Here is a 51,031-nt window from a genome sequence, read left to right as displayed (position 1 = left end):
TGTCGGTTGATGGTGGTGAGTCCTCGGATGCGGATGGTTCTGTTGTTGGGTACGCGTGGGATTTCGGTGATGGTGGGTCGGGGTCGGGTGTGACGTCGTCGTGGACGTATGCCGAGGCGGGGACGTATTCGGTGACGTTGACTGTCACTGATGATGATGGGGCGACGCACAGCACGAGTACTGATGTGACTGTGGTGGCTCCGCCGGTGGATCCTGAGGATCCTGAGGAGCCGCCGGTCAATGGGGTGGTGGCGAGGGACGCGTTTGGTCGTTCGCTGGCCACCGGTTTGGGTGCTGCTGATGTCGGTGGCGCGTGGAGCCTCAATGGTGCGGCGTCGTACTTCTCGGTCGCTGATGGGGTGGGTGTGATGAATCTGAGCCGGGCTGGCCTGGGTCCGAGCGCTTATCTCGGGGAGGTTTCTTCTGACGAGGTTGATGCGTCGGTGGAGATTTCCCTGGACAAGGTGGCCAACGGTGGCGGTGTGTTTGCTTCGTTGCAGGGCCGGGTGGTTCCGGGTGCCGGAGATTATCGGGCGAAGGTGAAGGTTGCCGGTAATGGTGCGTTGACGTTGTATATCAGTCGGCTTGCCAACGGTTCGGAAGTGACGCTGGCGTCGCAGGTGTTGACGGGTGTCTCTTATGCGCTCGGGGATTCTGTGGTGGTCCGGATGGAAGCTACCGGTACGTCGCCGACGGTGTTGAATGCGAAGGCGTGGAAGGCTGGCAGTGCTGAGCCGGCTGCGTGGCAGCTCAGTGAGGAGGACTCGACCGCGTCGTTGCAGGTTGCCGGTGGGGTGGGGATCCAGTCGTATCTGACGGGGTCTGCTACCAACGCTCCGGTGCGGGTCCAGTTCGATGAGTTGAACGTGACCAGCCAGGGCCAGCCGCCGGTCGATCCTGAGGATCCGGAGGATCCGCCGGTGGCTAATGGTGCTCCGGTGGCGGCGTTTACGTCGTCGGTGGAGGGGTTGGTGGTGTCGGTTGATGGTGGTGAGTCCTCGGATGCGGATGGTTCTGTTGTTGGGTACGCCTGGAATTTCGGGGACGACATCACCGCAACGACGCCAACGGCCAGCCACACCTACGCGGCGGCCGGCACCTATTCGGTGACGTTGACTGTCACTGACAATGATGGGGCGACCCACAGCACCACCGAAAGCGTTACCGTCGCCGCTCCGCCGGTGGATCCTGAGGATCCTGAGGATCCGCCGGTGGTAAACGTGGCACCGGTGGCGGCCTTCACTTCGTCGACCGATGGGCTGGCGCTCACCGTGGACGGAACCGGGTCCACCGATTCCGACGGCACGGTGGCCAGCTACCTCTGGAATTTCGGGGACGACATCACCGCAACGACGCCAACGGCCAGCCACACCTACGCGGCGGCCGGCACCTATCCGGTGACTCTGACGGTGACCGACGACGACGGCGCGACCCACAGCACCACCGACGAGGTTGTGGTGGAGGCGCCACCGGTTGATCCGGAGGAACCGCCCGCAGCCGAGCCCCTCGCGCAGGATAGCTTCGCACGCACTGTCGCCAACGGGCTGGGCGCCGCTGACGTCGGAGGAAACTGGACCCTGAACGGAGCGCCGTCGTACTTCTCGGTCGCAGACGGAACAGCAAGTATCAGAATGATCCGGGCGGGTGCGGGTCCCTTCGCCTACCTGAATGAAGTGTCCTCCTCCACTGCTGAAACCCGGGTGAACGTGAGCCTGGACAAGGTAGCCAATGGGGGTGGCACCTTCATCATGGTCACAGGACGGCGGGTGGGCGTCGAAGGCGAATACCGGACCAAGGTCAAAGTGGCAGCTACTGGGGCTGTGGCCATTGACCTGACCCGGGTGGTCGGCTCCACCGTCACCACCCTCCAGAGCAGGACGATCAACGGTCTCTCGTACGCGGTGGGTGATGAACTGACCATCAAGTTCTCTGTGTCAGGGACCTCGCCCACTACTCTCGGTGCAAAAGTGTGGAAGGCGGGAGAAACCGAACCGGAGGCCTGGCAGGTCACCGCAAGCGACTCCACTGCCGAACTGCAGGTCCCCGGAGGCGTGGGACTGATGACGTACGTGTCAGGTTCATCCACCAACGCTCCGATCACAGGACGGTTTACCAACCTCCTCGTCCGCGATACCAGCGCAGAGTAGCGCTGGAATGATGAATCGAAGTAGCCATGAAAAATGACAGAGGACTATCCGCCACTGACCGGCCACTGAGTGCAACACGACGGCGGCGCCGGGCCTTGACCCGGAAAGTTGCCGCGGTGCTCACGGCTCTGGGGATGACCATCTCACTGATGGTGTTCGTCGCGCCCGGGGCGCAAAGCGATACCGCACCGGTGAACCCCGGCAACCCGAGGACACCGGTCACAGTGTCCTCGGACCCGTTGCCGACGGCCCAAATCAACGGTGTCGCCTGGCAACAGGTCGTCGTGGGGAACACCGTCTACGTGGCGGGGAACTTCTCGACGGCCCGGCCGTCGGGGGCGGCACCGAATACCCAGACCGTGACACGGCGCAACATCCTGGCCTACAACCTCACCACCGGCGCATTGCTCACCGGATTCGCTCCAACCCTCAACGGGCAGGCGCTGACCATTACTGCGCCACCTGATGGCTCACGCATTTACGTCGGTGGGGACTTCACCTCGGTCAGCGGAGTGAACCGGTCACGGATCGTCGCGCTGGACCCGTCGACCGGCGCGGTGATCAGCAGTTTCGATCCACGGATCGGTGGGTCGGTCCGGGCGCTGGCGGCAACCAACAGCACCGTGTACGTCGGGGGCACCTTCGGCTCCGTTGGCACCGCGTCCCGCAGCCGCCTGGCTGCGGTCCAGGCCTCCAACGGTGCCCTGCTGCCCTGGAATCCCAACGCCAACAACCGGGTCAATGCCCTGGTAATTTCACCCGACCAGAGCAGCGTGGTGATCGGCGGAGCCTTCACCACGCTCAATGGTTCGAACCGCCCCGGCTACGGACTGGGGCGGGTCAACGCCACCACCGGTGCCTCCCAATCGCTGGGAGTCAACGATGTCATCCGGAACGGAGGAAATGACTCAGCCATCCTGTCGCTGTCCTCCGACGGCACATCCTTCTACGGCACCGGATACATTTTCGGGACGGGCGGCAATCTTGAGGGAGCCTTCGCCGGAAACTGGTCCAATCACAGCCTGAAATGGGTGGAGGACTGCCATGGAGACACCTACGGCATCTGGGCCTCCTCGACCGCCGTCTACACTGCCGGTCACGCCCACTACTGTGGGAACATCGGCGGATTCCCGCAAACCGAACCCCGCACCTGGTGGCGTGCCCTCGCCTTTTCGAAGGCAGTTACTGGAACGGCCACCCGGGACATCTACGGCTACCCCAGTTTTACTGGACAACCGACACCCAACATCCTGAGCTGGTTCCCCCAACTGGATACCGGCACAGCTTCGGGGCAGAGCCAAGGGCCGTGGGCAGTGGCTGGCAACGAACAGTACGTGGTGATGGCGGGGGAATTCCGCAACGTCAACAACCGGCCGCAACAGGGTCTGGTGAGATTCGCCGTTAGCAGCATTGCGCCCAACGACGACGGACCGCGGGTGAGCGGCGCCAACATGAACCCATCACTCGCCTATCTGTCAGCTGGCACGGTGCGGGTTCGCTGGACAGCGAACTGGGACCGTGACAACGAGAACCTCACCTATCGGGTTATCCGCGACCGCAATGCCGCGTCCCCGGTGCACGTGGTCGACCGGGGCTCAACCTTCTGGCAGCGGCCCCAGCTGGAGTTCACCGATACGGGCCTCTCCGCGGGGCAACACGACTACCGTATCGAAGCCTATGACCCGTTTGGGAACGTCGCCCGATCGGATTATGTGACGGTGAACGTGCCGGTGGGATCGTCGCCGGCAGCAAACCAGAGCCCCTCGGCGTCGTTCACGCAGACCGTGAACGGGCTGTCCGTCGGGGTCAATGGAACCGGCTCCGCTGATCCGGATGGGACGATCGCGTCGTATGCGTGGAACTTCGGCGATGGAACCACCGCCAGCGGACCAACCGCAAGCCGCACTTACGACGCGGCGGGCACTTACACGATCAGGCTGACGGTGACTGACGACGACGGCGCGACCGGCACCACCACGCGGAGCATCACCGTGGCCGGTGATGATGATCCGCCGCCACCCCCTCCACCGGGCGCCGCGGCTGCCGATGCGTTTGAACGCTCGGTGAGTTCCGGGTGGGGAACCGCCGACGCGGGCGGAGCCTGGACCACCAACAGCAACTCGTTCTTCTCAGTGAACCAGGGCAGTGGCGCAATGAACGTCCATCGGGCGGGTGCAGGTCCCTGGGCCCGACTAACGTCGGTAGCCACCACAACGGCTGATGCCCGCGTGAATTTTTCCCTGGACAAGGTGGCGAACAGCGGCGGAACCTTTGTAACCCTCGTGGGACGTCAGGTCGGGACCAGCGAGTACAGGTCAAAGGTGAAGGTCGCCGCCAACGGGTCGGTGGCAGTGGACATCACCCGGGCGATCGGATCGACTGTCACCACCCTGATATCCCGCCAGGTCAGTGGCCTGACCTACCAGGCAGGAGACGACGTCGCGATTCGCTTCGAGGCAACCGGTACATCACCGACTACGCTCAGGACCAAGGTGTGGCGGGTGGGGCAGCCGGAGCCATCGGCCTGGCTGGCGTCGGTGACCGATTCGGCGTCGCAACTGCAGTCAGCTGGTGGGGTAGGACTTACCACCTACATTTCCAGCGGTTCAACCAACGCACCGGTGGTGGCACGGTTTGACGATCTCACAGTGGCAAGCGCGGAAGGGCCTTAATGATCGGATTGAAGAAGCGAGCACGGGCTTCAGCCCGGTGGCTTCGCAAAAGAGGGAAACGACTGTGGGCTGGTTGCTCGGTGGTGCTGCTGTCGGTACGCAATCGGTACAGCAGGGCGTCGGTCCTCGGATCGGCGCCGGTGGTCGTGTCATTGACTAGTTATGGACAGCGGGTTTCCAGGGTGCACCTGGCAATCGAATCGGTGGGGAGGGGCACGCTGAAGCCGAGTCGGCTGATCCTCTGGCTTGACGATCCAGAAGCTTTCAGAGCCCTGCCGCGTGAACTGGTCCGGTTGCAGGCCAGGGGGTTGGAGGTCCGGCTCACTGAGAACCTTGGCCCCCACACGAAGTACTACCCCTATGTGGCCTCGCTGCAGGCGCACCACCTGCCCCTGGTAACTGCCGACGACGACATTGTGTACCCGCGCCGCTGGCTCCACGCCCTCTACGCCTCCTACCTCGCCCATCCGCTCGACATCAGTTGCCACTGGGCCAACCGGGTCAAGACGGGGGATAACACCATTGCCGACTATGCGCAGTGGCTACCGTGCCGGAGCACCGAACCGCGCAGCGACCATTTCGCACTGGGAGTGTCGGGGGTGATCTACCCGCCGATGATGCTCGACGCGTTGGCGCGGTTGGGCACACGATTCACCGTTGTCAGTCCCACCGCTGACGACATCTGGCTCCACTGGGCTGCGCTGCAAACCGGGCTGCACATTCGGCAGGTGTCCAAAACGCCCCGACACTTTCCGCTGATACCCGGAACCCAGCAGGTCACACTCCGAGCTGGAAATGTCGAACAGAACGGGAATGACCGCTGGATCAGTGGACTGTACACAGCTGAAGACCTTCAGCTCCTGACCGCTGTCCCCACCCGGGGATGAATACCCGCAGGCTGGGTGGGGTGGCCTGCACACGAAGTTGCCCGCCAGAGGAATCCTCTGGCGGGCAACGTCCACGGTCTCAGCTAGTTGCCGATCGGGCTGGATTAACCGTTGAAGCGGATACCGAGATCTGCACCCTCACGGAGGAGCTCGCCGGTGTCAGCCCAGCGGTTGGTGGACAGGCCGTGAACGGTGCTTGCGGACCGCTGGATGATACGGATCGGGTACTTGCTTCCGTTGCCGTAGTCCAACTGGTTTCGTCCGAGATGGTTTTCCCTCACTGTCACAGTGATGTTCGGGTACTTGCCGTTCGCGATGTTGATGCTGGTCTGGCCGTTGTCGACCCAGTTGTGTTCGACCACAACATTGGCCAGCTTCGCCACGTTCTGCTGGAGCATGATGGCGATCCCTGCGTGGGGGACGCGGGGTCCATTGGAGCTGCCAGCGCCCGCCACTGAGGATGCATCAATATTGTTGCCGACAATCCTGATGTTCTCCCCGCCCTGAACCTGGATGCCGTCGTTATGGGTTCCATCCGAGTGGGACGGCGACCAGTCGAAGTAGGTCAGGGTGTGGATGTAGTTTCCCTCGGCGAGGACATTGGCGGCAGTCGAGCCGCCTGGCCGATTGAAGATGCCGAGGCCGTCGTTGGTGTGGGAGATGTGGTTCCGCTTGGCTGTGTAATCGTGGCCAACAATGCCATCCCGGAAGTGGTGCGGGCGATCCGGTTTGATGGTGCTGTCCTCAATCACGAGGTTGGAGACCGCAGCGGAGGTCGCGTCGACAATTCCTGTCGCATTTCCCGGGGCGTGGCTTCCGCCCCGCAGGAGGCTGTTCCGGATGACCACATTCTTGGCGCGGATCTTGATGTCGCCGAAGATCTCGAGGTTTTCGAGTACGGTGCCGTCCTGGGTGATTACCAGGTCGGCGCCGCTGGTGTTGTAGGGCGTGAGGGTGGTTCCGGCGACGGTTCCCGTGGTGGATTGGGTGGGCTGGTAGGTGCCCGTGACCAGTGCAGCACGATCACTCGGTGGCTCCGTTGCAGGGGGTTCGACCGGGTCGACCGGCTCCGCTGGGGGATCCACTGGTTCTTGGGGTGGGTCGACCGGTTTGACCGGCTCTGCTGGGGGGTCGACGGGTTCTTGGGGTGGGTCGACCGGTTTGACCGGCTCGACGGGAGTCACAACTGGTGGTGTCGGTTTCGGGCGCCGGTCAATGGGTGCACGCCATCCCCAGCCCCGCGGTTCAGCATCGGATGAGGCTGCGACGGCGGGCAGGACAGGTGTTTCGCTGTCCGCGGGGGCGGTTGCGAGGCTCTGATCTTTCGAAGCCGCCTCGTCGGCGGCGTCAGCAGGCTGCGCCTTGTCAACGTCGGCTTCAGGACCGGGTTCAACCGCAGCTTCGCTGGCCAGCGGTTGCTTGTCCGGGCGTACCTCATCAGCTAGTGCCGAATCGGAAGAGCGGGCGGTCTCAGTCGGTTTCGGAGACCTGAGCTCCCCACCTTTATCAGCGGTAGGCGCTGGGATGTCGAGTCGCACGGGACTCTTAATGGTCGCCTTCGAAGGGGTGGACAGTTGTTCAGGGGTGGACAGCTGAGTACTGCTGTCGCTGAAGTTCTTTGGCGCTTGGGCTACAGCCTCCGGTGCGGCGGCCTCTGGAGCGACCACAGCGGAATCGAATACACTGCCGGTTGTTGCACCCGGATAGGTGCAGCCGGTGAGAGCAAGTGTCGACACCAGGACGATTCCGGCTGTTCGGGCAGCGATGGAACCGCGGGTGGCGGGGGACTTGGAGTGGGATCGTGAATGTCGCACTGGTACCTGTATCTGTCGATTGATCCGGGCACGGAGAATCACAGCCATAGTGACGTGTGAAAATGCAGTGGCAGTCCCATGCCAACCGCGACCGTGTGATGCGGCGCCCAAAAAATTCGACAGACCAAGCGCCTACATACTCCCTCGGGGAGTAGGCCTAAAGAGGTCTCCGACCCCGGCTTGTGGATTTAGCGTAATCGAACCGTGATCTGAATTCCAAACCGGTGGAATCATTTTTCCGAAACTGGTGTCACATAAAAAGACGGCTGCCGGCCGGACGCGGGGTCCGGCGGGCAGCCGTCTTAGGGGAGGGGAATCCCTCGAAATCACTTGCTAGCCGTTGTAGCGGATCCCCAGGTCCCTGCCCTCACGAAGCAGTACATTGTTGTCTGCCCAGCGGTTGGTGGAGAGACCGTGAACGGTGCTCGCACTCCTTTTGATGATCCGGATCGGGTACTTGCTGCCGTTGCCGTAGTCCATCTGGTTGCGCCCCAGGCGGTTCTCCCTGACCGTGACTGTGATGTTCGAGTACTTGCCGTTGGCAATGTTGATGCTGGTCTGGCCGTTGTCGACCCAGTTCTTCTCGACCACAACATTGGCAAGCTTCGCCACATTCTGCTGGAGCATGATGGCAATACCGGCGTGCGGAACCCGGGGGCCGTTTGAGCTGCCGGCTCCTGCCACTGAGGAGGCATCGATGTTGTTGCCAATGATGTGGATGTTCTCCCCGCCCTGTACCTGGATGCCGTCGTTGTGGGTTCCATCAGAGTGGAAAGGGGACCAGTCCCAGTAGGTCAGCGAGGAAATGCGGTTTCCCGATGCCAGGACGTTCGCCTTGACCGAACCGCCAGGTCGGTTGAAGATACCGAGGCCGTCGTTGGTCAAGGAAATATTATTCCGCTTGGCCGAGTAGTCGTGCCCGACGATTCCGTCGCGGTTGTGGTGGGGGCGTATGGGCCTGATCGTGCTGTCCTCCACGATCAGATTCACCACGGCGGCCGAGGTGGAGTCGACGATTCCTGTCGCATTGGCCGGGGCATGTGTTCCACCGCGAAGGATGCTGTTGCGGATCACTACGTTCTTGGCGCGTACCTTGATGTCGCCGTAGATGTCCAAGTTCTGCAATACCGTGCCGTCCTTGGTGATCACCAGGTCTGCGCCACCGGTGTTGTACTTGGTGAGCGAGGTCCCTGCGATGGCACCGGCTGTGGTCGTGCTTGGCTTGTAGTTGCCGGGGATAAGAGCGCTCCGGGTGGTCGCTGCGAGCGTTGCATTAGGTGTCGTCTGGGTTGAGAGATTCACTGCAGCGACCGCGTTGACCGACTGTGCGACCACTGAATCCACGCCGTTGTGCACCGCTGCCGCCGGCGTCTCAGGGGTTGCTGCAGGCAGGAGTAGCTCGTTGGCGGAGGAATAGGGGTCGGTGCCACCGGAGCTGGCGGACGTTCCGGGATGTTGACTGCAGCCCGCCAGGGCGAGGGTCGAGGCGAGGAGGAAACCGGCTGTCCGAATGGCCATTTTGCGCGGTTTTACTGACGAATTCTGAGCTGTTGAATTTTGCATTCTAAACCTGTATCTCTATGGCTTTTCGGGCATGAAGGATCGCCTGAAGAACCGGGGATTTGCGAGAGAAAACTGGCAGTCCCGATGCCAGCTGTGACCGTGAATACGCCGCCCGTAGATCCAAGACCGAGCGGTGTACGTACCCTCTTCAGGGTCAGTCCGGGAGGCTTTCACCTCCGCTTGTGAAATTAGCCTAAACGATTAACGACCGTTATGCCCAGCCATAAAGTGCCTTTGGCGATGAATTGTTTACGCAGGAATTGCGCTATCCCGCAGGAATTACCCTATTGGCGCAAGAACGGCACTATTGGCGCAAGAAATACGCTATCGACGCAGGAACTACGCTACTTTGGCGAATGTCTCTTGTACTCGCTGTACACATAGCCGAAGGCACCGGACGCCATGCCGGCTCCACGGGCTGCGGTCCGCAGTCCTTTCGCCTGGTGGCGCTGGGATCGGGTGGCCAGGCCAAGTACGAAGCGGCCAAGTCCCCCAAGTAGCCGAATCCCGCCCGCGCATAGGAGCTTTGTCTGATTGAGGATCCGGCGTGGGGGAGAGTCGCTGAGTTCGAGAGTGACCCGGCTCCAACCGTTACCACTGCGAAAGGCGCGCCTCATTACCCAGTCCCGGGTGAGTCGACTCTCTGGAACGCGGTCCACCACGACCGCCTCGTCGCACCACACCATCTTTGCGCCGCTCATGACGATGTGGCGTGTGAAGAGGGTGTCAGAGCCACCGCTGAGCCCGAATCGATCGTCGAATGTCATGCCGAGGTCACGAATCTGGTGCAGGTCAAGGAGTAGGTTGTTGGTTGCGGCAACGCTCAGCGCTGTCCCGGTGGGCAGCCGACGCCGGTTGAAGAATTCGCCCGCGACAATCCACGGATCGGGGGTTCGCGAGTATTCGGAAATTACCGGACCCACCACCGCAGCCGCCTGAGTTGACTGGTAGGTCTGCAGCAGGGCGTTCAGCCAGCGCTCCGACGGAACCTCATCGTCGTCGATGAAGACCAGAAGGGAATCACCTGTTGACTCTTTCAGGGCGCGGTTGCGGGCCGCAGCGATACCGGGCGCCGGCTCATGCACGTAGTGCAGCCTATTATCAGTGAACTCCTTCACTGTGGGGGCAGCATCGCCCGCTGGATCATTGTCGACGACAAGAATTCGCGTCGGCAGCGGTGAAGTGTCGGCCTGCTGAAGAAGCGGCGGAACTGCCGACCGGAGGTCCTCCGGGCGCCGGTAAGTCAACACGGCTATTACCAGTGAACCTGCGGTTAAGGTCATTTATTGTTTCTCCGGTATTTCTTTGATTAGTTATCCAGTGGGGTGATTTATTATTGTTTGGGGACGTTCAGGAATCAGCCTTTTGATGCTGGCTATGTATCATTCATGTTTTTGGCCGTAGCTGGATGAATGACCGCGCCTGGCGAATAAACAGCCGAAGATTTTTTCGATGAAAAATGACCATGATGAGGAGCGCTGACAGGAGGAAGGCCAGGAGGCCGAGCAGGAGCTGGGCAAGAGGGTCCAGGGATAGGCGTGTCAGTAGTAGGTAGGCAGCGCTGGCCCACAGGCTGGCGTGGATCGGCGGCCACAGGATGCCCAGTTGCTGTGGGACGGTCGCGCCACATAACCGGGACTGAATCGTCATCAGCACCGGGACAAGGAGGAATCCGGCAGCAGTGTAGCCGGCTGCCACCCAAAACAGTCCGAACTGGAGGCCGACCACGATCCCCGCAACCTGCAACGCAGTTGCAAGGATTTCGTAGCGCAGGTTTAGTCCGGAGCGTCCCATTCCTTTCATGAGCGATGGGGTGATGTAGAAAATGGTTTCCCGGGCGCCACCAATGGCCAACACACTGATGAGTGCCGCCGCGCCTGACCATTCGCTGCCCAGGACCAGGAAAACCAGTGGAGTCGACGAGCACGCGACGAAAGCCATCGCTGGAATGACCACCATCGACAGGATCTGCATTGATTTCTTGAGGTTTTCGGCCACCAACTCGCGATTGCCGGCAATCCTGGAGAACGCGGGGAACATGACCCGGTTGACTGTCTGCCCGATAAGTTGGACGGGGACCACCAGGATCCGGTAGGCCATGCTGTAGAGGGATAGCGAGGTGACGCCGAGAACCCGCCCCACCAGAATGTTGTCCACGTTGCGGGAGAAGTAGGCAAGGCAGTTGGTCGCAAATACGCCGAGGCTGAAGGCAAGGAGGGGGCGGACCTCGCCGAGGCGGAAATTGGGCGCCGGACCCCGGGAGCAGATCAGGAGAATAATCCCGACGACCAGGTCTGTGGCGACGACCTGATAGATGACCGAGAAATAGCTGGCCCCGAGGACTGCGGCGCCAATGCCGAGTGCGGCACCGGCTGCTGCGCCGGTCACATCCGAAATGGCGATACCGCGGAACTGAAGGGTCCGGGACAGCATGGCGCGGGGGGTGATGCCCAGGGCCTTGATGGGGACCGCGAGCGCCAGAATCTGCAGAACAAGTGTCAGCTCCTCGACCCGGAAAAAGTCGGCGAGGGCAGGAGCTGTCGCCCAGGTGAGGCCACCGATGGCGAAGGCCATCACCAGGTTCAGGGTGAAGACAGCCCCCGGCGCCCGGGCACTCAGCACTGGCCGCTGCACCAGGGCTGCTGACAAGCCCTGATCCAGCAGGAGGGTAACGAACACGATGTAGATGCTGGCGACACTGACGATGCCGTAGCTCTCCGGTCCCAGGATCCTGGCAATGATGATCGCGCACAGGATCTGAAACCCCTGCCTGGCGAGGACGGCCAGCAGACTCCAGCGCACGCCGTTAACAGCGCGGCTGCCAGCAAACCCAACAGGTGAGTCGTCCGGCGGAGGGTTTGGTCCGCCGGGGTGGGGTGTTCCGGCCGGAATTTCGTCGTCAGGCTCGGGTTCCGGTTCGCGTCCAGGCTTCACCGGGGTGCGCCCGCCGCCTCTTGGACCTCCTGTGCCACGGCGCGCTGGTACGCATCAATGCTGTGTTTGGCGGCAGCGACCCCGGCGTCTTCAAGAGCCCAGTCCCGGTAATCACGCCACGCAGCATCGACTACCTCTACGGCGTCCGCCAACTGGCTGACGTTGTCCGGAGCAACAAAAAGGGAGGAACGGTAGCCTTCGGCCGCCTCCCGCAGTCCTGAGGTATCGCTCACGATAAGCGGGCGTGCCGCCAGCAACGATTCGACTGCGGTATTGCCGAAGGGTTCGTCAAAGCGTGAAGTGACCACACAGATGTCTGCCTGCTCCAGGAAGGGCCAGATACTGGATTGGTAGCCGTGAAACCGGATGTCGCCTGCGAGCCCCTGCTGCTCGACCATTGCATGAAGCCCGTCAAGGAAGGCTTCGTTCCCCGGAAACACCGCCCCGACAATGTCCAGCGACACTTCCAGTCCACGGCGCCGAAGCTCGGCCAGCGCACCCACCGCCACATCGACGCCCTTGCGGTGGGACAGCCGCCCGACGTACAGCAGCTTCAATCCTCCAGTGAGAGCCTCCCGGGGAGGCACTATTTCGGGTGGCCCCGCCACTCCGTTATAGACGACTTTCAATCTGCCCTGAAGTGGCCGAAAGGCTTGCTCCTGGACCGTGGCACTAAACCTGCTGTTGACCAGGATCGATCCGGCAAGTGCCAGTGGTGCCGCCAGCGCCGTTCGCAGGAATTTCGAGGCGCTGCCTTCCGCCTCATGCACGTGTGCAACGATCGGCCTGCGGGAAATCTTTGCAAGCAGGAACCAGAGGGGAAGCGTGATGGTGCTGACGTAGACAACGTCAGGCCGGTGTTGTCTTATCAGTCTCAGGCCCCCCACCAATCCGGCGACAGATTCCCTCAGGAGGACCAGCGCCCCCCGGGGGGATAGCAGGCTCTTGCGGAGCACGGGGGTCGGGCAAAGGACCACAGGGATCCCGTGCACGGCCAACTCCTCGACGAGTGGTCCCGTGGTCGGGACGGTGACGATCACCGAACATCCCTCGCGACTCATACCGACTGCACTTTCAAGCACCATCTTGTCGCTGCCGTATAACTCGGCACTGGGGTGTGCCACGAGCACCGTCACGGCGCCATTGTTCGCGTGCATAGATCCCCCAGCCCTTTCCATCGCTGCGTCCCCGGCAACCCGGATCACCACCCGCCCGCGTCTACTTCATCTGGACCATCAGCGGGGGTGGGTGACGTCGGTTACAGACTATGCGGTGCACCGGTGAATGCCTAGGATGTTTTTTCGCCGTCGCGTTCCCTGAGTTGCGCGGTGTGTAAGAATAATCACATCGGCAGCAGGGGGCGTCAGATGATCCGCGGCATCCCCACGAGAGCTGCAGGTGATTTGAGGTCTCTCACGGGGGCACGTCCGGTCCCCGTGAACTCCCTGAGGAAATGAGTTTCGCGATGAAACTGGTTGAGTATGTCACAGCTGCTATTCATGGCTGGTGGATCATCCTGCTTGGACTCCTGCTCGGAGTTGCAGCGGCCTTCCTCGTCACCTCCCAGATGGCTCCGGTCCACCAAAGCATGGTCAAGTTCTACGTCGTCGCGCCAGTGGCCGAGAATCTCAGCCCGCTCCAGGCCGATGAGCTGGTCCGGGGGAGGATCATCGCGTACCCCAGCCTCCTGACGAGCGACCAGTTCGTTGAACGGATCACCAGCTCCAGCCGGCTTGATCTGTCGGAGGACCAGGTGGCCGACAGCATCACCGCATTCGGCGACCCGGAAACCCTGACACTGACGGTCAACGTCAACGATGTGGACGCAGATCGTTCACTCGACATCGCCACCGAGATCGCCAACAACTTCGGTGTCATGGTCAACGACGTCGAACGGGTTTCGGGAAACGCCACCGAAGGGACAGTCCTCTCCGTGATCTCGGGACCCTCCTTGGCTCCCGCTCCCGTCTCGCCGCGACCCAATCTCAACCTTGCGGTTGGCGCGCTCCTTGGATTGGGGATCGGCGCGCTGATTGTCATCGCCAGGGTCCGCTCGGACAAGTCGGTGCGCTCAATTGACCAGCTGGACTTCGAACCGTCGGCCAGGGCCCTCGCCACCATCCCCGACGACCATGCGGTGAGCAAGCTGTCCCCGGCCTCAGCGCCCTACCTGAACACCCGGCTGGCTGAGGCAGTGAGGGGGTTGCGCACCACCATCCAGTTCCACCCCCACACCGGGCCCCTCCAACTCATCGCGGTGACATCCGCGACCGCGGCGGAAGGACGCACCACCGTCGCCCTCAACCTTGCCCTGGTCATGGCCGAGGCGAAGAACCGGGTACTTCTCGTCGAAGCTGACTTGCGCCGCCCCAGCCTGGCAACCGTGCTTGAACTGCCCGACCGGCCCGGGCTGGTCGATATCCTGCAGGGAGAGGCAGACGTGGACGTCACCATCCAGCGCGTCGGAGCACTCGACGTCCTGGTGGCTGGCAGCTCGTCCAGCCAGCCATCCGAGCTGCTGGCGAGCACAACCCTGACCGACACCTTGTCCGAACTCCGCACCCGCTATGACCTGATTGTCCTCGACACCTCAGCGCTGCATCCGTTCACCGACGCGGCTCTGGTCTGCGCCGCCTCGGACGCGTCAGTCGTGGTCGTCGGCCATGGCATGACAACCCGCGACGAGCTGTCGGCTGCGCTGCAGTCCCTCGGTGCGGTGCGCAGCGACGTCCTGGGTACGGTGTTGAATCTGGTTCCTGGCGCCAGCTCGCCCTCGCTGCCGCCGTCGTCGGGCCACGTGAGCGGCCGGCGGAGCAGCCGCGGGAAGCACCCGGGGGCACACGCGTCAGATCCCACGGACACGCCGATGCCGACCGCCGAGGGCGCCGACCTTCCGCAGCGGAACTGACACGGTAGGCAGGCCAGGGGAAGGAAGTATCGATGCAGCTGGCAGCGTGGGTGATCCTGTGCGGCGGGTTCGCGCTCAGCTTCAGAAGCCGGCCCGCCGTGAGCCTGGTCGCCATCCTCACCCTGTGGTTCCTTGTGCCCACCGTGGGCAGTCCGTTGATCACGGGCCAGCCCACCGGCCCGCTCTCCATGCACGCGGCCACCTGGCTCATCGTGGCCACCTTCGTCGTACAGCTGGAGCGTGACCCCGCGGCGCTCTTCGATACTGTGGCGCGGCACATCTATGCGTTTCTGGCCCTTGGGGTAGTCATTGCTGCAGCAGTACTCACCACCCTCACCCGGATTGGGGGCGGCGGAACTGTCCTCCTGGTGGACCAGATCATCGCGCCGGTCATGTTTTTCCTCCTGGTGCTTGCAACAGCTCACCGGACCCCGGCACTCGTCAGCTGGCTCCGGATCGCGCTGCTGAGCCTCGCAGCGATCGTCAGCGCTGTCGCAGTGGCGCAATGGTTCAGCGAGAGCGTGCTGTTCTACGAGGACGGTTTCCTCACCCAGTACTGGTTCAACCCCGACAACCGTCGCTGGATGGGTGTGCTGGATCAGCCGCTGACGCTGTCGATGGCGATGTGTGTACTCGCGCCCCTTGTCGCGGGTGCCCGCGCCGTGATCCAGGTGCCTCTTCTGGCCCTAATGAGCACCGCCGTCATGGTCAGTCAATCCCGGGTGGGGCTCGTGATCTTCATCCTGGTGCTGGCCTATCTGGTGCTTTTTTCGAGGACTGGACCATTCGCGAAAGTGGGAATGGTGCTGGCGTTGTCAGCCGCCGGAGCTGCATTGCTGGCGACCCCAGTTGCTGAGGGACTTCTCGGCCGGATCGAGGACGACACCGGGTCGTTCGCTGCGCGGAGCGAGGCGACGGCGTCGTTCTTCGCCAGCTGGACGGATTACCTGATGGTCGGCAGCGGTATCGGCTCGAGTTATGGGGTTGCCGAGGAGTCTGGCTTGTCCACCAGCCTTGAAAGCTCCATCCTGATGTACTCGGTGGATCTGGGAATAGTGTTCGCCGTCCTGTACTTCGGCGTGCTGTTGGCCTTCGTTCTGAAGTACGCCAACCGAACAGGTGTGCGCGGGCTCGGCCTGGCTGCCCTGTTGGCTGTCCTGATCCCACAGACATTCAGCGCGCTGGGCACCCGCTCCGCGGCGGGCATTCTGATGTGGGCAGTCATCGCGATGCTGGTCGCCGCAGGGGAACACCAGGCTCGGCGCGCCCCGCGGGACGACCGTGTGCCTGGCCAGTCAGCACCGCTGCGGGCGGTGCGCCAGTGAACGGATCACGCGACCGCCAGCCCTGGCAACTGAGCCGCAGGGAACTGATCATCCTCATGGGGAGCGGGCTCGCGCTGGCCGGGTGCTCGTCCACGCCAGTGGTTCAGCAGCCACCGCGCACGCATACGGTGACCGAGCTGCTGGCTGAGGAGCCCTTCTACATCGCCCACCGGGGCTCACAGGACAACTGGCCCGAGCACACTGCCGAGGCCTATCGCCAGTCCGTTGAGCATGGGGCCAAGGCCATCGAGGTTTCGGTACATGCCACCGCCGACGGCGTCCTCGTCTGCCACCATGACGACCGGACCTTCAGGATGACCGGCGAGGACGTCGAGATCGCCAGTGCAACGTACCGCGAGTTGGAGACGCTGACTAACAACGCCCGCCAGTGGCTGGGGCCCGGCAGCAAGCTGCTGCCCATCCCCAAGTTAGAGGACGTTCTCGCAGCCCACGCGGAAACCCACGTGATCTTCCTGGAGGACAAACAGGGGACCAACACGGTTGCCCTGCTCGATCTGATGGACACGTTCGAGGACTCGCAGGCTCACTTTGTCTGGAAGCTTCCCGGCACCTCGGGGCGTTTCAGCGAGGCCAGCGAACGGGGCTACAAGACCTGGGGCTACTTCACACCTGAAGAATTTCCGGAACTGGACCAGTTCGCTGCCAACTTCGACTACCTCGGCGTCAACCACGCCGCCACCGATGAGGAGATCGTCCAGGCCTGCAGTTACGGCAAACCTGTCATCTGCTGGGAGGTGCACACCAGATCGGAGCGGGACCGCCTGCTGGGCTTCGGGGTAGCCGGGATGATGTGCGCGAACATCCCGTATGTCATGACCGACCGTGCGCGGGAGAAAGCCGACCGGTTCGTCACGGGGGTCAGGGCGGCCGGGGACCTGCCATTCGCCCTGGCCTGGACCCACCAGCCGACCATCACCCCCGACTCATCGTCGATAGTGCTCGGTCATCCTGACAAGACCAGCTACTGTATGGGGTCAATGTGTCCGATTGTTGAGGACAGTTACACCCTGACCTGTGACATGCGATGGCCGGAGAAATTGCCCCAGGACAGTGAGCACGCTGGGATTGCGTTTGGGATGCGGGATGACTCGGTCTACCGGGTCCGTGAGCCCAGCGCCGTCGGCGGGTACCACCTGATCGTACGAACGGACGGAACCCTTGAGCTCCTCGGCCGGCAATCCGGCGAGGTGTCCGGGTACAGCCTGGGGACGGTCTCCTCACCGCCACCGGAGATCGGGCAATGGGTCCGGTTCCAGGTAATGGTGACACCGGACAACATCACCTTTGGACGGGTGGCGCTGGACGGAACCAGCAGCTGGACAACGACCACCGATAGCACCACGTATCGGGGTGGCTACTTCTGGCTGTGCCGCAACTACGACGGTGTGCCTGTGGTGGAATTCCGGTCCGTTTCGGTGAAGCCCGGCGTGGCAGCCACAGCTTCGGTGGGGTGACGCGGCCGCTGGCGCGTAGAGTGTAGGTGCCCGGCGCAACCACTGAGGAGAAACGTTTGTCCATTCCGTCTGCTCCGCATCACCCCCTGTCCAATACCGAGGTGCAGCGGATCCGCAACGACTTTCCGATCCTCGATACCGAGGTGAATTCCCGGCCGCTCATCTACCTTGACTCCGGCGCCACCTCCCAGAATCCGCTGAGCGTCCTGGAAGCGGAACAGGAGTTCTACGAGCAGCGGAACTCTGCCGTCCACCGTGGGGCACATACGCTCGCCGTGGAGGCAACCGACGCCTACGAGGCGGCCCGGGAAACGATTGCTGCGTTCGTCGGCGCTGCCGTGGACGAGATTGTGTGGACCTCCAACGCCACCGAAGCGCTGAACCTGGTGGCGTACTCCTTCTCGAATGCGTCAGTGGGACGGGGAGGACCTGCCGCTGAGCGGTTCGTGCTGGGCCCTGACGATGAGATAGTGGTCACCGAAATGGAGCACCACGCCAACCTGATTCCCTGGCAGGAGCTCGCCGCCCGCACCGGTGCCACGCTGCGCTGGATCCCCGTGGACGACGACGGTGCGCTTCGGCTCGAGGACGCGGCCGCCATCATCGGGCCCGCCACGAGGGTGGTCGCCTTCACCCATGCGTCAAACGTGCTCGGTACCATCAACCCGGTTGCGGAGCTCGTCGCGATGGCGCGTCAGCACGGTGCCCTGACAGTCCTCGACGCGTGCCAGTCGGTGCCCCACCTGCCAGTCGACGTGCACGCGTTGGGCGTCGACTTCATGGCCTTCTCAGGGCACAAGATGCTCGGGCCCACCGGGATCGGGGCACTGTACGGCAGTGCGGAACTGCTCAACGCGATGCCGCCCTTCCTCACCGGAGGATCGATGATCACCACCGTGACCATGGAACGCGCCGAATACCTCGAGGCACCAGCGCGCTTCGAGGCGGGGACCCAACGGATTTCCCAGGCCATCGCCCTCGCGGCCGCAGCAAATTACCTGACCGAAACCGGAATGCACCGGGTGCAGGACTGGGAGGAAACCCTGGGCCGCCAACTGGTGGAAGGACTCAGCCAGCTTCCGGGCATCCGGGTACTCGGACCGGCAGCAGGGACGGAGCGGATTGGACTGGCAGCGTTCGACGTCGAGGGAGTCCACGCCCACGACGTCGGCCAGTATCTTGACCACGCCGGCATCGCTGTCAGGGTGGGCCACCACTGCGCGCAGCCTCTGCACCGCAGGCTCGGCCTGACGGCCACCACACGTGCCAGCACCTACCTGTACAACACCAGCGACGAAGTCGATGCCTTTCTGGCAGCCGTCGCCAATGTCCGCCCGTTCTTTGGAGTGAAGTAATGTCCGATGACCTGCAGCAGCTCTACCAACAGATCATCCTTGACCATGCGAAGGAACGCCACGGTGCGGGCCTGCTGGACCATGACGGCGCCGGTAACCAGGGTCAATCCCACCAGCTGAACCCGGTGTGCGGCGATGAGATCACGTTGCGGGCAGTCCTGGTGGATAACACGCTCACGAGTGTCAGTTGGGACGGTGCCGGTTGCGCGATTTCGATGTCGTCCGCCTCAGTACTGACCGATCTGGTGGTGGGCGAGGACCGCGACAGGGTGATGGATCTGGTGGACGAGTTCCGGACTGTGATGCGCTCGCGGGGCCGGGTCCCCGCGGACGAGGAGGTATTGGGAGACGCGGCCGCCCTTGCCGGAGTGTCCAAGTATCCGGCGAGGGTCAAGTGCGCCATGCTGGCTTGGGTGGCACTGGAGGAAGCCCTGCTCGCCGCCAACCAGTAGGACCCACCTTCGAGGTCTGTCTGGCCGGTGGGTGTTCAGCTGCCCGGCATGGTGATGGTGCGCGCAGGGAGCCTGGCGGGAGCGTATTTGGTGTCCCCGAGGTACGTCGCGCGGAAGGTGTAGGTACCGGGCTCGGTGGACGTCCAGTGGCTATAGGTTGCGCGGCCACCGCTGAGTCGGACCGGTAGACCAGCCTTTTGGTCGCCGGAGTAGAACTGGACATACCCGGTCGGCTGGCGGCCCCCATTCCGGGGCTGGACCATCGCCACGGCGTCCACCTGGTAGGGGGCAGGTGAGGACACCGTGTGGCTGGCTCGGACATTCAATGGCTTTGCTGCTGGTGTGACGTCCAGTCGAACAGCGGCAGAAGGGCGTCCCGGATATCGGATGAAGGTTTCGTGCTGTGCCGTTATATTGTGCCTTCCGACCTCAAGGTAGTCCACAGTGAGTTCGGCCCGCCATCCTCGGGACCCTGGCACGACCGTTCCCTCGCCGATTATCTCGCCGTTGGAATAGAACACAATCGGGCCGTCAGAGTATCCCGTCAAGGGTTTCCCGTCGCGGGTGGTCACATGGGCTGTTAGTTTGACCGGTTGGCTAACAGTGACGGGTCCCTTGGTGCTGACTTTTAGGAAGGTTCGGGTTTCTGGTCCAGTCCAAACCTCGAAGGAGAAGGTCTTCTTGAAGGGTTTGTAGTACTTGTCGCCGGAGTAGGTCACCGTGTAATAGTGCATACCGGTGGTTCGGGGGGTTACCCAAAACCTTGGATCAAAGGTGTCCTCGGAAAGCTGGATTGTTTCGGGAACCGACCCCCGCTGATGGAACTTCAGCGTAAGGGTGCCGGTTCGATAGCCCATTGGGCCCTCGGGCGAGGAGAAGTGGGCCTGGATCTCGGCTGGTCTATTAGCAAAGGCCCACGACGGTTCGTCCAAGAATGACGACACGACTGAATCGAGCCGTGTATCGGTGCCGCTCCGCGCGCTGGCCGGTCCAGCAGTGACAATCACTGACAGCAGGCCGAAGGTGAGAAAGAAAGTCAACAGAACGGAGAACCGCCCAGGGCGGATGAGGATGATGCCGGGTCGAGTCATTATGCCATCCAGAACGTCGCAGTTAAGGAAGCCCCCCAGAACTTTATATAACTGCGGAGCCTGCGGTGCTGGGGCACACGCTACCCCGGCCCGTGAAAAAGGGGAAGCGTTCTCGGTTGACGCCGGTCAGCTGACCTGCCCTAGCGGTCCCGCTCCTCGAACAGGTCGGGCACGCCGTCGTTGTCCGCGTCCACCCGTTCGGCTTCCTCGACGCGGCGGTAGTGCTTGTTTCGGCTCCGGAGGATCACTGTGGCGGCGAGGGCGGCGATCAGGGAGGCGCCGAGAATGGCGACCTTCGCGTGGTCGTTGTGCTCGGTTCCCTGCGCGAAACTGAGGTCATTGACCAGCAGTGACACAGTAAAGCCAACCCCTGCCAGCATGCCCACTCCCAGCAGGTCAATCCAGCGCAGATCAGGGTCCAGATTGGCGCGGGTCGTTTTGGTGAGCACGAAGGTGGTCAGCAGGATCCCGATCGGTTTACCGAGCACCAGTCCCGCGATAATGCCGAGGGTGACGGTGTCCCCGAGCGCCGACATCAGCCCTTCGGTGCCGCCGACGGCCACACCCGCCGAGAAGAACGCGAACACCGGGACAGCGAATCCGGTGGACAGCGGGCGGAAGCGGTGCTCGAAGATCTCGGCCAGCCCCGGTTTGTTGGGCCGCGGCATCTTCACTGTGCCGTCTTTGGCCTTGCGGAGAACCGGCACGAGGAAGCCGAGCAGGACACCGGCGACAGTGGCATGGACGCCGGACGCATGCATCAGGATCCAGGTGGCGATACCAATCGGGAGCAGGATCAGCCAGGCCGCAGGGGTATGGCGGCCGAAGTACTTGGGGTTCTTCTGCGCCAGAAAACCGAAAAGCGCCAGGGGCACCAGCATGAAAAGCAGGTAGGTGAACTCGACGTCGTCGGAGTAGAAGAAGGCGATGATGGCAATCGCGATGAGGTCATCCACGACGGCGAGGGTCAGCAGGAATACCCGCAGCGCGCTGGGGAGGTGGGAGCTGATCACTGCCAGGACGGCCAGGGCGAAGGCGATGTCGGTCGCCGTCGGGATGGCCCACCCCCGCAGGGACTCGGGGGAGGACAGGTTGACGATGACGTAGAACAGGGCGGGCACCAGCACGCCGCCGGCAGCAGCAGTTACCGGCACCACCGCCCGGCTGAACTTGCGCAGGTCCCCGGCGACGAACTCACGTTTCAGTTCGAGTCCCACCAGGAAAAAGAAGATCGCGAGCAGCCCGTCCGCTGCCCAGGCGCCGACGCTCAGCCGCAGATGCCAGGGTTCGTACCCGAACTCGAAATCCCGAATCGCGAAATAGCTTGCCGAAGCGGGCGAATTGGCCCAAATCAGGGCAGCGACGGCGGCGATCAGCAGCAGGATGCCGCCGACCGTTTCCTTGCGGAGAATCTCATTGAGCCGCAGGTACTCCGGGTAGCTCGACCGTTCGAGGACCCGCTTCGGGGCCTGGGGTTCCTGGTTGTTGCTCACGGTGCGACCTTCTCTGATTTCGCCAATTCGATACTGATAACCACGTCGATGCTTTAGCCAACCAGGGCGCGGACGCCGATCACGAGGGTGGCTACGCCCAGGATCATTGAGGTGGTAATCAGCATAAAGTGCACCTTGAGGAACCGGGTAGGTGCACCCGACTCGTCTTTGGAACGTGGGTCCTTGAAGATCCGGCGCAGGAAAGGCGGCCAGACGATCAGGGTCCAGACGCCGGCAAGGATGAGGATCAGGGCCAGGGGGGTAGGAAGCGACACAGCGATGACTCCTTAGCCCTGGTGGCTCTCGAGCCACTTGCGTGCCTCGGTGGCCTGGAGGTTCAGTGCCTTGCCGATCATGGGTTCAGCCGCCGACGCGATCTTCGACCCCATGAAGGGGATCGACGAGCTGACGGTCCCTGTGAGGTCCACCCGGGTGTCGGTGCCAGCCGCGACCAGACGCTGTTCGGCGTCAACGGTGACCGGCACGCCTGCGACGGTCATGGTGACCTTGGCGGTCCGGGAGCCATCGGTCGCCGGTGCAGCCCAGTGTTCCGTCTGGGTGACGGTGAGGGACTCGCCAACGAACTTCCGCACCATGTCAGGGAGGCGCTTCGTTGGAAGCGTCCGGACGGCGGTAAGGGTGAAGGCCGCGGAGGTGTCGCCGTCGACGGTGACTGACTTCAGGGTGCCCCCTACCTTCTCGCTGACGTGCTTCAGGAAAGCCTCGTCGGTGAAGACGCCCGTGACTGTAGCGGCGTCGTAGGGCAGGGTGGTCGAAGCGTTCAGTGCCAAGGTTCCTCCGTGATGGATGGGCGGTGGGGTGGAATGCGATTTGCGTCCCACCCATCCTAGGGCCTTCCCGGGCCGCCGGGTGGGTCCCGCAGGGTAGGCTTGGAGTATCCCCGGAATTCGACAGAATTTCGGGCTTTTGTGCTGGATAAACCGGTTGGAGCCGCCTACCGCGGCCAACGTTATCCCCGAAACTGTCGGACCCTCGAGGAGAACCATTGAGCCTGAACGGACTGCGCGCCGCACTGATCGAGGACACATCGTTCGCCCGGGTGAGGACGAATGCCTCGCACGGAGTCGTTGACCGGAACACCGACCTGCAGATCGGCGCACCGGCCGGCCTGCGGGCAGCCCTGCTGGCCGAAATGGTGGATGGTCTGTCCTCAATAGCATCCGGGGCGAACGCCGCGAAGGACACCAGCGCACCGGTAGTGCTCGCCGTCACCGCCACCGGTCGGGAGGCCGAAGACCTCGCCGCGGCACTCCGGAGCTATCTGCCCATCGCCGACATCGAGGAGTTCCCCAGCTGGGAGACGCTGCCCCACGAACGCCTCTCGCCCCGGTCAGACACCGTCGGCCGCCGGCTGTCAGTCCTGCGCCGCCTCGCCCACCCGGAGGGGTCACCGGTGCGGGTGATCGTCGCGCCCATCCGGGCCGTCGTCCAGCCTCTGGTCGCGGGGCTCGGAGAACTGCAGCCGGTGACCCTCAGGGTGGGGCAGGACGCCGAATTCACCGACGTGGTCCGGGCGCTGTCCGACGCCGCCTACGCGCGCGTAGACATGGTCACCCATCGGGGCGAGTTCGCGGTGCGCGGTGGGATCATCGACGTGTTCCCGCCCACCGAGGACCACCCGTTGCGGATTGAATTCTTCGGCGACGAGGTCGAAGCGATGCGCTGGTTCGCCGTCGCCGACCAGCGCTCGCTGGTCCGCGAGGAGGACGGTCAGCCAGCCATGCTGTTCGCGCCGCCCTGCCGGGAAATCCTGATCACCCCGTCGGTGATGTCCCGCGCTGCCAAGCTCAAGGCGGACCTGCCTGCTGCCGCTGCCATGCTGGAAAAGATCGCCGGCGGTATTGCCGTGGAGGGAATGGAGTCGCTCGCCCCGGTACTGGTCGATGCGATGGTGCCCCTGGTCGGCGAGCTGCCCGCCGGGTCAATCGCCGTCGTCATCGAGCCCGAGAAGGTGCGGACCCGGGCCCACGATCTGGCCGCCACCAACGAGGAATTCCTTGAGGCGGCCTGGTCGACGGCGTCCGAGGGCGGCGCCGCACCGCTCGACCTCGGCGGCGCACTCGGCGCCGACCTGCAGACGGCGAGCTTCAGGTCCCTGGCCGATACCCGCTCGGCGGCGCTCGCGAACCAGGTCGCCTGGTGGTCCATCACCTCCTTCGGCTCCGACGAGTCGCTGCAGGAATTCCTGCCCGAGATCGACGCCTTCACGGTGCGGGCGCGGGAGCCCCGCGGCTACCAGGGCGACGTGGCCGAAATGATGGACTTCCTGGGTGGCCGCGTGCGCGACCAATGGCGGGTGGTCGTCGCCACCGAGGGCCCCGGTCCGGCCGCGCGCCTCGCGGAACTGTTCCACGACCACGACATTCCGGCGGCCCGGGTGGACTCACTAGAGTCACCACCGCAGCCGGGGATCATCGAAATCACGACGGCGTCAGCGGGCAGGGGTTTCGTCCTCGACTCACTCAAGCTCGGGCTGCTGACCGAGGCTGACCTGTTGGGCCGGACCACCGCCTCCGGTACCCGCGACATGCGCAAGATGCCCTCCAAACGGCGCAATGCCGTTGATCCGTTGCAGCTCCGTGAGGGCGACTACGTGGTGCACGAGCAGCACGGTGTGGCGCGCTTCGTCGAATTGCTGCAGCGTGCCACCGGCGCGGGACCCACCAAGACCATCCGTGAATACCTCGTGCTCGAGTACGCGCCCTCCAAGCGTGGCGCTCCGGGCGACCGGCTGTTTGTCCCCACTGACCAGCTCGACCAGGTCACCCGGTATGTAGGCGGGGATGCCCCGGCGCTCAGCAAAATGGGCGGATCCGACTGGGCGAGCACCAAGTCCAGGGCGCGCAAGGCGGTCAAGGAGATCGCCGGGGAACTGATCCGGCTCTACTCGGCCCGGATGGCATCGCGCGGCTTCGCCTTCTCCGCCGACACCCCCTGGCAGCGCGAGCTGGAGGAGGCGTTCCCCTACATCGAGACCCCCGACCAGCTGACCACCATCAACGAGGTCAAGGCGGATATGGAGCGCGAGGTGCCGATGGACCGGCTGGTCTCCGGCGACGTCGGCTACGGCAAGACCGAGATTGCGGTACGGGCGGCGTTCAAGGCCGTCCAGGACGGCAAGCAGGTCGCCGTCCTGGTGCCGACCACGCTGCTGGTGCAACAGCACTACGAGACCTTCTCCGAACGGTTCTCCGGCTTCCCGGTGCGGGTCAAACCGCTGTCCCGGTTCCAGAGCGCCAAGGAATCGCGGGAGACCACCGAGGGGATTGGTTCCGGCGCCGTCGACGTCGTCATCGGCACCCACCGGCTGCTGTCCAACCAGGTCCAGTTCAAGGACCTGGGCCTGGTCATCGTCGACGAGGAACAGCGGTTCGGAGTGGAACACAAGGAAGCGCTGAAGAAGATGCGCACCAACGTGGACGTGCTTGCAATGAGTGCGACCCCGATTCCCCGAACCCTCGAAATGTCGCTGACCGGCATCCGGGAAACCTCGACCCTGGCCACCCCGCCCGAGGAACGGCACCCGGTGCTCACCTATGTGGGCCCCTACACGGACAAGCAGACCTCAGCGGCCGTGCGGCGCGAACTGATGCGCGAGGGGCAGGTGTTCTTCGTCCACAACCGGGTGTCGTCGATCGACCGGACCGCTGCGCACCTGAAAGAACTGGTGCCCGAGGCGCGGGTCGCCGTCGCGCACGGCCAGATGAGCGAATCCCGGCTGGAACAGATCATCGTTGACTTCTGGGAGAAACGCTTCGACGTCCTAGTGTGCACCACCATCATCGAAACAGGGCTGGACATCTCCAACGCCAACACCCTGATCGTCGACCGGGCCGACAACTACGGCCTGTCCCAGTTGCACCAGCTCCGCGGCAGGGTGGGGCGCGGGCGCGAACGCGCCTACGCCTACTTCCTCTACCCCTCCGAGAAACCGTTGGGCGAGGTGGCCCTGGAGCGGCTGAAGGCCGTCGCCTCCCATAACGAGCTTGGCGCCGGCATGCAGCTCGCGTTGAAGGACCTCGAGATCCGCGGTGCAGGCAACATGCTGGGCGGGGAACAGTCGGGCCACATCCAGGGGGTGGGTTTCGACCTGTACATCCGGCTCGTCGGTGAAGCGGTCGCGGACTTCCGGGGTGATGCGGAGGAGAAGGCAGCGGAGATGAAGATCGAGCTGCCGGTCAACGCCCACCTGCCCCACGACTACGTGCCGGGGGAGCGGCTGCGCCTGGAGGCCTACCGCAAACTGGCGTCAGCGATTACCTACGAGGCCATCGACGCCGTGGTGGAGGAACTGGGCGACCGGTACGGGGAGCCTCCCGCCCCGGTGGTCAACCTCATTGCGGTCGCGCGGTTCCGGGTGGCTGCGCGTGCCGCCGGCCTGACCGATGTTGCACTGCAGGGAAACTTCATCAAGTTTGCGCCAGCGGAGCTGCCGGAATCGAAGGAGATGCGGCTCAAGCGCATGTATCCGGGGTCGTCGCTGAAACCGGCGCTGAACGCTGCACTAATCCCGAAACCGAAGACCTCGCCGGTGGGCGGCAGGGATCTGTCCGACGCCGACATCCTCACCTGGGCGCAGAACGTGGTGGACGCGATCTTCACGGACTAGGCGCCTGCTGGATACTGCCGTGGGTCAGATGCGCCCGTACTCGCGGTGGACGTAGTTGGCGGCGCCGCACATCATCCCCGCCCCACGGGCGGCGGTCCTGAGGCCCTTGGCTTGCCGGGCGTGGTGTCCGGTGAGGAATCCCACCAGTGAGGTGAGGCCGCCCGCGGCCAGCCGGACCGAGCCGGCAAGGGTCAGCGCCAGCCGGCGGACTGCGGCGTCGGTCTGGCCCCTGGCGAGTTCAAGGGTGACCCGGCTCCACCGGTTTCCGCTGCTGAACGCGCGGCGCAGCACCCACTTGCGGGTCAGCCTGCTCTCCGGAACCCGGTCGATCACCACCGCTTCGTCGCACCACACCATCAGCCCACCGCGTTCCACCAGCAGGCAGGTGAACAGGGTGTCCTCCCCGCCTGACAACCCGAAGTCGGGATCGAAGTCCAGTCCCATTACCCGGATCTGGCGGAGGTCCAGCAGCAGGTTGTTAGTGGCAGCCATCAGAAGGGGAGTGCCAGTGGGGAGGCGGCGCCGTCTGAAGAACTCGCCCGCGGAAATCCAGGGTTCCGGCGGCGCCGCGTACTCCGAAACGACGGGCCCGACGACGGCGGCTGCCGCGGTTCGCTGGTACAGGTCCAGCAGGTGGACCAGCCAGCGCTCGGTGGGGAGCTCGTCGTCGTCGATAAAGACCAGCAGGTGATGGTCGCTCGCCTCCCGAAGCGCCCGGTTCCTGGCCGCGGCGATCCCCGGGCTCGTCTCATGCACGTACCGCATGCCGGGCTGCGCCAGGCCGAGCACCACGGGTTCAGCGCTCCGGTCCGGGTCGTTGTCGACCACCAGCACCGAGGTGGGGAGCGGCGAGGTTGCGGCCTGCCGCTGCAGCAGGGGCAGCAGCCGGGCAAGTTCCCGCGGGCGACGAAAGGTGAGGACCGCTATCACGGCGCTCGCGGCGGGACAGCCCGTCACGGAGCCGCTCCCGAAGCCCCGCTCAGACCCACCCCGGTCAGCGTCCGCAGCTGGCCCAGGAACTGCCGCGCCCGCCGTCGGTGGACCAGCACCATCACCACCAGATAGGTGCCGGAGAAGGCGCCGAAACCGGCAGACAGGGCGGCCACTCCGCCCAGGTCCAGACGCTCAAGAAGCAGGTAGGCTCCGGACGCCCACAAGCCGGCGTGCACCGGCGGCCAGAGCACAGACAGTTGCCGCAGCACCCCCGCCCCGCTCAGCCTGCGCTGGATGAACAGCAGGACGGGGGTGAGGAGGAAACCACCGGCCGCGTAACCCACTGCCACCCAGACCAGACCGAACTGAAGACCCACGACGATCCCGGACACCTGGGCGACGGTCGCCAGCACCTCGTAGCGCAGGTTGAGGTCAGCACGCCCCATGCCCCGCATCAGTGACGGAGCGATGAAGAAGACGGTTTCCCTGGCCCCGGCGATAGCCAGCACGCTGAGCAGCGGAGCGGCGGCAGCCCAGTTCTCACCCAACACCAAGTCGATCAGCCGGGGCGCCGCACACGCTGTGAAGGCCATCACAGGAATGACCAGCATCGCCAGGACGTGCATGGCTTTGAGCAGGTTGGCGGCCACCAGCTTCCGGTCGGCCGCGGTGCGCGAGAAGACCGGGAACATGACCCGGTTGACTGTCTGTCCCAGGAGCATCACCGGAATTGCCAGGACCCGGTACGCCATTCCGTACAGCGACAGCGCTGTGACCCCCAGGAATCGCCCCACCAGGATGTTGTCCAGGTTCCGGGAGAAGTAGGCCAGCGCGTTGACTCCGAAGATGCTGACGCTGAACCGCAGGAGCGGGCGCAGCTCGCCCAGGTGAAGGTTCGGTCGGGGCCACCTGGCCGCAGCCAGCACGATCACGCCGGCGGTCAAATCGGCGGCGATGACCTGGAAGACCACGGCGAAGTAGCTCGCACCCGCCAGCGCGGCTGAGATACCGCAGACCGCTCCGATGCCGGCGCCGGTCACCTCCGCCAGTGCGATCGCGCGGAACCGGAGATTTCGGGAGAGCATGGCCCGCGGGACGATTCCGACCGCCTTGACCACCAGGGCGCCCCCCAGGAGCACCAGCACAGCGGCCAATTCGGGCACGTTGAAGAACCCCGCGATATAGGGTGCCCCAAGCCAGGTCAGCAGCCCGAGCGCCAGCGCCATGCACAGGTTAAGGGTAGCTACCGCGCCGGGCGCACGGGTGGTGAGCTGAGGCCGTTGGACGAGGGCCGCCGAGAGGCCCTGGTCCAGCAGGAGGATGGTCAGGATGAGGTAGATGCTCGCGGCGCTGATGATTCCGTAACTAGCCGGACCCAGCATCCGGGCCAGCGCCAGGGCACAGACCACCTGGAACACCTGGCTTGTGACGACGCCGACCAGGCTCCAGCGCACGCCGGTCACCGCGGACCGCTGCGCATAGGGATCGGTGGGCAGAAACTCCTCCGGCCGGCGTACCCCCGCGGTTGGCTTCATCGACCCATGGGGGCAGAGCAGCTTGTGCCCAGGACAGACTTTCGCATTCGCCCACCACCCCCGCAATCTCCGACCGATTCCAGCGGACTGTGGACGGTGGTTTGCGTAACCTCATAGTAGAGACAGGGCGGGGATCTGCACAGTGCCCACTCCACAAGCGGTGGTAAAGTCGAACGCGACCACACGGGTATGACCCCCTGTCCCACAGCCTGCGGAAACCAGCCGTTCAGCAGCGTCGCCGCGGCCCTGTTGCCCGGCTGTGGGAACCGTCCCGCCGTGGCACCGAACCGAAGTACGGAGAACACTCAACGATGGAAACTACTGCCACCGGGAGCACCGCCATAGCGCCCGCGTCACGGGCACTGGAAGTGATCGGCGGGGACCTGACCGAGAAGGCCCTGAAACGCTACCTCGAAGGGATCGCCGGCGTCGACGCCGTAGGCCTTGAGGCCCGTGCAGCGTCCCTCGGAACCCGGTCGATCAAGACCACCTCCAAGGCCTGGGCCCTCGACAAGATCATCTCCCTGATTGACCTGACCACCCTGGAGGGTGCAGACACGCCGGGCAAGGTGAGATCCCTCGTCGCCAAGGCGCTGGTCCCCGACGCCGACGATCTGTCCACCCCGCGCGTGGCAGCCGTCTGCGTGTACGGAGACATGGTGCCCCACGCAGTGGAGGCGCTGGGCAGGGCCCACGACGCTGACGCCGCGGGCAGGATCAACGTTGCAGCGGTCGCCACGGCCTTCCCGAGCGGGCGGGCTTCAAGGTCAGTGAAGCTCTCCGACACTGCGGACGCGGTGGCAGCGGGTGCCGATGAGATCGACATGGTCATTGACCGCGGTGCTTTTCTGTCAGGGCGCTACGGCCTGGTCTTCGACGAGATCGTTGCGGTGAAGGAAGCCTGCCGCCGCGCCGATGGCTCCTACGCCCACCTGAAGGTGATCCTCGAAACCGGGGAGCTCAACACCTACGACAACATCCGGCGCGCCTCGTGGCTGTCGATCCTGGCCGGCGGCGACTTCATCAAGACCTCCACCGGCAAGGTAGCCCCAGCGGCGACCCTCCCGGTCACCCTGTCGATGCTTGAAGTGGTCCGCGACTGGCACCGGCTCACCGGGGAGAAGATCGGGGTGAAGCCTGCCGGCGGCATCCGAACCTCCAAGGACGCCATCAAGTACCTGGTCACCGTCGCCGAAACGGTGGGGGAGGACTGGCTTCAGCCGGACCTGTTCCGCTTCGGCGCCTCCAGCCTTCTCAATGACGTGCTCCTGCAGCGTCAGAAGCTCACCAGCGGCAGCTACTCCGGCCCTGCCTACGTCACGATCGACTAAGGATCCAACCCATGACTTTTCTCGAGTACGCACCCGCCCCGGAGTCCACGGCCATCCTGGACCTCAAGAGCGAGTACGGCCTGTTCATCAACGGTGAGTTCGTTCCCGGCAACGGCGAATCCTTCACTACCATCTCACCTGCCACCGAGCAGAAGATCACCACCATTTCGTGCGCCAGCGAGGCCGACGTCGACGCCGCCGTCGCCGCCGCCCGACGCGCCTATGAAAAGACCTGGTCGAAACTCTCCGGCACCGACCGGGGGAAGTACCTGTTCCGGATCGCCCGCCTGGTGCAGGAACGCGCCCGTGAACTGGCGGTCGCCGAAACCCTCGACAACGGCAAGCCGATCAAGGAAAGCCGCGACGTCGACGTGCCCCTGGTCGCCGCCTGGTTCTTCTACTACGCCGGCTGGGCCGACAAGCTCGACCACGCCGGGATGGGCCCCAACCCCCGCTCGCTGGGTGTCGCTGCCCAGGTGATTCCGTGGAACTTCCCGCTGCTGATGCTGGCGTGGAAGATCGCCCCGGCCCTTGCCGCCGGCAACACGGTGGTCCTCAAGCCTGCGGAGACCACGTCCCTGACCGCCATGCTGTTCGCCGAGATCCTGCAGCAGGCCGACCTGCCAGCGGGTGTCGTCAACATTGTCACCGGTGCTGGCCCCACCGGCTCAGCGCTGGTCAACCACCCCGACGTCAACAAGGTCGCCTTCACCGGTTCCACCGCCGTCGGACGGTCCATCGCCCGGTCAACCGCCGGCACCGGCAAGAAGCTCACCCTCGAACTGGGCGGCAAGGGCGCGAACATCGTGTTCGACGATGCGCCGATCGACCAGGCCATCGAGGGCATCGTCAACGGGATCTTCTTCAACCAGGGGCAGGTCTGCTGTGCCGGGTCCCGCTTGCTGGTGCAGGAATCGATCCACGACGAGGTGGTCGACCGGCTCAAGGCCCGGCTGTCCACCCTGCGCGTCGGTGACCCCCTCGACAAGAACACCGACATTGGGGCGATCAACTCGGCGTCCCAGCTCGGCCGGATGCGTGAACTCTCCGACATTGGGGAGCAGGAGGGCGCCACCCGGTGGAGCCCCGACAGTAACCTGCCACAGCAGGGCTTCTGGTTCCCGCCGACCATTTTCACCAACGTGTCCACCAGCCACCGCATTGCCCGGGACGAGATCTTCGGGCCGGTGCTCTCGGTGCTGACCTTCCGCACCCCTGCCGAGGCGATCGCGAAGGCCAACAACACCCCCTACGGGCTGTCGGCTGGCATCTGGTCGGACAAGGGCAGCCGCGTGCTGGCTGTCGCCGACAAGCTGCGTGCCGGTGTGATCTGGGCCAACACCTTCAACAAGTTCGATCCCGCCTCACCGTTCGGCGGCTATAAGGAATCCGGCTACGGCAGGGAGGGTGGCCGCCACGGTCTGGGTGCCTACCTCGCACCGGCGTCGTCGGGCACCGCTGAGAAATCGGTTGTCTCGGCCCTCATGTCCAAGACCCCCCTGGGAGGCTCCAAATGAGCGCTGCACGGCTAGGCGTACCGAAGACCTACAAGCTCTACATCGGCGGCAAGTTTGTCCGCAGCGAATCCGGACGCGTCTACGAGGTACCGACCAAGAAGGGTGGACCCCTGTTGAACACCGTCAACGCGGCCAAGGGCTCGCGCAAGGACGCGCGCGACGCCGTCACCGCCGCCCGCGGGGCTGTCAGCGGCTGGGCCGGTACCTCCGGGTACAACCGGGGCCAGGTGCTGTACCGCATCGCTGAGGTGCTCGATGGGCGCCGTGCCCAGTTCGCCGACGAGATTGCGGCGTCCGAGGGTGTTTCGGCCGCTGCCGCGACTGCCCAGGTCGACGAGGCCATTGACCTGTGGGTCTGGTACGCCGGCTGGGCTGACAAGTACGTGCAGGTGGCGGGTAATGCCAACCCGGTGTCTGGCCCCTACTTCAACCTGTCCACCCCCGAGCCCACCGGCGTGGTGGCGGTCATCGCACCGCAGGGTGCCGGCTCGCTGCTCGGCTTCGTCCGGGCGGTCGCCCCGGTGCTGGTCAGCGGCAACACCGTGGTGGTCATCGGCAACGAGCGGGCACCCCTCGCTGCGCTCAGCCTCGGAGAAGTGCTGGCCACCTCCGACGTACCCGCCGGCGTCGTGAACATCCTCAGCGGCTCGCCAGCGGAAATCGCTCCCTGGCTGGCCTCCCATGCTGATGTGAACGCACTGGACCTGCTCGGTGCCGAGCACCTCGACTGGGTGGACCTGCAGATCACGGCGGCGGAAACGCTCAAACGGGTGCTGCCCCCGGAGACCGGGCCCGACGCCGGCGCCCCCTCGATCGACCGGATCACCTTCTTCACCGAGACGAAGACGGTCTGGCATACCAAGGGCCTGATCTAGGCCTACCGGTCCGGATCCCGCTCACACAAAAGTGGCGGACCTGGAGGGGAGTGGTTCAGCAACCACTGTCCTGCAGGTCCGCCACTTTCGTATGCGGTTGTTGTGCGCCCTGGGCTAGGCTTTGCGGTCGCCCTTGGCAAGGGTGGGACCGGTGTCGGAGCGCCCGAGGAGGGTCTGCGGTACCCAGAACGCCAGGAAGAACAGGCCCAGGCATACGGCGAAAGCCCAGACGTTGCTCTGGTCGAAGAAGGTCAGGGCGAAAATCGATCCGAGGAACATGACCATCATCACTGCGAACGTCACCAGGTTGTTGACGAGGTGGCCTTCCCCGGAGTGGGTGGGCTGCTTGGCTGGAGCGGACCGCTCCGAGGATGCCGAAGTCGTGGGGTGTGCCATTGAGTCTCCTCGAAGATGTGCGAAAACGATACTCCCTTAACCATAACTGCACGCGGGCGCGAGGCGGCGCAGCGGCGCTCAGACCGGTATCCGGTAACCGCGTTTCACCACCGTCGCGACCAGCCGGGGATCGGGGAGTGCCTTCCGCAGCCGGCTGACCGTCATATCGAGGGCATGCGCGTCCGCGACGCCCGGGAGTATCGACGCCAGATGGGCTCTCGTCAGGACCGCACCACGGGCTTCGAGGAGGGCTCCGAAGACGGCCAACGGCGCCGGTGCCAGGCGGACCGGAGCTCCGTTGATGCGCAGGGTGCTGCCGCGGAGTTCAATGCTGCCGTAAGAACCCTCGTACCGGACCGCCCGGCGGGACAGGGAGGGGGAGCCAGTGGGGGCTGCGAGCTGCATTGGTCGATCTCCGGGGCTGGAACGGTGGCTGGTACCACTTCACCGTAGGTAGCCCTGATTGCCCAGGTGTTTCGCGGACGTGAACGCCGAAAAACAACAGTGGGCACCCGCCTATAGGCCCAGCGACTCCTCGACGTCCCTGAGCACCGCGTCCAGGCGTGCCCGAGCGGTGACCTTGGCGTCCTCCAGCTCAGCGGCGGACTCGACCGGTTCCACCACCTCGAGGTAGCACTTCAGCTTGGGTTCGGTACCGGAGGGGCGGATGATCACGCGGGTGTTGTCCCGGGTGAGGAAAAGCAGCCCATCGGTGGGGGGCAGCCCGGTTTGGCCCAGGAGGAGGTCCTGGACGACGTCGACCGCTGAGTCGGCGAAGGCCTGCGGCGGGTTTTCCCGCAGCCGGTTCATCATGGCGCCCAGCAGTCCGAGGCTGCCGACCCTGACGGACAGCTGGTCGCTGGCGTGCAACCCGTGCAACAGTGACAGGTCGTCCAGCAGATCGAACAGGGTCCGGCCAGCCGCCTTGGTGGCTGCTGCCAGCTCGGCCATCAGCAGGGCCGCGGAAATGCCGTCCTTGTCCCTGACCTTCTCGGGGGCCACACAGTAACCCAGCGCCTCCTCGTAGCCGTAGGCCAGGGAGGGCACACGGGAGATCCACTTGAACCCGGTGAGGGTTTCGGTGTGGGCGATGCCGGCCGCCGCTGCGATACCTGTCAGCAACCGTGAGGAGACAATCGAGTTGGCGAAAACCGGTGCGGGAGCGTCGGACGCGGTGTCCTGGACCAGGCGGGCGGCGAGGTGCTGGCCGAGCAGCGCCCCGGTCTCGTCCCCACGGAGCATCCTCCACTCACCGGTGGCCGGATCCTTCGCTGCAACCGCAACCCGGTCGGCGTCGGGGTCGTTGGCCAGCACCAGGTCGGCGTCCTGGGCTACAGCTGCCGCCAGGGCAAGGTCGAGGGCGCCCGGCTCCTCGGGGTTGGGGAAGTCGACGGTCGGGAAGTCGGGGTCCGGCTCGGCCTGCTCGGCGACAACGTGGACTGACCCGAAGCCTGCTGCGGCCAGGACGTCCTGCGCGGTCTGTCCGCCCACGCCGTGCATGGGCGTCAACACGATGGACAGGTCCCGGTCTGGGAACCTCTCGCGGTCAGCAAGGCCGACCACAGCGGTCACGTAGTCCTTGGCGATGCTCCCGGGCAGGATGTTCCAACCCTCGGGCGCCAGCACGATGCTGTCCAGGCTGCCGATCGCTGCGATCCGGTCGGCGATCTCGGTGTCCTGCGGGGCGACGATCTGGGCGCCCCGTCCAGCGTCGTCGACGGCACGTCCGCCCAGGTACACCTTGTAGCCGTTGTCCTGGGGCGGGTTGTGGCTGGCCGTCACCATCACCCCCACCTCGCATTCGAGTGCGCGGACCGCGTAGGCGAGCACCGGGGTCGGCAGCTCGGTCGGCATCAGGAAGGTCTGGATGCCGACGGCAGTGAAGACCGCCGCCGTCTCCTCAGCGAAGATGCGGGAATTGTGGCGGGCATCGAATCCGACGACGGCACGGGGGGTGTAGGCGCCGTCGGCGATCCCGAGCACGTAGGCGGCAACGCCGGCAGCTGCCCGGCGCACCACCACGCGGTTCATCCGGTTGGGCCCGGCTCCGAGGGCGGCCCGCAGGCCGGCGGTGCCGAAGAGGAGCGGGCCGCTGAAACGGTCCTGCAGTTCCTGGACCACCATGGTGGCGCTGTCGTCGTCGGCGTACCGCTCCAGGAGTGCCTGAAGTTCCGCCGTCGTCTGCGGATCCGGATCCTCGGCGGCCCAGGCGTGGGCAGCATCGAGGAGTGGTTGGTGGTCGGCGTGCGTCATGACTTCTGGTTACCTTTGGTCAGGTTCTAGAGCCGGCTGATGATGTCAGCAAGCAGGCGTGAAATGCGGGGTCCGGCGGCGGCGCCGGATTCGATGACCTCGGCGTGGCTCAGCGGTGTTGCGCTGATGCCCGCCGCGAGGTTGGTGACCAGCGAGATCCCGAAGACTTCCATGCCGGCGTGACGTGCAGCGATGGCTTCGAGCGCCGTGGACATGCCGACCAGGTCGGCGCCGATGGTCCTCGCATACCTGACCTCGGCGGGTGTCTCGTAGTGGGGGCCTGTGAACTGTGCGTACACGCCCTCGTCCAGGGTCGGGTCGACCTCGCGGGCGAGGTCGCGGATCCGAGACGAGTAGAGGTCGGTCAGGTCCACGAAGGTGGCGCCCTCGAGGGGGGAGGTGGCGGTGAGGTTCAGGTGGTCGCTGATCAGGACCGGGGTGCCGGGGATCCACTGTTCCTGCAGCCCGCCGCAGCCGTTCGTCAGCACCATCACCTTGGCCCCGGCGGCGGCTGCGGTGCGGACGCCGTGGACCACTGCCCTGACGCCCTTGCCCTCGTAGTAGTGGGTACGGGAGCCGACCACCAGGGCGCGCTTGCCCGACGTCGTCAGGACCGAACGCACAGTCCCCACGTGTCCCTCCACGGCGGGGGCGGAAAACCCGGGGATGTCCGATGCCTCGAGGGTGTGGGTGGTCTCCCCGATGAGGTTGGCTGCTTCGCCCCACCCCGAGCCCAGCACCAGGGCAATATCGTGGTTGGCGACGCCGGTCTCGGCGGCGATGTACTCAGCCGCGGCGCGTGCCAGGTCGAAGGGGTCGGTCGGCGTCATTGACGTGGAGTTCTCGATCACTGATCAAACTTACCCTCAGTTCCCGGCCCGCTGCCACCGGCGGGGACGTGCGCGGACCGCCTTAACCGTTTGAGAGCGCAGCAGGGATAGGACAGAATGGTCAGTTGTGACCAGCCAACTAGATTTCAGTGCCCTTCGAATTGCCATCCTGGGCGGCGGGCCCGGCGGATACGAGGCGGCGATGGTCGCTGCCTCTCTCGGTGCCAGCGTCACCATTGTGGAGCGCCAGGGGCTCGGCGGGGCAGCTGTCCTCACCGACGTGGTGCCGTCGAAGACGTTGATCGCCACCGCTGACATTATGGCCCGGGTCGATTCCGCGCATGAGCTGGGTGTGCGGTTTGAGAACACCAAGGCTGCCCACGCGGACCTGGGCCAGGTCAACGAACGACTGCTGCGCCTGGCCGCCGAGCAGTCCGCTGATATCTCCCGTGCACTGGAGCGGGTGGGCGTGAAGATCCTCATCGGCGAGGGAAAACTGCTCGACAACCACCGCCTGGAGGTCACGGCCGGCGACGAAACCACCACCCTCGAGGCTGACGCCATCCTCCTGTCGGTTGGTGCGCACCCCCGGGAACTGCCCACGGCGCAGCCCGACGGTGAACGGATCTTCAACTGGACCCAGATCTACACCCTCACCGAAGTACCCGAGCACCTTATTGTGGTCGGCTCAGGGGTCACGGGGGCCGAATTCGCATCCGCCTATGACGGACTCGGCTCGAAGGTCACCCTGATCTCGAGCCGTGACCGGGTGCTCCCCGGCGAGGACGCCGACGCCGCCGAGGTGCTTGAGAACGTGTTCCGGAACCGCGGCATGACCGTGCTCTCGGAGTGCCGTGCCCAGGGCGTCCAGCGGCAGGGCGACGGCGTTGTCGTCACCCTGTCCGACGGGCGGACGGTCGAGGGCAGCCACTGCCTCATCGCGGTCGGCTCCATCCCCAATACCGCGGGCATCGGGTTGGAGGATGCGGGAGTCCAGCTTACCGAGTCGGGGCACATCAAGGTCGACGGCGTCTCGCGCACCTCGGCCCCGAACGTGTACGCGGCGGGGGACTGCACGGGGGTGCTGGCGCTCGCATCGGTGGCCGCCATGCAGGGCCGTATCGCGATGGCCCACCTGATGGGCGACAGTGTCACCCCGCTGAAGCTCAAGCAGGTTGCCTCCAATATTTTCACTGCCCCCGAGATTGCCACCGTGGGGGTTTCCGAGGCGGACGTGGAATCGGGCCGCTACCAGGGCGACGTCGTGAAGCTTTCCCTCCACACCAACGCCCGCGCAAAGATGATGAACGTGACCGACGGATTTGTGAAGATCATCTCCCGCAAGGGGTCCGGAACGGTGATCGGCGGTGTCGTCGTCGGGCCCCGCGCCTCGGAGTTGATATTCCCCTTGGCGCTGGCCGTCACGAAGAAGCTGCACGTGGACGATGTGGCCAACACGTTCACCGTCTACCCGTCGCTGACCGGCTCAATCTCCGAAGCCGCACGACGCCTGCACGTCAGGCTGTAGAAACAAAAAGTTCCCTGCACCCTGCCCTAACGGTCAGCGGTGCTGTAGCCTAGCTCTCAGTTGCGCTGTCCACATACTGGACAAATTTATCCACCTGTTGGACCTTGCTGGTCTGATTGATGCATTCAGCCACCTGATCGCGGTGCCTTTGGCCCGCCGTAGTGAGAGAAAGCCGCAGACATGTCAACAACCCCGTCCGCCGTGGACGCCGGTGCTTCCAAGCCGAAGAATCCCAAGGGCCGCGTCATCTTCGCGAGCCTCATCGGAACCACCATCGAGTTCTATGACTTCTATATTTACGCCACGGCGTCGGTGCTGGTCTTTCCGGCGCTGTTCTTCCCGGACGCCACCCCGGCGAACGCGATCCTGAGCTCCTTCGCCGTCTTCGGCGTCGCGTTTGTGGCCCGCCCCCTCGGATCGATCATCTTTGGCCACTACGGTGACCGGATCGGTCGCAAGGGGACACTGGTCGCGTCGCTGCTGACCATGGGTATCGCCACCTTCCTTATCGGTGTGCTCCCGACCGCGCAGGTGGATGGCTGGATCATCCTGGCGCCCGCGCTGCTGGTGTTGCTGCGCTTCTTCCAGGGTCTCGCCCTGGGCGGCGAATGGAGCGGTGCCGCACTGCTCGCCACCGAAAACGCACCGAAGAACAAGCGAGCCGTCTACGGCACGTTCCCGCAGCTGGGTGCTCCGATCGGTTTCATCCTCGCGAACCTGTTGTTCGTCTACCTCAACGCCACCCTCAGCAACGAGGAGTTCCTGGCCTGGGGCTGGCGGGTACCGTTCCTGCTTAGCGCCGTGCTGGTCATCGTTGGACTGTACGTCCGGCTCAAGCTCATCGAAAGCCACTCCTTCCAGCAGGTGAAGGACAAGGGCAAGGTAGTGAAGCTGCCCCTGGCCAGCGTCTTCAAGCACCAGTGGCGTCCCCTGCTGCTCGGCACATTCATCATGTTCGCCACCTACGTGCTGTTCTACCTGATGACCGCATTCACCCTCACCTTCGGCACCACCCCCGCATCGGTCGAGGACGCACGTGCGGCCGCCGAGGCGGCCGGGCGAGGCTTCGACGACGCCGCAGCCGAGGCCTTCGTCCCCGGGCTGGGTATCGCCCGCGGTGACTTCCTCATCATGCTCATCATCGGTGTCGTGTTCTTCGGTATCTTCACCCTCGTCTCCGGTCCGCTCGCCGAGAGGTTCGGCCGCCGGAAGATGCTGATGGCCACCACCATCGGTATCGCGCTGTTCGGGTTCACCTGGGTGCCACTGTTCGGTGCGGGCACCACCGGTGCGATGGCCCTGCTGATCATCGGCTTCATCCTGATGGGCCTGACCTTCGGTCCCATGGCGGCGATCCTGCCGGAACTGTTCCCCGCCAACGTCCGCTACACAGGTTCTGCGGTCGCCTACAACATGTCGAGCGTCATCGGTGCGGCACCGGCGTCGTTCGTCGCCATCGCCCTGTGGCAACTGGCCGACGGCAGCACGCTGCTGGTGGGCCTGTACCTCAGTGCAGCGGCTGTCGCCACATTCATCGCACTCTGGCTCAGCAGGGAAACCCGCGACCACGACTACGACAACAACGTGGCGTAACCGTCTTACCCCTTCACAACGGCGCGGCACCCTCGGGTGCCGCGCCGTCGTCGTGACCGGGTGCTGGGGGCGTGGAATGCGTCCCACGTAGAATCGGTCAGGAAATCAACCAGCGGAGGCGGCATGAGTACCCAATCACTGGCTGACGGACGCTACCTCCTCGGCAGCGTCGTCGGCGTCGGCGGGATGGCGGAGGTCTACCACGCCCGGGACACCCGGCTCGGCCGGGACGTGGCGGTGAAGCTGTTCCGGCCAGGGGCCGCCGACGGCGTCTCCCGCGGATCGGACGAGGCGCGGCTGCTTGCGGGACTGCACCACCCGGGACTGGTGCGGGTGCTGGACATGGATTCGTCGAGCACCTCATCCGGGCCAACCTACCTGGTGATGGAACTCGTCGAGGGCCCCGATCTGGGGGCGTTGCTGGCAGACGGCCCGCTCCCAGCCGACGCCGTCCGCTCGGCCGGATGGGATGTGGCCCGGACGCTGGCGTATATCCACCAGCGAGGCATCCTGCACCGCGACATCAAACCGTCAAACATCCTGACCCGCACCACCGATCCTGACAGTGGGGTTTTCGGCTACCTGGTCACCGACTTCGGGATCGCCCGCTTCTACGACGCCGCCCGGCAGACTGCCACAGGCCAGACGATCGGCACCGCCGCCTATCTCAGTCCCGAACAGGCGCGCGGCGGGACCGTCGGAACTCCGACTGACATCTACTCGCTCGGGCTGGTCCTGCTGGAATGCCTCACCGGTGCGCGGGCCTACCCCGGGACGAGCCTGGAAACCGCTGTCGCCAGGCTGCACCGGCCGCCCGCAATTCCGGCTGGACTCGGGCCAGCCTGGCAATCGTTGCTGTCACGGATGACAGCAGACAACCCCGACGACCGGCCCACCGCCGGTGCCGTCGCCGCCGAGTTCGCCCAGTGGAAGGAACCCGAGCCCCGCACCGAGGTCCTCCGCGCGGATACCCCGGTGGCCCGGCCATTTCAGCTCTCCCTGCCGGACGAACCCGCCCGGCAACCAGCGCCCACCACTGTCCTCGCGACGGGGCCCGCCGTCACCGAGACCCAGCCGTCGGCCGGCCTCTGGCCCGCTGACGACTCCCGGGGGACCGCTCTGGGTACCCGCACCCTGCCCAGTGGTGATGAGCCCCGCCATGACCGGTCCGGCCGAGCCCCCTCCACGCATGGCCAGGCGGGAGGGTCCCGGTCCGGCACTTCCCGACCCGGCCGACGCCGGACCTGGCTGGTGGGTGTGCTCGCTGCAGCCGCGGTGGTGGTTGTCGGTCTGGTTGTCATCCTTGGCCTGAACCTGGGTGGTCAGGCGCCGGTGGAGGAGCTTCCTTCGGTACCCGGCACCACTGGCGAACTCCTGAACGAGCTCTACGAGAGGGTGCAACCATGAGCCGGGCACACGTTCCGGGAAGACGGCCTACGTGGGGCCGCGCTGGGCGGGCGCAGCGTCAGTGGGCGGCGGCATCGCTGGGTGCCGCGTTGCTCCTGTCGGGCTGTGGGGCGCCGGCGCTGGACCCGGACGCGGCGGCAAGCTTCCAGGCCTCGGTCCGGGAGATTGCCACTGCAGCGGCCGCCGGGGATCAGGTAGCCGCCACGCAGCTCGCCGCCGAACTGCGTCAGGAAGTCACCGTGGCACGCGGGCAAGGCACTGTCACCGCCGAACGGGCAACCCAGATCCAGTCGACCATCGACGAGTTGCTCCTTGCCATCGCCGCCGAGGTGGGCCAGACCGGACCCGTCGGGCCGGCACCCGCTCCCACCACGAACACGCCGGTGCCCCCGCCGACCACCCCGGCCGAGACCCCCACCCCGCCAGCCGGACCCTCGCAGGACGAGGACCAGGATGAGGACCAGGACGATGGCGAGGGCAGCGAGGATACCGGTCCCGCCGGCGACAGGGCGCAGCGGGATGCCGAACGGGAGCGCGAAAAGCAGCAGCGCGAGCAGGAGAAGCTCGAGAAGGAACAGCGGGAGCAGGCCGAACGCGAGCAGGAGCAACGCGAAGACGCCGACGACGACGCGTAGCAACAGGTGCCCCGACCTGCACGGCCGGTGTGGTGCGCCTAGTCGGAAATGGCGGCGATCACGGCGCCGGCCGCCACGGTGTCCCCCGGGGCGGCGCTGAGGCCGGACAGGGTGCCGGATTTGTGGGCGGTCAGGGGTTGTTCCATCTTCATGGCTTCCAGGACCACGATCAGGTCTCCCTCGGAGACGAGGTCGCCGTCGGCAACTGCCACCTTGACGATGGTGCCCTGCATGGGGGAGGTGAGATCGTCGCCGTCGGCCGCTGCTGCCGACCCGCCGCGTGTGCGCAGTGCCTTCTTCGGCTTGCTGGCGGTACCCTGCCGACCTGTACCGCCCAGGCTCGCTGGTAGGACCACTTCAAGGCGCTTGCCGGCTACCTCGACCGTGATGCGCTGGCGGCCACCGTCCTCGTCGGACGCCGAATCGGCCGCGTCCGCCGGGCTCCACGGCGCGATGGTGTTGGTGAACTCGGTTTCAATCCAGCGAGTGTGGACGGTGAACGGACCGTCGGTCGGGGCGAACGCGGGGTCGGCGACGACTGCGGCGTGGAACGGCAGGACCGTCGGCATCCCGATGATGCGCATTTCGGCGAGGGCACGCCGGGCACGCTGCAGCGCCTGGGTGCGGGTCGCGCCGGTGACAATGAGCTTCGCCAGCATCGAGTCGAAGTTCCCGCCAATGACTTCTCCGGCTTCGATCCCTGAATCGACCCGGATACCGGGTCCGGTGGGGAGGGTAAGGGTCTGGACGGTGCCGGGGGCGGGCATGAAGTTCCGGCCGGCATCCTCACCGTTGATCCGGAACTCGAAAGAATGGCCGCGGACGGTCGGGTCGCTATAGCCAAGGGCTTCCCCGCGGGCGAGGCGGAATTGCTCCCGGACCAGGTCGATGCCCGTAACCTCCTCGGAGACCGGGTGCTCCACCTGCAGCCGGGTGTTCACCTCCAGGAAGGAAATAGTCCCGTCCTGGCCCACCAGGAACTCGCAGGTTCCGGCACCCTGGTAACCGGCTTCCCGGAGGATGGCTTTCGACGCCTCGTAGAGTCGCCGGTTCTGGTCCTCGCTGAGGAACGGTGCCGGCGCTTCCTCAACCAGTTTCTGGTTGCGCCGCTGCAGCGAGCAGTCACGGGTGGAGACGACGACGACGTTCCCGTGCGCATCAGCAAGGCACTGGGTTTCCACATGGCGGGGTGCGTCGAGGAACCGTTCGACGAAGCACTCACCCCGTCCGAACGCCGCGGTTGCCTCGCGGACCGCCGAGTCGTAGGCCTCGGGGATGTCGGCTGCGTCCCGGACCACCTTGATGCCACGGCCGCCGCCGCCGAAGGCGGCCTTGATGGCGAGGGGGAGCCCAAACTCGTCGGCGAAGTCCTGGACCTCGCGGACGGAGGCTACCGGATCCTTTGTGCCGGGGACCAGCGGGGCGCCGACCTTCTCGGCGATGTGGCGGGCCTTGACCTTGTCACCGAGTTGGGAGATGGCTTCCGGTGAGGGGCCGATCCAGGTGATCCCCGCGTCAATGACCTTGCGCGCGAACTCGGCGTTCTCGGACAGGAAGCCGTAGCCGGGATGGATGGCGTCCGCGCCGCTGCGCTGCGCGGCCTCCAGGATGCGGTCCATCACCAGGTAGGAGTCGGCGGCGGTGCTGCCGCCCAGGCCGTAGGCCTCGTCGGCGAGCCGGACGTGCAACGCGTCCCGGTCCGGATCGGCGTAGACCGCAACCGATACGAGGCCCTCGTCGCGGGCTGCGCGGATGATGCGCACGGCAATCTCACCGCGGTTGGCGATCAGGACCTTGGTAACTGGATTTATTGCAGCGGAAAAGGACTCGCTCATGGTGTGGTCTGGCTCCTTCGTATCTGTTCGGAGCCTAGCGCCATATTGTCGTTTATGCCCATAATCCATGCGGATAGCGCGTGTGGCGGCCGGTTTCCTTGTAGGGATGCTACAACGATAGCCGCGGTTGCACCTCTAAATAGTGAGGTGTCCACCGGCCAGGGTGCGGGGCAGGTGGCGTGCCCGCCGGTTAGGCCCAGAAGTCCATGACGGTCAGGTTCGCCGAGGCCAGCAACCCGCGCAGGGTCGAGACGCTCAGCCCAATAACGGCGTGCGGATCGCCGTCGACCCGGGTGATGAACGCCCCGCCCAGACCGTCGATGGTGAACGACCCGGCGACCTGGAGCGGTTCGCCGGTGGCCACGTAGGCATCAATCTCCTCGTCCGAGAGCTGGGCGAAGTGCACCGAGGCGGAGGCGACGGCGCCCACGGTGGCGCCCGATCCGCCGTCGGACGCGGCACGGGTATCCACGAGCCAGTGGCCGGTGTGCAGGACGCCGAACGAGCCGCTCATCCGGCGGATCCGGGCGCGGGCAATCTCCGGTTCCCAGGGCTTGCCGTGGGCGGCTCCCTCGAATTCGAAGATCGAGTCGCAGCCGATCACCAGTGCGCCCTCGGAACCATCCGCCTCCGCGACAGCCTCGGCTTTGGCGCGGGCGAGCAGGAGCGAGGTGTCGAAGGCGTCCAGCGGGCCATACGCGGCGGCGACGGCGTCCTCGTCCACATCGGAGACCAGCACCGAGTGGTGGATACCGGCATCGGAGAGGACCTTGGTGCGGGCGGGGGATGCTGAGGCGAGGATCAGGCGGGAAGTCATACTTCAGCTTAGGCACGTCGGGGCGCGACGGTGTACCGTCGCGCCCCGTGACAGCAGACTGATCCCCTCGCAGGGTGACGGTGTCTAGCCGACCAGTGCCCGGCGCAGCGTGTCGAGCCCGACAGATCCGAGGTTCAGCGCGCGGGTGTGGAAACCGCGCAGGTCGAACGCGTCGCCCTCGCGGCCCCGGACCTCGTCGCGAATCTGCTCCCAGAGCCGCTGCCCAATCTTGTACGAGGGGGCCTGACCCGGCCAGCCCAGGTAGCGGTTGAACTCGAAGTCCAGTTGGCCCTCCGAGATGGCGATGTTCTTCTTCAGGAACTCATAGCCCTTGTCAGGCGTCCAGGTACCGGTGCCCCAGCGTTCGGGAACGTCCAGTTCCAGGTGAACCCCGATGTCGAAGACCACCCGTGCTGCCCGCATCCGTTGCGCGTCGAGCATGCCGAGCCGGTCGCCCGGGTGGTCAAGGTAGCCCAGTTCCTGCATCAACCGCTCGGCGTAGAGCGCCCAGCCCTCGCCATGGCCGGAGACCCACACCGCGTTGCGGCGCCAGTTGTTCAGCAGCCCGCGCTGCATGGTGGCCGTCGCGATCTGCAGGTGATGCCCGGGAACACCCTCGTGGTAGACGGTGGTGGTCTCCTTCCACGTGGTGAAGGAGTCCTCGCCCTCCGGTACCGACCACCACATCCGGCCGGGACGGGAAAAGTCGTCGCTGGGCCCTGAGTAGTAAATGCCGCCCTCATGCGTCGGAGCGATCTTGCACTCGATGGTGCGCATGATGTCGGGGATATCGAAGTGGACCCCGGCCAGCTCGTCGACAGCCTTGTCGGAGAGCTGCTGCATCCAGGCCTGCAGGGCGTCGGTGCCCTGCAGCTGCAGTTCGGGGGTCTCGTCGAGGATCTTCATGGCTTCCTCGACGGAGGCGCCGGCCTTGATCTCATTCGCCACTACCTCCTGCTCGGCGATCACCCGATCAAGCTCTTCGACTCCCCACCGGTAGGTCTCCTCTAGATCGACGACGGCGCCCAGGAACCGTCGCGACATCAGCGCGTAGTGATCGCGGCCCACCGCATCCTTGGCCGGCGCCGCGGGGAGCAGCTCATCCTGCAGGAAGGCGCCGAGGCGTCCGTAAGCGGCCCGCGCCGCAGCCGATCCTGCTACCAGGTCCTGGCGCACCTGGTCCGGCAGCGCGCCGTCGTCCAGCGACGCGTTCGACACGAACTCATCGAAGAATCCGCCGTCCTCCGCGTACTTAGCGGTCTGGCCGATCACGATCTTGATCTGGCGCTCGGCGGCAACCAGACCACGGTCCTTGCCGGAGCGCAGGGAGCTGATATAGCCGGAAAGGGCATCGGGGATGTTGTGCATGCGGCCGGCGATATGGCCCCACTGGTCGGCCGTCGCGGTGGGCATCAGGTCAAAGATCGCCCGGATCTCCTGGGCGGGGGATGCGAGGTTGTTCAGATCGGCCAGGTTCAGCCCGGTCGCGTGGATTTCCAGTTCAAGGCCGAGACGCTCCTGCATGGCGTCGAGGGTGACGCGGTCGACGTCGTCGGCGGGTTCCAGATCGGTGAGACGACCGAGGGTTTCCCTCGTGGCCTCGGCCCAGGCCTCAAGGCCGGCAGGGGAGTAGTCGCGGTATTCGGTTTCGTGGCCGGGGAATCCGAGCTCGGTCGCGAAGCCCGGATCGAGCTCCAGCAGGGTCTCGGTATAGGCGTCGGCGACGGCGTCGATAGCGGTCTTGGCGCGCGTCGGTAGCGAAGCGGGCGACTGGCTAGCTGTGGCGGGGGTCTCATTGTTCACAGATCGAGCCTAGCCGTTTTGCCGCCCGAGTGGTTGCTTTGAGCCACGGTAATCGGCTGTAACCGGATTGTGCCCTGCGTTCCCGGTCGGTGCCCCTGCTGGGGAAGTACCTTGGACTCAGTGATGCCGCCGCGGGCAAGGAAGCGAAGGGTGAGATCAATGGTGCGGGTTCGCAGAATCGTCGCAGTGGCCTGGCTCTCCGCCGCCACGATGGCTCTGACGGGGTGCACCCCCACCGCCCCGGATCTTCTCAGCGCCGACGAGGTTGACCGTGCAGCCGTTCAGGTCGGGGACTACCCGGAGGCAGTGGCCAGCCTGCGGGACTCATCGTTCCGGCTGGGCGCAGTGATGCTCGCCGGCGCCGACCCGACCGACAATGCGGTGACGAGCCCGGTCAGCGCCCTGTATGCGCTCTCCATGCTGCGTGCCGGGGCAGCGACGACGACGGCGGCCGAGATGGACGAGGTGCTCGGTTTTCCTGCCGAGAACCGCGACGAGGCAATGAACGCGCTGCTGGCCCTGTGGCAGGAACACGACGGTGATCCCGGGACAGTCGACGAGGACGATCCGCCCGAAGCCCCGCTCCTGCACCTGGCGAACGGGATCTTCATTGATCGCGGCCTGACCGTGGGGGAAACCTTCCTTCAGACGCTTGCTGCCCAGTACGGCTCGGGCGTGTACCCGGTGGACTTCAGCGACCGCTCCACCGAGGACACGATCAACGCCTGGATCAGCGAGCACACCGGCGGCCGGATCGACCAAGCGCCGCTGGACTATGATCCCGACACCCGGGTCAGCCTGCTCAACACCGTCTACTTCGCGGCGGCGTGGGCAACCCCCTTCGACCCCGTGGATACCGCGCCGGGGCCGTTCCAGCTCACCGATGGCGGGACCATCCAGGCCGACATGATGCGGCAGCTGGTATCGGCCAACTACGCCTCCGGCGACGGGTGGACAGCAATGGATCTGCCCTACAACGAGGGTTTCCAGATGCGGCTTATTCTGCCGGATCAGGGAGGGTCGCCGGTGATGAGCGCGAGCCAGCTCGCTGACGTCCGGGTGGGGATGGAGAGCGGATCAGCGGTCGTCGTCGGCCTGGTCCTGCCGAAGTTCGATCACCGCTACCACCAGGATCTGTTGGAGCTGCTCGCAAACATGGGCCTGACCGAGACCTTCGGCGAATATCCCGACTTCAGCCCGATCAATCCCGACCTCTATGTTTCGGGTGCGGCACAGGAGGCGAACATCACGGTTGCCGAACGAGGCACGATCGCAGCAGCCGTCACGCAGATCAACATGGTCGAATCGGGGATGCCTACCTCCGACGTGGACTTCGTCCTCGACCGGCCGTTCCAGTACCAGATCATCCACACGGAGACCGGCATGCCCCTGTTTATGGGGACAGTGATGGATCCCCGTTGACGTCGGGGCGGCTGGCGGGAGCGTGGGCGGGCGGCTAGTCCAGGGATTCCAGCAGACGTCGTTCGAACTCTGGCACCATCGTCTTGATATAGGTTTTGCTGAGGTGGTTGTCATCCATGTAGACGAGGACGTTGCCGATCACCGGTGGGCAAACCCCGTCGGGGCAGATCAGGTCGGTCAGCTCGATCGAGTGCAACGCCGGGAGTCGGGCGGCCAGCTCATTCACCGGGTTCACCGGCGCCAGCTTGTCTCCGACGTCGAAGGTGCAGGATGGGTCATCCTGCCCGGAGCTTTCCACACACTCAGGAATGTTGATCCCGAACCGTGGATTGTCACGGATGGCGATGACCTGGGCGCCGCCAGCCATGATCCGCTGTGCGGCTTCCTCATAGCCGGGAACAAGGCGGTCGTCGGGGCGGGTGTGGTGTGAGGTGGAGGAAACGGTGAAGACCAGGTCGGGATTCACCTCCTCCAGGTAGGAGAGCACATCGGCGTTCCACTGGTCGCAGTTCTCGACCGGTTCCTGTCCGACCGGCGCACCGAAGGGGCACTGCCCTTTGCGCAGCACCACGAGGTCCCAGCCCTGGCGTTTGGACACGGGCTCGATCGCTGCCACCCACTGCTGCGGGTGCGATGCCCCGACAACGACTGCCAGCTTGGTCGGGTCCTCAACTGTCGACTGGGTGCAGCCAGCCTGCAATAAGCCGAAGGAGGAGGCGTCGAATGCGCCGGAACAGTCCTCCTCAAGATTGACCCATTCTCTGTCCAGAGCCGTCATCAGCGGCATCAGGGGAGCCTGGTCATCACCGAAGGGAACGAATCCCTCCCGGAGGGAGGCAGCGCCCGGGTTGTTGGCGTCATCAGCGGCTGCGGTCGCGGCGGTGTGGATTTGCAGTTGCCAGGCTCCCACCGGAACACCAACGAAGATGGCGCAGAGGGCGATGACGACGGCGGACCGCCTCCGTTTCCGTGCCGCCCACTTCAACTGTCGGATGGGTTTGTCGATGAACCGGGTGGTCACCATCGCCCAGAGCACTGATACGGCGATGATTGCCAGGCCCGAAAACAACCCGGCCGATTCCTGGTCCCGGTTGATCAGGAAGACCACCAGCAACGGCCAGTGGACCAGATAGAGGGCGTAGGAGGCGTCCCCCAACCGCACCAGCGGACGCGAGGAAAGGAACCGGTCCACGCCGAACCGGCTTCCGGTGCCGCCCGCGCTGATTACTGCTGCGGCGGCGAGGGTTGGCCAGAGCGCGATATAGCCGGGGAACTGCTGCTCCACCTGGAGGACGATTCCGACGGCGAGCATGGCGATGATGCCGACCCAGCCCAGGACAACCCGGCTCAGCACCGGGAGCCGAACGTAGGGCAAGGCCAGCGCTATCAGTGACCCGAGGGCGAATTCCCACAGCCGGGTGCGGGTGTCGAAGTAGGCAAAAGCCTGGTTTGTCGCGGTCTGCCACACGGAGTAGGCGAGCGACGAGGCGAATACCAGGCCGAACAACCCGATCAGAACCCTCCGCGGCTTGATCCTGAACCGGTGGGCGGCAACGGCGGCGCCCGCGAACAGCAACGGCCACAGGATAAAGACCTGGCCCTGGATGGAGAGTGACCAGAAGTGCTGGAACGGGCTCGCGGTGCTGTGGTCGGTGGCGTAGTAGTCGACCGAGTTCGCCGCGAGCAGCCAGTTCTGGAAGTAGAAGAGGGAGGCCCACGCCTGGTCGAGGATTTCCGTCCAGCGTCCCCGGGGAACGAAAGCCAGTACGGCTCCGAGGGTGACGACGATGGTCAGGGCCGCCATCGGTACCAGTCGCCGGAAGAGGTTGACCCAGTACCGCAGCAGGTCCAGCGGCGTCCCGGTCTCCAGCTTGCGGGTGAAGGAGAGGGTGAGGAGGAACGCGGAGATGAGGAGGAAAACGTCGACGCCCCCGGAGACCCGCCCCAGCCAGACGTGGTAGACCACCACCATCAACACGGCGAGGGCTCTCAGGCCCTGCACCTCCGGTCGGTAGCCGGATTTCACTGCCCCGGGCGCCGGAAGGATTGGTGCAGTCACCAAGGTGCGCGGCTGGTGTGCCTGCCGGTCATGTATCGATCTCCTCTGCCGACAGAATTACCTGACTATCCTAGTGGCAGGTGAGACCGCTCCCTCTCACAGGGGTCTAGCGGCCGCTGCGTTTCCAGGAGCCTGGCCCGGGCAGGGGCGCCAGGCGCAGCTGGTTCCGGCGGACCCAGGTGCGGTGCGGGGTTCCGGTGTCGGGCTCCGGGGAATCACTGGAGAGCGCGACGACGACGGCGGTCAGCGCCGCCAGCTCCTCGGCCGTCGGGGTGCCACGCACCACTGAGAACACAGCGTCCGCGGGGGCGGCGGCGTCGTCGTCGGCCGCGGAATGGCCGGGCCGGATCGGGGTAATGGTCACAGGGGGATGTTCCCGTGCTTTTTGGCGGGGTTGGTGGCCCGTTTGTCGCGCAGGGCCCGCAGCCCGCGGACAATCTGCTGCCGGGTGTCCGACGGCGCGATCACGGCGTCGACGTAGCCCAGCTGCGCTGCCTGGTAGGGGTTGAGGAGCTCTTCCTCGTACTGGGTGATCACCTGGGCACGGGCGGCCTCGACGTCGCCGCCCGCGTCGGCCACTGACTTGAGGTGACCGCGGTAGAGGATGTTCACGGCCCCCTGGGCTCCCATCACGCCGATCTGCGCGGTAGGCCAGGCCAGGTTGAGGTCGGCACCGAGCTTCTTGGAGCCCATCACGATGTACGCGCCGCCGTACGCCTTGCGGGTAATGACGGTGAGCTTGGGGACAGTGGCTTCAGCGTAGGCGTAGAGCAGTTTGGCGCCCCGGCGAATGATGCCGTTGAACTCCTGATCCTTGCCGGGAAGGAAGCCGGGCACATCCACAAGGGTGAGGATCGGGATGTTGAAGGCGTCGCAGTTCCGGACAAAGCGGGCGGCCTTTTCGGACGCGGCGATGTCCAGGGTGCCGGCGAATTGCAGCGGCTGGTTGGCAACGATCCCGACGGTGTGGCCCTCCACACGGGCGTACCCGATCATCACGTTCGGTGCGTAGAGGGACTGCATCTCGAGGAAGTGGCCGTCGTCGACAATCGTGGAGATCACCGTGCGCATGTCGTAGGGCTGGTTCGCCGAGTCGGGGATCAGGGTGTCGAGCTCCTCATCCTCTTCGGTGAGCTCCAGCTGCTCGACAAACTCGGTGAGCGGTGCCTCGGCCAGATTGTTCGAGGGCAGGAAATCCAGCAGCTCCCTGACGAAGTCGATCGCGTCGCGTTCGTCGGAGGCGAGGTACGCGGACGTCCCGGTGGTGGAGTTGTGCTGCCGCGCGCCGCCGAGGGTCTCCATGTCGACGTCCTCGCCCGTCACCGTCTTGATCACGTCGGGTCCGGTAATGAACATGTGGGAGGTCTTGTCCACCATCACCACGTAGTCGGTGAGGGCGGGGGAATAGGCGGCACCGCCCGCGCAGGGCCCCATGATCAGGGAGATCTGGGGGATCACCCCCGAGGCGTGGACGTTGTTCCGGAAGATGTCAGCGAACATGGCCAGCGAGGACACG

37 protein-coding genes and 1 pseudogene (1 of these 38 running past the window's edge) are annotated in these 51,031 nt (G+C 65.1%); 17 read left to right on the top strand and 21 right to left on the bottom strand.

The window, feature by feature from the left end; all coding sequences use genetic code 11:
• From HMI57_RS12810 to HMI57_RS12800, 3 genes are all read left to right on the top strand, one after another.
• A partial coding sequence (locus tag HMI57_RS12810; protein WP_171586391.1) for a PKD domain-containing protein occupies positions 1-2,147 on the top strand: 2,147 nt, incomplete at its 5' end.
• 134 nt (positions 2,148-2,281) lie between these two features.
• The gene (locus HMI57_RS12805; protein ID WP_216607435.1) at positions 2,282-4,819 is read left to right on the top strand and encodes a PKD domain-containing protein; all 2,538 of its coding nucleotides are present in this window, start codon (positions 2,282-2,284) and stop codon (positions 4,817-4,819) included.
• A 152-nt stretch (positions 4,820-4,971) separates the two neighbouring features.
• Positions 4,972-5,706: a hypothetical protein gene (locus HMI57_RS12800; protein ID WP_171586389.1), complete on the top strand. Its 735-nt coding sequence runs from the start codon at positions 4,972-4,974 to the stop codon at positions 5,704-5,706.
• A gap of 104 nt (positions 5,707-5,810) precedes the next feature.
• Here the strand turns inward: HMI57_RS12800 and HMI57_RS12795 are convergent, their stop codons facing one another.
• The 5 genes from HMI57_RS12795 to HMI57_RS12775 all read right to left on the bottom strand — a co-directional run bounded on the left by HMI57_RS12795 (position 5,811) and on the right by HMI57_RS12775 (position 13,174).
• Complete coding sequence (locus HMI57_RS12795) at positions 5,811-7,520, bottom strand: right-handed parallel beta-helix repeat-containing protein (protein WP_171586271.1); 1,710 nt, start codon at positions 7,518-7,520, stop codon at positions 5,811-5,813.
• 333 nt (positions 7,521-7,853) lie between these two features.
• On the bottom strand, positions 7,854-9,038 hold the full coding sequence (locus tag HMI57_RS12790; RefSeq protein WP_171586388.1) for a hypothetical protein: 1,185 nt from the start codon (positions 9,036-9,038) through the stop codon (positions 7,854-7,856).
• A 389-nt stretch (positions 9,039-9,427) separates the two neighbouring features.
• A complete protein-coding gene (locus HMI57_RS12785; protein ID WP_171586387.1) occupies positions 9,428-10,366 on the bottom strand; it encodes a glycosyltransferase family 2 protein in 939 nt (312 codons plus the stop codon).
• Positions 10,367-10,469: 103 nt separating this feature from the next.
• Positions 10,470-12,017 carry a lipopolysaccharide biosynthesis protein gene (locus tag HMI57_RS12780; RefSeq protein WP_171586386.1) on the bottom strand — a complete coding sequence of 516 codons (1,548 nt, stop codon included), beginning with the start codon at positions 12,015-12,017 and terminating at the stop codon, positions 10,470-10,472.
• Positions 12,014-13,174 (bottom strand): glycosyltransferase, encoded by a 1,161-nt coding sequence (locus HMI57_RS12775; RefSeq protein ID WP_228721095.1) that lies wholly within the window; start codon positions 13,172-13,174, stop codon positions 12,014-12,016. Before HMI57_RS12775 ends, HMI57_RS12780 begins: the two co-directional genes overlap by 4 nt.
• Before the next feature lie 308 nt (positions 13,175-13,482).
• Between HMI57_RS12775 and HMI57_RS12770 the strand changes: the two genes are divergently transcribed.
• The 5 genes from HMI57_RS12770 to sufU are packed head-to-tail and all read left to right on the top strand — an operon-like array spanning position 13,483 to position 19,532.
• Positions 13,483-14,925: a polysaccharide biosynthesis tyrosine autokinase gene (locus tag HMI57_RS12770; RefSeq protein WP_171586384.1), complete on the top strand. Its 1,443-nt coding sequence runs from the start codon at positions 13,483-13,485 to the stop codon at positions 14,923-14,925.
• Between the two features lie 32 nt (positions 14,926-14,957).
• Positions 14,958-16,250, top strand: coding sequence for a hypothetical protein (locus HMI57_RS12765; RefSeq protein ID WP_171586383.1), 1,293 nt, complete (start codon positions 14,958-14,960; stop codon positions 16,248-16,250).
• Entirely contained in the window at positions 16,247-17,725 is a 1,479-nt protein-coding gene (locus HMI57_RS12760) for a glycerophosphodiester phosphodiesterase family protein (protein ID WP_171586382.1), read from the top strand. Before HMI57_RS12765 ends, HMI57_RS12760 begins: the two co-directional genes overlap by 4 nt.
• Before the next feature lie 56 nt (positions 17,726-17,781).
• A complete protein-coding gene (locus HMI57_RS12755; protein ID WP_228721094.1) occupies positions 17,782-19,080 on the top strand; it encodes a SufS family cysteine desulfurase in 1,299 nt (432 codons plus the stop codon).
• Positions 19,080-19,532: a Fe-S cluster assembly sulfur transfer protein SufU gene (sufU, locus tag HMI57_RS12750; RefSeq protein ID WP_171586381.1), complete on the top strand. Its 453-nt coding sequence runs from the start codon at positions 19,080-19,082 to the stop codon at positions 19,530-19,532. Before HMI57_RS12755 ends, sufU begins: the two co-directional genes overlap by 1 nt.
• 35 nt (positions 19,533-19,567) lie before the next feature.
• Here the strand turns inward: sufU and HMI57_RS12745 are convergent, their stop codons facing one another.
• From HMI57_RS12745 to HMI57_RS12730, 4 genes are all read right to left on the bottom strand, one after another.
• Positions 19,568-20,623 (bottom strand): Ig-like domain-containing protein, encoded by a 1,056-nt coding sequence (locus HMI57_RS12745; protein WP_171586380.1) that lies wholly within the window; start codon positions 20,621-20,623, stop codon positions 19,568-19,570.
• A 140-nt stretch (positions 20,624-20,763) separates the two neighbouring features.
• Positions 20,764-22,116: a Na+/H+ antiporter NhaA gene (nhaA, locus tag HMI57_RS12740; RefSeq protein ID WP_171586379.1), complete on the bottom strand. Its 1,353-nt coding sequence runs from the start codon at positions 22,114-22,116 to the stop codon at positions 20,764-20,766.
• Positions 22,117-22,169: 53 nt separating this feature from the next.
• Entirely contained in the window at positions 22,170-22,391 is a 222-nt protein-coding gene (locus HMI57_RS12735; RefSeq protein ID WP_171586378.1) for a hypothetical protein, read from the bottom strand.
• A 12-nt stretch (positions 22,392-22,403) separates the two neighbouring features.
• A complete protein-coding gene (locus tag HMI57_RS12730) occupies positions 22,404-22,907 on the bottom strand; it encodes a DUF2505 domain-containing protein (RefSeq protein ID WP_171586377.1) in 504 nt (167 codons plus the stop codon).
• Positions 22,908-23,122: 215 nt separating this feature from the next.
• On the opposite strand from HMI57_RS12730, the gene mfd reads away from it, so the two are divergent.
• Positions 23,123-26,746, top strand: coding sequence for a transcription-repair coupling factor (mfd, locus tag HMI57_RS12725; RefSeq protein WP_171586376.1), 3,624 nt, complete (start codon positions 23,123-23,125; stop codon positions 26,744-26,746).
• Positions 26,747-26,770: 24 nt separating this feature from the next.
• Here mfd and HMI57_RS12720 read toward each other — a convergent pair whose 3' ends face one another.
• Both HMI57_RS12720 and HMI57_RS12715 read right to left on the bottom strand, forming a co-directional pair.
• Positions 26,771-27,703: a glycosyltransferase gene (locus tag HMI57_RS12720; protein WP_171586375.1), complete on the bottom strand. Its 933-nt coding sequence runs from the start codon at positions 27,701-27,703 to the stop codon at positions 26,771-26,773.
• Entirely contained in the window at positions 27,700-29,214 is a 1,515-nt protein-coding gene (locus tag HMI57_RS12715) for a lipopolysaccharide biosynthesis protein (RefSeq protein WP_171586374.1), read from the bottom strand. The genes HMI57_RS12720 and HMI57_RS12715 overlap by 4 nt, the downstream gene beginning before the upstream one ends.
• 311 nt (positions 29,215-29,525) lie before the next feature.
• Here HMI57_RS12715 and deoC point away from each other — a divergent pair, with 311 nt between their 5' ends.
• The 3 genes from deoC to HMI57_RS12700 are packed head-to-tail and all read left to right on the top strand — an operon-like array spanning position 29,526 to position 32,937.
• Complete coding sequence (gene deoC / locus HMI57_RS12710; protein WP_171586373.1) at positions 29,526-30,545, top strand: deoxyribose-phosphate aldolase; 1,020 nt, start codon at positions 29,526-29,528, stop codon at positions 30,543-30,545.
• Positions 30,546-30,556: 11 nt separating this feature from the next.
• The gene (locus HMI57_RS12705; protein ID WP_171586372.1) at positions 30,557-32,062 is read left to right on the top strand and encodes an aldehyde dehydrogenase family protein; all 1,506 of its coding nucleotides are present in this window, start codon (positions 30,557-30,559) and stop codon (positions 32,060-32,062) included.
• Entirely contained in the window at positions 32,059-32,937 is an 879-nt protein-coding gene (locus HMI57_RS12700; protein ID WP_171586371.1) for an aldehyde dehydrogenase family protein, read from the top strand. Before HMI57_RS12705 ends, HMI57_RS12700 begins: the two co-directional genes overlap by 4 nt.
• 114 nt (positions 32,938-33,051) lie before the next feature.
• On the opposite strand, the gene HMI57_RS12695 is transcribed toward HMI57_RS12700, so the two are convergent.
• From HMI57_RS12695 to HMI57_RS12680, 4 genes and pseudogenes are all read right to left on the bottom strand, one after another.
• A complete protein-coding gene (locus tag HMI57_RS12695) occupies positions 33,052-33,333 on the bottom strand; it encodes a hypothetical protein (RefSeq protein WP_171586370.1) in 282 nt (93 codons plus the stop codon).
• 78 nt (positions 33,334-33,411) lie between these two features.
• A pseudogene (locus tag HMI57_RS12690) lies at positions 33,412-33,669 on the bottom strand (winged helix-turn-helix domain-containing protein); the annotation flags it as partial.
• A 180-nt stretch (positions 33,670-33,849) separates the two neighbouring features.
• Positions 33,850-35,586, bottom strand: coding sequence for a phospho-sugar mutase (locus HMI57_RS12685; protein ID WP_171586368.1), 1,737 nt, complete (start codon positions 35,584-35,586; stop codon positions 33,850-33,852).
• Positions 35,587-35,612: 26 nt separating this feature from the next.
• Positions 35,613-36,416, bottom strand: coding sequence for a purine-nucleoside phosphorylase (locus tag HMI57_RS12680; protein WP_171586408.1), 804 nt, complete (start codon positions 36,414-36,416; stop codon positions 35,613-35,615).
• A 127-nt stretch (positions 36,417-36,543) separates the two neighbouring features.
• Between HMI57_RS12680 and HMI57_RS12675 the strand changes: the two genes are divergently transcribed.
• The 4 genes from HMI57_RS12675 to HMI57_RS12660 all read left to right on the top strand — a co-directional run bounded on the left by HMI57_RS12675 (position 36,544) and on the right by HMI57_RS12660 (position 41,579).
• Entirely contained in the window at positions 36,544-37,944 is a 1,401-nt protein-coding gene (locus HMI57_RS12675; protein WP_171586367.1) for an NAD(P)H-quinone dehydrogenase, read from the top strand.
• A gap of 180 nt (positions 37,945-38,124) precedes the next feature.
• Positions 38,125-39,537: an MFS transporter gene (locus HMI57_RS12670; RefSeq protein WP_171586366.1), complete on the top strand. Its 1,413-nt coding sequence runs from the start codon at positions 38,125-38,127 to the stop codon at positions 39,535-39,537.
• A 123-nt stretch (positions 39,538-39,660) separates the two neighbouring features.
• A complete protein-coding gene (locus HMI57_RS12665; protein ID WP_171586365.1) occupies positions 39,661-40,944 on the top strand; it encodes a serine/threonine-protein kinase in 1,284 nt (427 codons plus the stop codon).
• Positions 40,941-41,579, top strand: a complete 639-nt coding sequence (locus HMI57_RS12660; RefSeq protein ID WP_171586364.1) for a hypothetical protein — start codon at positions 40,941-40,943, stop codon at positions 41,577-41,579. The genes HMI57_RS12665 and HMI57_RS12660 overlap by 4 nt, the downstream gene beginning before the upstream one ends.
• Before the next feature lie 38 nt (positions 41,580-41,617).
• On the opposite strand, the gene HMI57_RS12655 is transcribed toward HMI57_RS12660, so the two are convergent.
• The 3 genes from HMI57_RS12655 to HMI57_RS12645 all read right to left on the bottom strand — a co-directional run bounded on the left by HMI57_RS12655 (position 41,618) and on the right by HMI57_RS12645 (position 46,034).
• Positions 41,618-43,414 carry a biotin carboxylase N-terminal domain-containing protein gene (locus HMI57_RS12655; protein WP_171586363.1) on the bottom strand — a complete coding sequence of 599 codons (1,797 nt, stop codon included), beginning with the start codon at positions 43,412-43,414 and terminating at the stop codon, positions 41,618-41,620.
• Between the two features lie 190 nt (positions 43,415-43,604).
• Positions 43,605-44,231: a Maf family protein gene (locus HMI57_RS12650; RefSeq protein WP_171586362.1), complete on the bottom strand. Its 627-nt coding sequence runs from the start codon at positions 44,229-44,231 to the stop codon at positions 43,605-43,607.
• Positions 44,232-44,315: 84 nt separating this feature from the next.
• On the bottom strand, positions 44,316-46,034 hold the full coding sequence (locus tag HMI57_RS12645) for a DUF885 family protein (protein ID WP_171586361.1): 1,719 nt from the start codon (positions 46,032-46,034) through the stop codon (positions 44,316-44,318).
• Positions 46,035-46,193: 159 nt separating this feature from the next.
• Here HMI57_RS12645 and HMI57_RS12640 point away from each other — a divergent pair, with 159 nt between their 5' ends.
• Positions 46,194-47,456, top strand: a complete 1,263-nt coding sequence (locus tag HMI57_RS12640; protein ID WP_228721099.1) for a serpin family protein — start codon at positions 46,194-46,196, stop codon at positions 47,454-47,456.
• A 34-nt stretch (positions 47,457-47,490) separates the two neighbouring features.
• Here the strand turns inward: HMI57_RS12640 and HMI57_RS12635 are convergent, their stop codons facing one another.
• The 3 genes from HMI57_RS12635 to HMI57_RS12625 all read right to left on the bottom strand — a co-directional run.
• Positions 47,491-49,515, bottom strand: coding sequence for an acyltransferase family protein (locus HMI57_RS12635; protein ID WP_346655205.1), 2,025 nt, complete (start codon positions 49,513-49,515; stop codon positions 47,491-47,493).
• 106 nt (positions 49,516-49,621) lie between these two features.
• On the bottom strand, positions 49,622-49,879 hold the full coding sequence (locus HMI57_RS12630; protein ID WP_346655204.1) for an acyl-CoA carboxylase subunit epsilon: 258 nt from the start codon (positions 49,877-49,879) through the stop codon (positions 49,622-49,624).
• Positions 49,876-51,031 carry the 3' portion of an acyl-CoA carboxylase subunit beta gene (locus tag HMI57_RS12625; RefSeq protein ID WP_171586360.1) on the bottom strand. 464 nt of this gene lie beyond the right edge of the window, so only the last 1,156 of its 1,620 coding nucleotides appear in the window; its start codon lies beyond the right edge, outside the window; it ends in the stop codon at positions 49,876-49,878. The genes HMI57_RS12630 and HMI57_RS12625 overlap by 4 nt, the downstream gene beginning before the upstream one ends.

Source organism: Arthrobacter sp. 260 (assembly GCF_013116745.1).
Lineage (GTDB): Bacteria > Actinomycetota > Actinomycetes > Actinomycetales > Micrococcaceae > Arthrobacter_D.
Note: the sequence above shows the minus strand (reverse complement) of the source record. Positions and strands in the feature narration are given on the sequence as shown.

What these genes read in the sequence shown, in the direction of transcription:
- HMI57_RS12805 (WP_216607435.1), top strand. Translation starts at nt 2,282, where the DNA reads ATGACCATCTCACTGATGGTGTTCGTCGCGCCCGGGGCGCAAAGCGAT.
- HMI57_RS12790 (WP_171586388.1), bottom strand. Translation starts at nt 9,038, where the DNA reads ATGGCCATTCGGACAGCCGGTTTCCTCCTCGCCTCGACCCTCGCCCTG.
- HMI57_RS12785 (WP_171586387.1), bottom strand. Translation starts at nt 10,366, where the DNA reads ATGACCTTAACCGCAGGTTCACTGGTAATAGCCGTGTTGACTTACCGG.
- HMI57_RS12775 (WP_228721095.1), bottom strand. Translation starts at nt 13,174, where the DNA reads ATGCACGCGAACAATGGCGCCGTGACGGTGCTCGTGGCACACCCCAGT.
- HMI57_RS12770 (WP_171586384.1), top strand. Translation starts at nt 13,483, where the DNA reads ATGAAACTGGTTGAGTATGTCACAGCTGCTATTCATGGCTGGTGGATC.
- HMI57_RS12765 (WP_171586383.1), top strand. Translation starts at nt 14,958, where the DNA reads ATGCAGCTGGCAGCGTGGGTGATCCTGTGCGGCGGGTTCGCGCTCAGC.
- sufU (WP_171586381.1), top strand. Translation starts at nt 19,080, where the DNA reads ATGTCCGATGACCTGCAGCAGCTCTACCAACAGATCATCCTTGACCAT.
- HMI57_RS12745 (WP_171586380.1), bottom strand. Translation starts at nt 20,623, where the DNA reads ATGACTCGACCCGGCATCATCCTCATCCGCCCTGGGCGGTTCTCCGTT.
- HMI57_RS12715 (WP_171586374.1), bottom strand. Translation starts at nt 29,214, where the DNA reads ATGAAGCCAACCGCGGGGGTACGCCGGCCGGAGGAGTTTCTGCCCACC.
- deoC (WP_171586373.1), top strand. Translation starts at nt 29,526, where the DNA reads ATGGAAACTACTGCCACCGGGAGCACCGCCATAGCGCCCGCGTCACGG.
- HMI57_RS12705 (WP_171586372.1), top strand. Translation starts at nt 30,557, where the DNA reads ATGACTTTTCTCGAGTACGCACCCGCCCCGGAGTCCACGGCCATCCTG.
- HMI57_RS12700 (WP_171586371.1), top strand. Translation starts at nt 32,059, where the DNA reads ATGAGCGCTGCACGGCTAGGCGTACCGAAGACCTACAAGCTCTACATC.
- HMI57_RS12695 (WP_171586370.1), bottom strand. Translation starts at nt 33,333, where the DNA reads ATGGCACACCCCACGACTTCGGCATCCTCGGAGCGGTCCGCTCCAGCC.
- HMI57_RS12685 (WP_171586368.1), bottom strand. Translation starts at nt 35,586, where the DNA reads ATGACGCACGCCGACCACCAACCACTCCTCGATGCTGCCCACGCCTGG.
- HMI57_RS12680 (WP_171586408.1), bottom strand. Translation starts at nt 36,416, where the DNA reads ATGACGCCGACCGACCCCTTCGACCTGGCACGCGCCGCGGCTGAGTAC.
- HMI57_RS12670 (WP_171586366.1), top strand. Translation starts at nt 38,125, where the DNA reads ATGTCAACAACCCCGTCCGCCGTGGACGCCGGTGCTTCCAAGCCGAAG.
- HMI57_RS12665 (WP_171586365.1), top strand. Translation starts at nt 39,661, where the DNA reads ATGAGTACCCAATCACTGGCTGACGGACGCTACCTCCTCGGCAGCGTC.
- HMI57_RS12660 (WP_171586364.1), top strand. Translation starts at nt 40,941, where the DNA reads ATGAGCCGGGCACACGTTCCGGGAAGACGGCCTACGTGGGGCCGCGCT.
- HMI57_RS12655 (WP_171586363.1), bottom strand. Translation starts at nt 43,414, where the DNA reads ATGAGCGAGTCCTTTTCCGCTGCAATAAATCCAGTTACCAAGGTCCTG.
- HMI57_RS12650 (WP_171586362.1), bottom strand. Translation starts at nt 44,231, where the DNA reads ATGACTTCCCGCCTGATCCTCGCCTCAGCATCCCCCGCCCGCACCAAG.
- HMI57_RS12640 (WP_228721099.1), top strand. Translation starts at nt 46,194, where the DNA reads ATGGTGCGGGTTCGCAGAATCGTCGCAGTGGCCTGGCTCTCCGCCGCC.